The organism is Microvirga sp. GN3, assembly GCF_055792825.1.
In genome coordinates this window covers 1-54058 of sequence record NZ_JBVVAK010000035.1, presented here as the reverse complement: position 1 = coordinate 54058, position 54058 = coordinate 1, and the positions used below count along the sequence as shown (strand labels likewise).

General features: G+C 59.1%; 62 protein-coding genes and 1 pseudogene. 28 read left to right on the top strand and 35 right to left on the bottom strand.

Annotated elements, in window-relative coordinates:
• Positions 1-38: 38 nt before the first annotated feature.
• The 3 genes from ACS5Q1_RS18240 to ACS5Q1_RS18230 all read right to left on the bottom strand — a co-directional run bounded on the left by ACS5Q1_RS18240 (position 39) and on the right by ACS5Q1_RS18230 (position 5812).
• The gene (locus tag ACS5Q1_RS18240) at positions 39-3731 is read right to left on the bottom strand and encodes a vitamin B12-dependent ribonucleotide reductase (protein ID WP_473099520.1); all 3693 of its coding nucleotides are present in this window, start codon (positions 3729-3731) and stop codon (positions 39-41) included.
• Between the two features lie 246 nt (positions 3732-3977).
• Positions 3978-4190 (bottom strand): hypothetical protein, encoded by a 213-nt coding sequence (locus ACS5Q1_RS18235; protein ID WP_473099519.1) that lies wholly within the window; start codon positions 4188-4190, stop codon positions 3978-3980.
• A gap of 116 nt (positions 4191-4306) precedes the next feature.
• Positions 4307-5812 carry a hypothetical protein gene (locus ACS5Q1_RS18230; RefSeq protein ID WP_473099518.1) on the bottom strand — a complete coding sequence of 502 codons (1506 nt, stop codon included), beginning with the start codon at positions 5810-5812 and terminating at the stop codon, positions 4307-4309.
• Between the two features lie 249 nt (positions 5813-6061).
• Between ACS5Q1_RS18230 and ACS5Q1_RS18225 the strand changes: the two genes are divergently transcribed.
• Positions 6062-6298 carry a hypothetical protein gene (locus ACS5Q1_RS18225; protein ID WP_473099517.1) on the top strand — a complete coding sequence of 79 codons (237 nt, stop codon included), beginning with the start codon at positions 6062-6064 and terminating at the stop codon, positions 6296-6298.
• A 194-nt stretch (positions 6299-6492) separates the two neighbouring features.
• Here the strand turns inward: ACS5Q1_RS18225 and ACS5Q1_RS18220 are convergent, their stop codons facing one another.
• The 4 genes from ACS5Q1_RS18220 to ACS5Q1_RS18205 all read right to left on the bottom strand — a co-directional run bounded on the left by ACS5Q1_RS18220 (position 6493) and on the right by ACS5Q1_RS18205 (position 10722).
• The gene (locus ACS5Q1_RS18220) at positions 6493-7398 is read right to left on the bottom strand and encodes a hypothetical protein (protein WP_473099516.1); all 906 of its coding nucleotides are present in this window, start codon (positions 7396-7398) and stop codon (positions 6493-6495) included.
• 53 nt (positions 7399-7451) lie between these two features.
• Positions 7452-7847: a hypothetical protein gene (locus ACS5Q1_RS18215; protein WP_473099515.1), complete on the bottom strand. Its 396-nt coding sequence runs from the start codon at positions 7845-7847 to the stop codon at positions 7452-7454.
• Between the two features lie 47 nt (positions 7848-7894).
• Positions 7895-8287, bottom strand: a complete 393-nt coding sequence (locus ACS5Q1_RS18210) for a hypothetical protein (RefSeq protein ID WP_473099514.1) — start codon at positions 8285-8287, stop codon at positions 7895-7897.
• A 125-nt stretch (positions 8288-8412) separates the two neighbouring features.
• A complete protein-coding gene (locus ACS5Q1_RS18205; protein WP_473099513.1) occupies positions 8413-10722 on the bottom strand; it encodes an AAA domain-containing protein in 2310 nt (769 codons plus the stop codon).
• Positions 10723-11035: 313 nt separating this feature from the next.
• Here ACS5Q1_RS18205 and ACS5Q1_RS18200 point away from each other — a divergent pair, with 313 nt between their 5' ends.
• Complete coding sequence (locus tag ACS5Q1_RS18200) at positions 11036-12109, top strand: Y-family DNA polymerase (RefSeq protein WP_473099512.1); 1074 nt, start codon at positions 11036-11038, stop codon at positions 12107-12109.
• 52 nt (positions 12110-12161) lie between these two features.
• The gene (locus ACS5Q1_RS18195) at positions 12162-13415 is read left to right on the top strand and encodes a phospholipase D family protein (protein WP_473099511.1); all 1254 of its coding nucleotides are present in this window, start codon (positions 12162-12164) and stop codon (positions 13413-13415) included.
• A gap of 414 nt (positions 13416-13829) precedes the next feature.
• Here ACS5Q1_RS18195 and ACS5Q1_RS18190 read toward each other — a convergent pair whose 3' ends face one another.
• The 3 genes from ACS5Q1_RS18190 to ACS5Q1_RS18180 form a co-directional block, all read right to left on the bottom strand.
• Positions 13830-14375 carry a CarD family transcriptional regulator gene (locus ACS5Q1_RS18190; RefSeq protein WP_473099510.1) on the bottom strand — a complete coding sequence of 182 codons (546 nt, stop codon included), beginning with the start codon at positions 14373-14375 and terminating at the stop codon, positions 13830-13832.
• Between the two features lie 622 nt (positions 14376-14997).
• Complete coding sequence (locus ACS5Q1_RS18185; RefSeq protein ID WP_473099509.1) at positions 14998-16032, bottom strand: deazapurine DNA modification protein DpdA family protein; 1035 nt, start codon at positions 16030-16032, stop codon at positions 14998-15000.
• A 568-nt stretch (positions 16033-16600) separates the two neighbouring features.
• The gene (locus ACS5Q1_RS18180; RefSeq protein ID WP_473099508.1) at positions 16601-16816 is read right to left on the bottom strand and encodes a hypothetical protein; all 216 of its coding nucleotides are present in this window, start codon (positions 16814-16816) and stop codon (positions 16601-16603) included.
• Positions 16817-17646: 830 nt separating this feature from the next.
• On the opposite strand from ACS5Q1_RS18180, the gene ACS5Q1_RS18175 reads away from it, so the two are divergent.
• Positions 17647-18312, top strand: coding sequence for an AAA family ATPase (locus ACS5Q1_RS18175; protein WP_473099507.1), 666 nt, complete (start codon positions 17647-17649; stop codon positions 18310-18312).
• Positions 18313-18414: 102 nt separating this feature from the next.
• Here the strand turns inward: ACS5Q1_RS18175 and ACS5Q1_RS18170 are convergent, their stop codons facing one another.
• The 5 genes and pseudogenes from ACS5Q1_RS18170 to ACS5Q1_RS18150 form a co-directional block, all read right to left on the bottom strand.
• Complete coding sequence (locus tag ACS5Q1_RS18170) at positions 18415-19098, bottom strand: hypothetical protein (protein WP_473099506.1); 684 nt, start codon at positions 19096-19098, stop codon at positions 18415-18417.
• Positions 19099-19107: 9 nt separating this feature from the next.
• A complete protein-coding gene (locus ACS5Q1_RS18165; RefSeq protein WP_473099505.1) occupies positions 19108-19830 on the bottom strand; it encodes a DUF6602 domain-containing protein in 723 nt (240 codons plus the stop codon).
• A complete protein-coding gene (locus ACS5Q1_RS18160) occupies positions 19827-20288 on the bottom strand; it encodes a hypothetical protein (RefSeq protein WP_473099504.1) in 462 nt (153 codons plus the stop codon). The genes ACS5Q1_RS18165 and ACS5Q1_RS18160 overlap by 4 nt, the downstream gene beginning before the upstream one ends.
• Positions 20289-20375: 87 nt before the next feature.
• Positions 20376-20453, bottom strand: a pseudogene (locus ACS5Q1_RS18155) (nucleotidyltransferase domain-containing protein); the annotation flags it as partial.
• 5 nt (positions 20454-20458) lie between these two features.
• Complete coding sequence (locus ACS5Q1_RS18150) at positions 20459-20743, bottom strand: LexA family protein (RefSeq protein ID WP_473099503.1); 285 nt, start codon at positions 20741-20743, stop codon at positions 20459-20461.
• A 47-nt stretch (positions 20744-20790) separates the two neighbouring features.
• Between ACS5Q1_RS18150 and ACS5Q1_RS18145 the strand changes: the two genes are divergently transcribed.
• On the top strand, positions 20791-21975 hold the full coding sequence (locus ACS5Q1_RS18145) for an IS630 family transposase (protein WP_473099502.1): 1185 nt from the start codon (positions 20791-20793) through the stop codon (positions 21973-21975).
• A gap of 229 nt (positions 21976-22204) precedes the next feature.
• On the opposite strand, the gene ACS5Q1_RS18140 is transcribed toward ACS5Q1_RS18145, so the two are convergent.
• The 5 genes from ACS5Q1_RS18140 to ACS5Q1_RS18120 form a co-directional block, all read right to left on the bottom strand.
• A complete protein-coding gene (locus ACS5Q1_RS18140; protein ID WP_473099501.1) occupies positions 22205-22459 on the bottom strand; it encodes a WGR domain-containing protein in 255 nt (84 codons plus the stop codon).
• A gap of 14 nt (positions 22460-22473) precedes the next feature.
• Positions 22474-23163: a hypothetical protein gene (locus ACS5Q1_RS18135; RefSeq protein ID WP_473099500.1), complete on the bottom strand. Its 690-nt coding sequence runs from the start codon at positions 23161-23163 to the stop codon at positions 22474-22476.
• A gap of 94 nt (positions 23164-23257) precedes the next feature.
• Complete coding sequence (locus ACS5Q1_RS18130) at positions 23258-23668, bottom strand: hypothetical protein (RefSeq protein ID WP_473099499.1); 411 nt, start codon at positions 23666-23668, stop codon at positions 23258-23260.
• Positions 23656-24465 carry a hypothetical protein gene (locus ACS5Q1_RS18125; protein WP_473099498.1) on the bottom strand — a complete coding sequence of 270 codons (810 nt, stop codon included), beginning with the start codon at positions 24463-24465 and terminating at the stop codon, positions 23656-23658. The genes ACS5Q1_RS18130 and ACS5Q1_RS18125 overlap by 13 nt, the downstream gene beginning before the upstream one ends.
• Positions 24466-24533: 68 nt before the next feature.
• The gene (locus ACS5Q1_RS18120) at positions 24534-24905 is read right to left on the bottom strand and encodes a hypothetical protein (protein WP_473099497.1); all 372 of its coding nucleotides are present in this window, start codon (positions 24903-24905) and stop codon (positions 24534-24536) included.
• A 334-nt stretch (positions 24906-25239) separates the two neighbouring features.
• Here ACS5Q1_RS18120 and ACS5Q1_RS18115 point away from each other — a divergent pair, with 334 nt between their 5' ends.
• Positions 25240-25659 carry a hypothetical protein gene (locus tag ACS5Q1_RS18115; protein WP_473099496.1) on the top strand — a complete coding sequence of 140 codons (420 nt, stop codon included), beginning with the start codon at positions 25240-25242 and terminating at the stop codon, positions 25657-25659.
• A 51-nt stretch (positions 25660-25710) separates the two neighbouring features.
• Here the strand turns inward: ACS5Q1_RS18115 and ACS5Q1_RS18110 are convergent, their stop codons facing one another.
• The 9 genes from ACS5Q1_RS18110 to ACS5Q1_RS18070 all read right to left on the bottom strand — a co-directional run bounded on the left by ACS5Q1_RS18110 (position 25711) and on the right by ACS5Q1_RS18070 (position 31549).
• Positions 25711-27603 carry a hypothetical protein gene (locus tag ACS5Q1_RS18110; RefSeq protein WP_473099495.1) on the bottom strand — a complete coding sequence of 631 codons (1893 nt, stop codon included), beginning with the start codon at positions 27601-27603 and terminating at the stop codon, positions 25711-25713.
• A 29-nt stretch (positions 27604-27632) separates the two neighbouring features.
• Complete coding sequence (locus tag ACS5Q1_RS18105; RefSeq protein ID WP_473099494.1) at positions 27633-28352, bottom strand: hypothetical protein; 720 nt, start codon at positions 28350-28352, stop codon at positions 27633-27635.
• A gap of 193 nt (positions 28353-28545) precedes the next feature.
• Positions 28546-28911, bottom strand: a complete 366-nt coding sequence (locus ACS5Q1_RS18100) for a nuclear transport factor 2 family protein (RefSeq protein WP_473099493.1) — start codon at positions 28909-28911, stop codon at positions 28546-28548.
• 91 nt (positions 28912-29002) lie between these two features.
• Complete coding sequence (locus tag ACS5Q1_RS18095) at positions 29003-29212, bottom strand: hypothetical protein (RefSeq protein ID WP_473099492.1); 210 nt, start codon at positions 29210-29212, stop codon at positions 29003-29005.
• A 544-nt stretch (positions 29213-29756) separates the two neighbouring features.
• Positions 29757-29948: a hypothetical protein gene (locus tag ACS5Q1_RS18090; protein ID WP_473099491.1), complete on the bottom strand. Its 192-nt coding sequence runs from the start codon at positions 29946-29948 to the stop codon at positions 29757-29759.
• Positions 29949-30099: 151 nt separating this feature from the next.
• Entirely contained in the window at positions 30100-30405 is a 306-nt protein-coding gene (locus ACS5Q1_RS18085) for a hypothetical protein (protein WP_473099490.1), read from the bottom strand.
• Positions 30406-30418: 13 nt separating this feature from the next.
• A complete protein-coding gene (locus ACS5Q1_RS18080; protein WP_473099489.1) occupies positions 30419-30793 on the bottom strand; it encodes a hypothetical protein in 375 nt (124 codons plus the stop codon).
• A 52-nt stretch (positions 30794-30845) separates the two neighbouring features.
• Positions 30846-31217, bottom strand: a complete 372-nt coding sequence (locus ACS5Q1_RS18075; protein ID WP_473099488.1) for a hypothetical protein — start codon at positions 31215-31217, stop codon at positions 30846-30848.
• Positions 31214-31549 (bottom strand): hypothetical protein, encoded by a 336-nt coding sequence (locus tag ACS5Q1_RS18070; protein WP_473099487.1) that lies wholly within the window; start codon positions 31547-31549, stop codon positions 31214-31216. Before ACS5Q1_RS18070 ends, ACS5Q1_RS18075 begins: the two co-directional genes overlap by 4 nt.
• Positions 31550-31796: 247 nt before the next feature.
• Between ACS5Q1_RS18070 and ACS5Q1_RS18065 the strand changes: the two genes are divergently transcribed.
• Entirely contained in the window at positions 31797-33488 is a 1692-nt protein-coding gene (locus tag ACS5Q1_RS18065) for a methyl-accepting chemotaxis protein (protein WP_473099486.1), read from the top strand.
• A 137-nt stretch (positions 33489-33625) separates the two neighbouring features.
• On the opposite strand, the gene ACS5Q1_RS18060 is transcribed toward ACS5Q1_RS18065, so the two are convergent.
• Both ACS5Q1_RS18060 and ACS5Q1_RS18055 read right to left on the bottom strand, forming a co-directional pair.
• Entirely contained in the window at positions 33626-34027 is a 402-nt protein-coding gene (locus ACS5Q1_RS18060; RefSeq protein ID WP_473099485.1) for a hypothetical protein, read from the bottom strand.
• A 23-nt stretch (positions 34028-34050) separates the two neighbouring features.
• Complete coding sequence (locus tag ACS5Q1_RS18055) at positions 34051-34926, bottom strand: hypothetical protein (protein ID WP_473099484.1); 876 nt, start codon at positions 34924-34926, stop codon at positions 34051-34053.
• Positions 34927-35047: 121 nt separating this feature from the next.
• Here ACS5Q1_RS18055 and ACS5Q1_RS18050 point away from each other — a divergent pair, with 121 nt between their 5' ends.
• From ACS5Q1_RS18050 to ACS5Q1_RS18025, 6 genes are all read left to right on the top strand, one after another.
• Positions 35048-36034 carry an IS481 family transposase gene (locus tag ACS5Q1_RS18050; protein ID WP_473099483.1) on the top strand — a complete coding sequence of 329 codons (987 nt, stop codon included), beginning with the start codon at positions 35048-35050 and terminating at the stop codon, positions 36032-36034.
• Positions 36035-36092: 58 nt separating this feature from the next.
• Positions 36093-36680, top strand: coding sequence for a DUF1643 domain-containing protein (locus ACS5Q1_RS18045; protein ID WP_473099482.1), 588 nt, complete (start codon positions 36093-36095; stop codon positions 36678-36680).
• A 45-nt stretch (positions 36681-36725) separates the two neighbouring features.
• Positions 36726-37226 carry a hypothetical protein gene (locus tag ACS5Q1_RS18040; RefSeq protein ID WP_473099481.1) on the top strand — a complete coding sequence of 167 codons (501 nt, stop codon included), beginning with the start codon at positions 36726-36728 and terminating at the stop codon, positions 37224-37226.
• An 8-nt stretch (positions 37227-37234) separates the two neighbouring features.
• On the top strand, positions 37235-37645 hold the full coding sequence (locus tag ACS5Q1_RS18035; RefSeq protein ID WP_473099480.1) for a response regulator: 411 nt from the start codon (positions 37235-37237) through the stop codon (positions 37643-37645).
• A gap of 91 nt (positions 37646-37736) precedes the next feature.
• Positions 37737-38891, top strand: coding sequence for a hypothetical protein (locus ACS5Q1_RS18030; protein ID WP_473099479.1), 1155 nt, complete (start codon positions 37737-37739; stop codon positions 38889-38891).
• 356 nt (positions 38892-39247) lie between these two features.
• Positions 39248-39916 (top strand): response regulator transcription factor, encoded by a 669-nt coding sequence (locus ACS5Q1_RS18025; RefSeq protein ID WP_473099478.1) that lies wholly within the window; start codon positions 39248-39250, stop codon positions 39914-39916.
• A gap of 94 nt (positions 39917-40010) precedes the next feature.
• Here the strand turns inward: ACS5Q1_RS18025 and ACS5Q1_RS18020 are convergent, their stop codons facing one another.
• Positions 40011-41516, bottom strand: coding sequence for an argininosuccinate lyase (locus ACS5Q1_RS18020; RefSeq protein ID WP_473099477.1), 1506 nt, complete (start codon positions 41514-41516; stop codon positions 40011-40013).
• A 263-nt stretch (positions 41517-41779) separates the two neighbouring features.
• Here ACS5Q1_RS18020 and ACS5Q1_RS18015 point away from each other — a divergent pair, with 263 nt between their 5' ends.
• From ACS5Q1_RS18015 to ACS5Q1_RS17970, 10 genes are all read left to right on the top strand, one after another.
• On the top strand, positions 41780-42097 hold the full coding sequence (locus tag ACS5Q1_RS18015; RefSeq protein WP_473099476.1) for a hypothetical protein: 318 nt from the start codon (positions 41780-41782) through the stop codon (positions 42095-42097).
• A 15-nt stretch (positions 42098-42112) separates the two neighbouring features.
• Positions 42113-42382 carry a hypothetical protein gene (locus ACS5Q1_RS18010; protein WP_473099475.1) on the top strand — a complete coding sequence of 90 codons (270 nt, stop codon included), beginning with the start codon at positions 42113-42115 and terminating at the stop codon, positions 42380-42382.
• Positions 42383-42394: 12 nt separating this feature from the next.
• On the top strand, positions 42395-43093 hold the full coding sequence (locus ACS5Q1_RS18005) for a hypothetical protein (protein WP_473099474.1): 699 nt from the start codon (positions 42395-42397) through the stop codon (positions 43091-43093).
• A gap of 92 nt (positions 43094-43185) precedes the next feature.
• Positions 43186-44040, top strand: coding sequence for a class I SAM-dependent methyltransferase (locus ACS5Q1_RS18000; protein WP_473099473.1), 855 nt, complete (start codon positions 43186-43188; stop codon positions 44038-44040).
• 7 nt (positions 44041-44047) lie between these two features.
• On the top strand, positions 44048-44518 hold the full coding sequence (locus ACS5Q1_RS17995; protein WP_473099472.1) for a hypothetical protein: 471 nt from the start codon (positions 44048-44050) through the stop codon (positions 44516-44518).
• Entirely contained in the window at positions 44515-45264 is a 750-nt protein-coding gene (locus ACS5Q1_RS17990) for a DNA N-6-adenine-methyltransferase (protein ID WP_473099471.1), read from the top strand. The genes ACS5Q1_RS17995 and ACS5Q1_RS17990 overlap by 4 nt, the downstream gene beginning before the upstream one ends.
• 22 nt (positions 45265-45286) lie before the next feature.
• Positions 45287-45526 (top strand): hypothetical protein, encoded by a 240-nt coding sequence (locus ACS5Q1_RS17985; protein ID WP_473099470.1) that lies wholly within the window; start codon positions 45287-45289, stop codon positions 45524-45526.
• 23 nt (positions 45527-45549) lie between these two features.
• Positions 45550-46308, top strand: coding sequence for a hypothetical protein (locus ACS5Q1_RS17980; RefSeq protein ID WP_473099469.1), 759 nt, complete (start codon positions 45550-45552; stop codon positions 46306-46308).
• Positions 46309-46317: 9 nt separating this feature from the next.
• Positions 46318-47118 carry a hypothetical protein gene (locus ACS5Q1_RS17975; protein WP_473099468.1) on the top strand — a complete coding sequence of 267 codons (801 nt, stop codon included), beginning with the start codon at positions 46318-46320 and terminating at the stop codon, positions 47116-47118.
• A 117-nt stretch (positions 47119-47235) separates the two neighbouring features.
• Positions 47236-47625, top strand: a complete 390-nt coding sequence (locus ACS5Q1_RS17970) for a hypothetical protein (RefSeq protein WP_473099467.1) — start codon at positions 47236-47238, stop codon at positions 47623-47625.
• Positions 47626-47683: 58 nt separating this feature from the next.
• Here the strand turns inward: ACS5Q1_RS17970 and ACS5Q1_RS17965 are convergent, their stop codons facing one another.
• Positions 47684-48208 carry a hypothetical protein gene (locus ACS5Q1_RS17965; RefSeq protein WP_473099466.1) on the bottom strand — a complete coding sequence of 175 codons (525 nt, stop codon included), beginning with the start codon at positions 48206-48208 and terminating at the stop codon, positions 47684-47686.
• 168 nt (positions 48209-48376) lie between these two features.
• Here ACS5Q1_RS17965 and ACS5Q1_RS17960 point away from each other — a divergent pair, with 168 nt between their 5' ends.
• From ACS5Q1_RS17960 to ACS5Q1_RS17950, 3 genes are read left to right on the top strand one after another with little or no spacing between them, the layout of a single operon-like run.
• Positions 48377-49783, top strand: a complete 1407-nt coding sequence (locus ACS5Q1_RS17960) for an Eco57I restriction-modification methylase domain-containing protein (RefSeq protein ID WP_473099465.1) — start codon at positions 48377-48379, stop codon at positions 49781-49783.
• Between the two features lie 37 nt (positions 49784-49820).
• The gene (locus ACS5Q1_RS17955) at positions 49821-50171 is read left to right on the top strand and encodes a hypothetical protein (RefSeq protein ID WP_473099464.1); all 351 of its coding nucleotides are present in this window, start codon (positions 49821-49823) and stop codon (positions 50169-50171) included.
• Positions 50172-50197: 26 nt separating this feature from the next.
• Entirely contained in the window at positions 50198-50770 is a 573-nt protein-coding gene (locus tag ACS5Q1_RS17950) for a hypothetical protein (RefSeq protein WP_473099463.1), read from the top strand.
• A gap of 24 nt (positions 50771-50794) precedes the next feature.
• Here the strand turns inward: ACS5Q1_RS17950 and ACS5Q1_RS17945 are convergent.
• Positions 50795-51564, bottom strand: a protein-coding gene (locus ACS5Q1_RS17945) for an IS5 family transposase (protein WP_473099462.1) whose coding sequence is annotated in 2 segments (ribosomal slippage) — positions 50795-51243 and positions 51243-51564 — 771 coding nt in all. Because the reading frame shifts where the segments join, the coding sequence is not laid out codon by codon here.
• Positions 51565-51965: 401 nt separating this feature from the next.
• Here ACS5Q1_RS17945 and ACS5Q1_RS17940 point away from each other — a divergent pair.
• Entirely contained in the window at positions 51966-52685 is a 720-nt protein-coding gene (locus ACS5Q1_RS17940) for a phosphoadenosine phosphosulfate reductase domain-containing protein (RefSeq protein ID WP_473099461.1), read from the top strand.
• Entirely contained in the window at positions 52667-53317 is a 651-nt protein-coding gene (locus tag ACS5Q1_RS17935) for a hypothetical protein (RefSeq protein ID WP_473099460.1), read from the top strand. The genes ACS5Q1_RS17940 and ACS5Q1_RS17935 overlap by 19 nt, the downstream gene beginning before the upstream one ends.
• Here the strand turns inward: ACS5Q1_RS17935 and ACS5Q1_RS17930 are convergent.
• The coding region (locus tag ACS5Q1_RS17930; protein ID WP_473099459.1) for a DDE-type integrase/transposase/recombinase at positions 53292-54058 on the bottom strand (767 nt) is incomplete at its 5' end. The genes ACS5Q1_RS17935 and ACS5Q1_RS17930 overlap by 26 nt on opposite strands.

Genomic DNA, 54058 nt, shown 5'->3' with positions numbered 1-54058 from the left:
GGCGGCCTTCACTCGTTCCATTTCTTGCGAACTTCTCCCTAGCCGCAGCCGCCGCTTGAGTTGCATTCTAGGCACGTTGTGCATTTGCCTGTCCGAATTACTCTCAAGCTCCCGCAAGAGCCGCATGCCTCGCCGATGAAGCCTTGGTTTTTGGCGACGCTGAGTTTCGTAGCCATATCGTCCTCGGCCCGTGCAAGGGCGGGAGGTTGAAACGGAAGACTCTCGACTGGATGCATTGCCAAAGCGGCATTCCCGTCAACCTGAGGGATCACAGCTGCCGAAGAGATGGCGACGGTCTGAGCAACTGTCTGGACATCTGAACGGACAAATCCGCGGGAGATCGGCAGAACAACACCCGAAGGATCAGATGACGTGCCATCATTCTTGCCGAGGCCGACAGTCGTCGGTGCGTTCTCGGGCTCAACATGGGCGAGGTCGTTGCGGCCGAGATAGGACACGGCGAGCTCGCGGAACACGTAGTCAAGGATCGAGGTCGCGGACTTGATTCGATCGTTGTTCTGGACGAAGCCGGCCGGCTCGAAGCGCGTGAAGGTGAAGGCCTCCACGTATTCCTCCAGCGGCACGCCATATTGCAGGCCGAGCGAGATCGCGATGGCGAAGTTGTTCATCATCGCACGGAAGGCGGCGCCTTCCTTGTGCATGTCGATGAAGATCTCGCCGAGGCGGCCGTCGTTGTACTCGCCAGTCCGGAGGTAGACGCGATGCCCGCCCACGGTTGCCTTCTGGGTGTAGCCCTTGCGGCGGTCGGGCATGCGTTCGCGGTCTCTGACCTTGATGATGCGCTCGACAACCTTCTCGACCATCCTCTCGGAAATCTGAGCAACTTTCGCGGCGGCGGGGAGGGCGGTCACGGCCTCGACAGCATCGTCCGCATCCTCGTCCTCATCGGCGATGAGAGCGGAGTTGAGCGGCTGCGAGAGCTTGGAGCCGTCGCGGTAGAGGGCGTTCGCCTTCAGGCCCAGCTTCCAGGACAGCATGTAGGCGTTCTTGCAATCCTCGACGGAGGCGTCGTTGGGCATGTTGATGGTCTTGGAGATCGCGCCCGAGATGAAGGGCTGCGAGGCCGCCATCATGCGGATGTGGCTCTCGACCGAGAGATAGCGCTTGCCGATCTTGCCGCAGGGATTGGCGCAATCGAACACCGCGTAATGCTCGGTTTTGAGATGGGGCGCGCCCTCAAGCGTCATCGCTCCGCAGATGTGGATGTTGGCGGCCTCGATGTCGGCCTTCGAGAAGCCCAGGAAGGACAACAGGTCGAAGGACGGATCGTTCAGCTTCTCCGCCGGGACTTTGAGCGTGCCGGTGAGGAAGTCCTCGCCGAGCGTCCAGCGGTTGAAGACGAACTTGATGTCGAAGGCCGATTTCAGGCCCTTCTCCACCGCGTCGATCTTGTCGTCCGTAAAGCCCTTGGAGCGCAGCGAGCCGGGGTTGACGGCGGGGGCCTGCTTCATGGAGCCGTGGCCGACCGCATAGGCCTCGATCTCGGCGATCTCGGATTCGCGATACCCCAAGGCCCTCAAGGCGTCGGGCACTGCCCGATTGATGATCTTAAAGTAGCCGCCGCCGGCGAGCTTCTTGAACTTCACCAGGGCGAAGTCGGGCTCGATGCCGGTGGTGTCGCAATCCATCACGAGGCCGATCGTGCCGGTGGGCGCGATGACGGTGGCCTGCGCGTTGCGGTAGCCGTGCTTGGTTCCGAGTTCCAGCGCTTCATCCCAGGATTGTTTTGCCTCGGCGGCGAGATGCTTACCGAGAGAGTTCCAAGCCTCGTTCAGGGCTCCTGGCCGGGTAAGAGTGTCCACGTCAAGAGGGACGAGGCTGGTGGAGAGCCCGTCGTACCCGTCAAGGGCGCCGATGGCAGCACGGCGGTGATTATACATCACTCGCAGCATGTGCTTGGCATTCTTCTTGTACTGCGGGAACGGCCCAAGCTCACGTGCCATTTCGGCCGAGGTGGCATAGGACACGCCGGTCATGATCGCGGTGATCGCGCCCGTGATGGCTCGGCCCTCATCGGAGTCATAAGGAAGGCCCATGGTCATGAGCAGGCCGCCGATGTTGGCGAAGCCGAGACCCAGGGTGCGGTACTCGTACGAGAGCTGTGCGATTTCCTTGGACGGGAACTGCGCCATGGTCACGGAGATCTCGAGCACCACGGTCCACAGGCGGCAGGCGTGCTTGAAATCTGCGATGCTGAAAGTGTTCCCCTTGCGGTTGAGGAACTGCAGCAGGTTGGCGGAGGCCAGATTGCAGGCCGTGTCGTCCAGGAACATGTATTCCGAGCACGGGTTCGAGGCCCGGATGCGGCCACCTTCTGGGCTGGTGTGCCAGTCGTTCATGGTGGTGTTGAAGTGCAGGCCGGGATCGGCGGACGCCCAGGCAGCATAGCCGATCTGCTCCCACAGGTCGCGCGCCTTCAGGGTCTTCATTACGTGGCCACCGCGACGGGCGGTGAGGTGCCAATCCGCGTCGTTCTCGACGGCACGGAGGAATTCCTCAGTCACAGAAACAGAGTTGTTGGAGTTCTGGCCCGAGACCGTGAGATAAGCCTCCGAATCCCAGTCGGTGTCATAGATCGGGAAGTCGATGTCGGTGTAGCCCTGCTTGGCGAACTGGATGACGCGCTTGATGTAGTTATCCGGGATCTGGACGCGACGGGCCAGCTTGATCTCCTGCTTCAGAGCCGGATTCTTCTCCGGATCGAAGCAGGCGTCGCCCTCGGCCTCGCAGTTCACGCAGGCCTTGAGAATGGCTTTTAGGTGTTTGGAAGCAAGCTTGGAGCCGGTCACGAGGGCGGCGACCTTCTGCTCCTCCTTCACCTTCCAGTCGATGTAGGCCTCGATGTCCGGGTGATCGACGTCGATCACCACCATTTTGGCCGCGCGGCGGGTGGTGCCGCCGGACTTGATGGCGCCGGCGGCGCGGTCGCCGATCTTGAGGAATGACATGAGACCCGACGAGCGGCCGCCGCCGGAAAGTTTTTCACCATCACCTCTAAGGTACGAGAAGTTGGATCCGGTGCCGGAGCCGTACTTGAACAGGCGCGCCTCGCGGACCCACAGGTCCATGATGCCGCCCTCGTTCACCAGGTCGTCTTGGACACTCTGAATGAAGCAAGCATGCGGCTGCGGGTGCTCGTAGGACGACTTCGACTTCGTCAGCTTGCCGGTCTTATGGTCCACATAGAAGTGGCCCTGGCTCGGCCCGTCGATGCCGTAGGCCCAGTGCAGGCCGGTGTTGAACCATTGCGGGGAATTCGGTGCTACCATCTGGTTGGCGAGCATGAAGCGCAGCTCGTCATGGAAGGTGTGGGCGTCCTCCTCGGACGAGAAATAGCCGCCCTTCCAGCCCCAGTAGGTCCAGCAGCCGGCGAGGCGGTCGAAGACCTGCTTGGAGGAGATCTCGGAGCCGAGGCGCTGGTCCTCAGGCAGGGAGGCGAGGGCGGCCTCGTCGGGCACGGAGCGCCACAGCCAGGAGGGAATGTCGTTCTCCTCGACCTTCTTCAGCCGGGCCGGTACGCCAGCCTTGCGGAAGTATTTCTGGGCAAGGACATCAGCAGCGACCTGGCTCCAAGACTCAGGAACCTCGATGCTCTCGAGCTTGAAGACAACAGAACCATCCGGATTGCGGATCTCGCTTGTGGCGAGCCGGAAGGCGAGGGCAGCGTAGGGCGACTGCCCTGCTGCGGTGAAACGGCGCTCGAAATGCATCGTGGGCTAATCCTTACTTCGGAGATCTCAATCTCCGGGCCGCGGGAGCGGCTCATTGATGAGTAGTCTCAGGGTCTTTCGCTTCCCCTTGGAGGGCATACCCGAAGCGACCCAGAGAGCGCTCTGGAACACCGCAAGTATGATTTGCGAAATAAATTGTACTTTAAATGCGCGATAATTCCAAAGACGTTCAAGCACTGGCGAGGAGCAGAGCGAAAATGTCCTTAATTTTCGGAACCTTGGATATCAGGTGAGAAGCCGGCGGCGCTCGATGTGCCTGCACCGGATGGCGAATTTAATCGCCTTCGAGGCGCCGCCGACGTGGCATATCGCTTCGGCAGCGGCAAGGAAGTCGTCCCTGTAAGTCCGGCGCGTATAGATGGCTGAGTGCGCCTCTGACTGGCTAAATCCAGCGAGGCTCATGGCCTGCTGCAGGCGCGGAAGTGGACGACTGATCATGGGAGGTCTCCGGATCCAGATTTTGGGGATTGGTTCTGGTCAATGGATCTCGAGATCACCTGATCTAAGTAGGTCTTGGTCTAGCCTTTGTGGGGTGGGACGAGGGATGCCTTCGTTTATGAAAGCACCGCTGCATCGATTTGGGCCTGAGCGTAGGAGCGATAGGCCTCTTCGGTCGGCCCCTTGAGGGTCCTGCGAGCGGTCTCAATTTCGTTTCGAACCTGCCTCAGGCTGGCGAGGCTGCTTCGCAGTTGGCCCTCAAGACGGCGCTTCTCGTCTAGGATTTCGCGATCTACCCGGGCCACGTCAGCGGGATCGATAGGCAGGGTAGGGACGTAGATGAAATCGCGTTCAATGGACGTCCGCCAGGAGAGTAAGCTTTCGAGCAGGCGGCTGCTGAGGTCCGGAACGGCGTTGAAACGCTTGATGTCGATATCGGCAGCGGTTTCGATTCCATACGAGGCGAGGAATGCCTGCCGTTCGCTGGTGAGAGCTTCTATCCTGGCCTCAGAGATCCGGTACCCATCGAGGTAGCGATTCCTCTGTAGCGCCCAATGGCTTTCTTTGAGCTCCGCGTGGCGGCGGTCCCGGAGGGCCGGCAGTTGGTCCCAGGCGTCGCGAAGCTCTTGAAGCAGTGTCTTTTGACGAGAAAATTCCTCTGAACTCGCCCTAAGTGCCCACTCGGCTTCGGCAGCTTCCCATTTGAGCCTTGCGCGCTCCAGGCGCCGCTTGATGGCAGCTTCGTCGTCCTCGGTATCGAACAAGCTGTGAGTCACAAAGAATGCGAGGATTCCGGCACCGATAAACCACATCGGGTGGATCGCCTCGATCTTGGTGAAGATCCCTAAAGTGATCAGGCTCAAGCCCATGACCGCAGCGGCAACATGGGCAAGGTTCCCTTTACGGCGGACCGCTAGAGCCGCTTCCGAAGGGGTTGAATCGAGGTCAAGGACGTTGGGCGCCTCGCCTGGTGGGTCAAGGGTTTCGGCTTCCCGCCAGAGGCTTTCGAAGTCTGTACGCTCCCCAGAGTGGACTTGCTCGGCCGAGAAAACCGGCCCCGTCGCTTTGTCGGAAGAAAGCCGGCACCATGGACAGGAGGTTCCTGCGTGATGCCAATGCGCAGTATTGGCGTGGCAAGGCTTGAGATTTTGCTCAAGCCGTCCGAGGGCAGCCATCCATTCGCGGGCTGACGGGCGTCCGCCTTTGACTGCGGGTTTTCCGAACGCCCGGTCGAACAAGGCGGCAAGCTCCGGGCCCACAATTGAGAGGGAAGGGGTCTTCGGCGGTTGCTCCATCATGTGGATGCTACGACTGGAGCCATATGGAAAGCGGAACTCGGCGATTGCTCTCGAGATCGGCATGTCACCACCGCCCAAGTATCGTCCTGCGAAGGGATGCCGGCCGGCAAAGAGCAACTGGAAGATTAGAACAGCCAAAGCGAAATTGTCATGGTTAACGCTGCGAATGAGCCCGCCGAATGGTTTGTCTTGGAGCTCGGGGGCAAGTAGCGTCACCTGCGCGGCTTCTCCGATCACAGAGTCGATCATGTCGATCTGGAAGGTGTCGCAACTTGTGAGGACGACCGACGCGTCCTGCCCGACCAGAATGTTGGCAGGATTCACATTCCCAACGATGCATCCGGCTTTGATCACAGTATTGAATGCCCGAGCGAGGTTGATCGAAACCCGGACGAGGAACCTCCAATCAGCATTGGGGAACCGTGCGAGCTGACCCTTGGGGCTGGAGAGCGTCGAGACAGGAAACCGCCCTCGAACCAACGGCATAAGGAAACCGATCGGTTCGTCACTACCCCTTGGATAGAGGAGGCTTGTTGGCCAAGCCGTGACCTTCCTTAGCTCGCTGTTGTTAAGATGGAGCATCGCTCTAAGTCGAGCGGTGATGTGTGGACTGGGGCCGCCTCGGAGCACTTTGGCGGCAAGCTGTCCGTCGGCCGGGACACGATAGATGGCCCCATCGCCGGTATCGGCGAGCACTTCTCCAAGCGGGAATGGAACTCCAGCCTCGTCGGTGACCTGGGGTGCATTGAGGTTAATAGCGATGCCTTCGCCCAGAGGGGGCCGCCGGTCCAACTGAAGGGCAGGGCTTAGATGCATCGCGCAAGATCCTCGTATGACGCGGCCGAATGGCGCTCCGATGAACGCAAAAGGCACGATAGAGGATCAACATCTTAATTGGAATTTACGATTTAAAACAGCGTAAACGCCTGTTCATTGACGCTTGAGCAGCGGCCAATTTCGAGGTCCGAATTTATCGGGCGAGGCTGGGCTGGATAGCCCGGCCGTTATGTGAGGAGAGCCACTTCGGAGCGTGCCTTCTGGTACCGATCGAATTCCAGGTTCAGGATATCGGCCCCACGGGAGCGGATTTTCTGGATCCGCTCAAGCGTTTTTTCTAGGTCCGCGATCCCAAGCCTGAGCTGGAGTTCAAGATCTCTTGCTTGGGCCGCAATCTCTGCTTTGACGCCATCGACCTGCGCTGGAAGGAGGGGCTCGGTAGGATCGAATTCGAACCCGCTCTGCAGCGTTCTGCGCCAATCAACCAAGGATTTGCCGATTGTGGGGCCGATCCCCTGGATGCGCGACAGATTTTCGACGGTTGTTACGTCGGCTGCAGTCTTGATATTCGCATCGCGGAGGGCCTTCAGACGCCCGTCACCCACAGCAAAGATGTCGGCCTCGTGGATCGGGAATCCGGATAGAAACTGCTGACGCTGGGCGTCCCATTGGAGGTCTTTGAGGGCCTCCATCTTCTCTGCCTCCAGATCGGGAAGACTGTTCCATTCATTCAGGAGGTCCAGCAGCTGGAGCTTTTCCGTGTCGAAGGAGCGGGGCCCAGCGCACTGCTCCCATTCGGCCTCGACGCTCTTCCATTCGGCCTCTGCGGAGTGAAGCCGCTTCTGGTAGACGCTTGTATCGGTCGGGATTGTCAGGACGCAACAGAGGCAGAGGAGGCCGACCGCTCCAACAGCCCAGAGAGAGACGGGATCCCCTCCGGCGAGACTAAGGATCGGCAGGAGGATGAAAGCCGTCCATGTGAGGGCCAACGTGATCTGGCGAGTATCGAGAAGGCGCCGATAAAAGCGGGCTTGGTCAGACGGAAGCACCGAGGAGGACTGCGGCTTGGGCGCTAGCCCGGGGTGGGGGATTGCCTCGACCCGTTGCCAGAGAAGTTCGAATTCGGCTGTCATAGTTTCTCGGAGATGTGGCTGGCGTGGCGATCCGGACGGTCCTCAGTGCTGCTCTAATGAAGGAATGCCTGTAGCGGGGCTGCCCCCTGAACTTCGGCCGCTCCTGCAATCAGCATCACTTCTGCTGAAACGAGAGTGCGGAAGCTGACGAGGTCCTCGTAGAGGGCTCCCGCTTGAAGGAATGCCCGCTCCCAGGCTACATCGTTGTTTCCCGCATTTCTGAGACGAGAGAACGTGAAACTGATCTCGTCACGCAGTTCTTCAGCCTTAGTTTCTAAGAAGTGGGTCTCAGCACCCATATCTTCAGCAGCCTCGATCTGATCGTCGATTTCGTCGAGGATTGCGATTTGAAGGCCCCAGAGCTGCTCGATCTCACTCGTTAAGACCTCTGAAGCTTGTGGAGCCGAATTGAGTAGGACAATCGGCTTGTCTTCCGAAGGGGCATTCATTGTTCTATCCAGTCTCGAAATCAGAGAGTATTGAGGCTGCAGGATGTTCAGGCGATCGCTTTGCGGGCTACTGATGCAAAGAGACGCCGCATGTCATTTATCGGCTTCAGCGCACTCTTTATCATCTTGGTCGGATACTCTCGAACATCGGCTTCGAGAGCGTCCATCAACTGGGTGTATAACTGGTTGATCGCACTAGCCGTATCCCTGGCTGCACCGATGTCCGGCTTGGGATTATCCGAAGCGAGCGCGTCTTGCTGCAGCAGCAGAAACTCTCGGTGGAGCCGCGTGAGCTTCGATTTTCTGAAAGGACGTTTGATCTTCAACTCCTTCAAAAAATCGAAAACGTCTTCAGCCAAATCGAGCATTTCCGAAACGGTGACTTTGAGGCGCTCAACTTTCTTCCGGGTGGGAGCGCGAGTTTTAGGGGAGGGATTCAAAGCTAGTCTCCTGGCAGGATCGCGCAACGTTATAATTTCGCATAAGATAGGTTATGGAACCTGGGGCTGAATCGTGCAGCTGTTTCCACCTTGCATTGCACATCGTGGACGGCATCTTCTGCTCCCTATAGATCGATCTTGACCAATGAGGCTTTGGACATGACGCGGTAGACGCCGTCAGACATCTTCTCGGGATCGGCTCGCCATTCGTCGATCGGAATACGACAGAGTTGCCAGCCGGCGTTCTTGATGCGGGCGATGTCCGAAGCCTCTTGCAGAGGCGAATAGAGTCCCGTGATGTAGAAGCTTATGACGTATCTCTGCGGGTCGTCTTTCTCAAAACCGGCCAAAAAGCGCGGGAATTTGTGAACGAAGTACCGTTCAAACTTGAGCCGCCTCTGCATCAGACGGAAGGCTAACTCGAGATCATCAGCCGGGCCAGATTCGTCCAGTGGGACGAGGCTTGGCCTGACCTCAGAACAGTTCTGAAATTCCCTCCAATACTTCCTGAACGCCTCTGCGCCATCACTGCTGGCGCCAGCAAGCATCTCCATTTCGAAGGAATGGTAAACGAGTGTCTTCCATTTCGACCGGGTCGCAAGCACATTGACTCGATTCGCGGCTCCAGGCTGTGAAAGAACACCAAGATTCGCGATAAAACGCTGCTTGCTGTCTCGGCCATAAGTTGTCGAAACAAGGATAATATCGCGCTCATCGCCTTGGACATTCTCAAGAGCTTTAACGAAGTGTCTCTCGTGCCCGTTTGTTCCGGCAAGGTCGAGATCGGATAGCCCTTGTCGTTCCAGCGCTTCGGGAAGCAGGGTAAGGATTAGATCGCGCTGATTTTCATTTAGCGTAATGATGCCTACAGAGCGGGGCGTACCTCCCAAGGGATTTTTCCTCCGGGAGTTGTTCTCTTTCGCGATCTGCAATGCATCCGAGATCAGGGCACCAGCTTCAACGATGTTATCCCCCGCTCCGCCTCGATCGTAGACTGCATCGGGAACGAACTTGAAGACTGTTCCGAGAGATCCGTTGCGCAGCGGGGACGGAATGATGTCGAGCTGGCCGCCATAGTAATTCTTGTTCGAAAAGAGGATGAGGCTTTCATGCTTGGAGCGGTAATGTTGCTTGAGAAGCCTTGAGTGCAGGTTTGATGCGACGGCGTGATCTAGGAGACTGCGGATCATCGTCGGCGAAACCTGGGACTGCCCGACGCGTGCGAATAGGTTACTAGGCGCCATTTGCTGCGAGTCACCAATCACGATGACCTGGTCTGCTAATGCAGCAACGACAGCGGAATGGGCTAGCCTCATCTGGGATGCCTCGTCGACGATAAGGGTGTCGAATGAGACTCCCGGAGGGATTTTGATGGCTGCTACTGCCGGGGTTGCTACAGCGAACCGGGCCTCCGGCCCCAATGAGGCTCCTCCCTCAGTTAGAAGGACTGGTCCCGGAATGCTGTGAGTCGTTTTTGGCCAGCGATCGGCAATCACTTCGAGTGCGGCGGTCTTCTCGGCTGAGACCAGGACACGCTTCCCGTCATTGAGGAGATTGGCAACAACGTTGACGATGGTCTGCGATTTACCCGTTCCAGGAGGCCCTTGTAGAACAAAAGACTCCCCTGCCCTGGCGGCAGTGATTGCCTCGTCTTGGCTGAGGTCTGCATCGACGAGATGGAGGTTTGGAGTTTCAGGATGGACTGCCGGAGCCGGCGAACCCAGTCCTGCGAGGATTCGAAGGGCACCAACTCCTGATAGATGCGGCCGAGCGGAGATATCCACCGAACGGTGCATGGCAGCACTTTTACCCGCATACAGGTTGAGATTGACTCGAGCCCTATAGCCGAGGATCGCGATGCCACCGGCTTTCAGTGGTTCAACTGCATGGGCCTTCACTGCCAGTGCGCGAGAGGGCGGTTTCGTCGGATCAATTCCGACGGTGCAGCCAAACGAAGCTGCGAAGAGCGGAAATGTCTCGTTCGGCTCCAATGCTCCGGCCTGAGCAATCGTGAGATCCCTTGAGACCGTCACCGGCATGGTAAACAGAGGAGCCATTCGGATCTCACCGTCGGCATCCTTCCATTCGATTGCGCCTACAGCGAGCCGACGGGTCTCGATGCCCTGTTCGCTGGCGACAATCTCCGCGTCAGCGATCAATGATATGATCGAGCGGCGGAGGTCCGCTGCCGAGCGCTGGGACTCTCGCGCCAGCGGCAGAAGATCAGATCCGATCTGCCAGCCAGCCTCTTGCTGTGCGAAGAGTGCAACCAAAGTGTCAGGATCGACGGCGAGGTCGATTGAGCGCCCACGGGAGCTTGCTGCCGGGAGCGATATCATCTTGTTCCGCAGCCCCAGATCGGTCAGGGCCCGGTATGCATCGGTGATGAACGTCACCACCGGATCCGGGGAAGAGACGATTTCTGCCTGCTGCATCAACGGGGAGTGTCCTGGCATTTTGTTTCTGAAATCAGAATTGATTTGCGTAATTTCCACCTTTTATAGCAGACCCTCGGGCGGTTGGCACCGGCCCATTCTTATTTGGTGACCGCTGAGTTGAGGCGTGAAGAAATCGTGGATGATCCCGATTTGTTCACGCTATTCACAGGGGCCAGTGCCTGCTCTAAGGGATCCTATTCCTCGCTGCCAACGTTCGCCTTATGTTCCGCGAAGCTGGAGTGAATCGGCCGCTTGGTGCCGATCCTCCTGTCGGGATTGCTTTGTCTGAAGGTTGGCGCAGGGGGGTTGAATGAGGCGGATGGTGTCCGTGTATCTACCGACCTGGTCAACGGATCGGGTCCGGCGGCATGGCGGCCCTCCCCCTGATGAACCTCTGGTCACCGCTGTGTCCATCGGATCGGCCCGAAGGATCGGGTGCGCCTGTTCCAAGGCATTGGAGCTGGGTCTTGGTCCGGGGCTGCCAATCGCACAAGCACAAGCCCGTGTGCCGAACCTCCACGTCGTTGAGGCGAAACCGGATGAAGATCGGGCGGCTTTGGAGCGATTGGCGCGGTGGGCCATCGCCTACTCGCCCGTTGTCGCTCTCGATCCGCCGGACGGAATTTGGATCGACATTGCGGGAGTGGCGCATCTCTTCGGCAGCGAGGAGAATCTGCTTGAGCACCTGTTAGGGCGGCTTTCCAGCCAAGGGATCAATGCGAAGGCTGCGATTGCCGATGCTCCGGGTACCGCATGGGCGATCGCTCGCTTCCGTGGAGGGGGCATCATCCCAGTCGGCCGGAGCGTCGAGGCAGTGGCAACCCTTCCGGTCGCTGCTCTTAGAATCCCATCCCAGACATTAGCGACGATGCAGAAGCTTGGTGTCGAGCGTGTCGGGCAGCTTGCGGCCATGCCTCGGGCGCCGATGGTCCGGCGCTTTGGGAAAGATGTGGCGCTTAGGCTCGACCAGGCGCTGGGCCATGCCTTTGAGCCAATCAATCCGTTGATCCCGGAGGAGACGGCTTTGGCGAGCCGTGCGTTTGCCGAGCCCATTGGCCGGCTGGAGCATCTTCAGCAGGTGGTCAGGCATTTGGCTGAGGACTTGTGCGGCCAGCTTGTCAAACGTGGTCAGGGTGTACGCCGACTGGATCTAATCCTGCGTCGCGTGGACCAAAAGGGCGCTTCCCTGAGGGTCGGCACTGCCAAAGCGACCCAGGATTCGCCTGCGGCCGAGAGCGGGCCGCGAGAGACAAGGTCTCTTTGGAACCGGCGGGCTTACCTGAGGCCCTTAAGGGGTCGAAGGCCCCTTCGGCACGGTCGCTCGGGCCGTGGCGGAGAGGTCATCACCGTTGTTTTGGGGTTTGGTCCATCTTTGGACCGATAGACAATCCCAGCTCAGGGGGTAGCCTATCTGCATCAAATTTTGGGGGTGCAGAATGCCGAAATTTCTAAAGGACGGAGAAATCCTGAAGGCCGTTAAGGGGATTATTGACGGCGGTAATAACTGTCGGCTTGCGGTTGCCTATTGGGGTTGGGGTGCAGCGGAGAAAATCGGAATCGGTAAAGCAAAAAGCCCGAGGGTCGATATCATCTGCGATCCATGGAGTGGAGCCTGCAACAAGGAACAGCTTCTAGCCCTGGCCAGGAATCCTAAGGTGAGATTGCGGCATCTGCGGGATCTCCACGCAAAGGTCTATTTGACCTCCAAAGGGGCTGTGATTGGCTCCGCAAACGCATCGACGAAAGGTCTTGGCAAATCCGATGGGCAAATCATCAATCATGAGGCGGCGATCAAATTCGGAGCCAATGAAGACCGAAAGGATCAAAATGACTGGTTTGAGAGCAAGTGGAAGCTGGCCCGACGCCTCACCGAGAAGCAAATTGTAAAACTCCCCGTCCTTCCAAAGCCACCTGTGGCAAGCATCAATCAACCGCAGCGGACGGTTATGGAAGTAATGGGAACGGATCGGGGTTGGTTTCGTCAAAACCGCGTTCGGCTAATGGCGTACGATCCAGATGGAGCCAGTGATGCAGCAGTAGCCCTATACAAGAAGACCGCGGATGAAGTTTATGACCCAGCCACACGAAAGGAATACGAAGATAACTACTACTATCCAATTTTCGAAGCCGTACCGGGCTGGAAGATCGATCCTTCTGATATTGTGATTTGTTTCGCGTGCGATGGAAAAACTAAGAAAGTTGAGTTCGACGGAATCTGGACTCTGAAGGACGAAGATCCGCGTGTAGAGGGAACGACAAAGATCTTGTTCTTGGATGGTCACACAACTGTGGAGGATCTAAAGTTTCCAGGATCGGAGATCGCCGCGCTAAGAGCAAAGGTGAAACGCTACCTGAAAGCAAATAACTACCAAGAGGATCGCTATGGCGACCTCATTGACATGAACCTAGCAGATTTTTGGGAAATTCCGCTCCTCGATGATCCCTGGCTCAGGAAGCTGGATCCAATGGCGAAGAAGAGGATCCTTAAGTTCGCAGCCAGGCAAACGCCGAAGGTCGAGAGCATCTTCGTAGGCAAGATCGGGGAAGGTCAGCAGCCAAACTTCCGGCTTCACTTCAAATCTGAAGCGCCAAAGGATTACAACGGCAAAACTTTCAAATCGGGGAAGTTTGACGAGCTAAAGGGTGGGATTAAGAACCCCAAGAATCTCGTTGAACTCCGACTGTCTTGAATGGGAGAGACGCTTGAGCCGTATCCTAACTTTGGCGGCGTTAACCTTAGTCGCCGTGGTGCCAGAAGCTTTCGCCGAAACGTCCTGGCAGCGAGATACCCGACGATTATGTACTTCGACACAGCAACAGGCCTGCTGGATCAAGGCGGGTGCGGCGCTTTGCGATAAGGATCAGATGCGTTGCGACAAACTACCGGATCATGCCCCGGCTCGTATCGTCGGCCATAGCGGTGCGCGCTGGAATGTCCAGACAGCCTATGGAAATGGTTGGGTGTCAGAACGTATGATCATGATGGACTGCCGCTTCATGTCGCCGCCGCATCGGTGCGCAGGAGGCGTCCAGTAGCAGGCAACGATTGGCGGCGCGACCACCCTCCTCTGTGCGCCGCCAATCGAAACAGTTCGCTTTTGCGACTATGCGGCTGCGTCGCCCTCTGCCGATTTGCCGGGCCGAGGAGCGCTGGCCAAGCTCTGCTCAATGAGCTTGCGGGCTTCAGTCTCCGTGATTTGGTTTACTGCTGCGACTTCCTTCACCATAAGGTCGAGAGCACCTTCGAAGATCTGCCGCTCGCTATAGGAGGCTTCCTCCTGCTGCGGCCCACGGTTCAGATCTCGCAGAACCTCGGCAACAGCAATCAGCTGGCCGGTTCCGATTCGCTCCTGAAAATCAGCCGCACGGCGGTTCCACATGCCGCGCTTGGCGCGGGCCTTTCCACTCAGGATCTCGAGGGCCTGTTCGACGACGGCCGGTTCGGACAGCTTTCTCAATCCACTGCTCTTCGCCTTTGCGAGAGGAATACGAACCGTGACTTTTCCGGAGTCCAGTGAAAGCACGAGGAGTTCAAGTTTGAATCCGGCAACCTCTTGCTCTTCGAGCCCTGTGACCAGACCGAGACCATGGCCAGGATATACGACCGATTCACCAGTCCTGAAGGTCAGAGCGTTATTCTTCGTCGTCATTTAGAAAGCATCTCCTTGAGCCACAGACCGTGTTCGGCTGAACTGATCTGTGTCGCAGACGTCGAATTCACTACGCTCATGTGGCAAGCGTAGATGGTTTGAACTCAATATCTTTTGTGCGGTTCCCGCATATCGGATTCCCAGCGCGGCTGTGCAAGTGGGATGTTCAACGATGGTTTACGCTAGCTACGCTGCGTCGGCTGTGGCGTAGGCTCATCTCTAAATGCCGCTGCATAAAGCAGTTCGAGAACGATAACTCAGTTTGGTAAACGAGCTGTTTACGAAAGCGGCAATGGCTTCAAGCCAGAATCGGGTGGCTTGAGTCCTGCCCGCTGGCGAGCTCGCCGGCGGAGTTCCTGACAGCCTGCATCGAGACTGGCTCCTGGCGGTTTGATATGTTTGTAGTCGTCCCAGAAGGCCTTTCTGCCCTTGGGAGATCGATCAATCCCTGCCAGGATCTCAAGCTGACCGATGGAACTCACTGCTCTTAAAACTGACTCGATGGGATGCTCAGGGGAGCGAGCTTTCTTGCGTGCGCGCGGCATGGATTGTCCTATTCGGAAGTGATCTTTAGGCGATTGGCGGCGCAACCCTTCCCTCCTGGCGCCGCCAATCGAAGCTGTCAGGCAGCCAAAGCCATGTTTGGGTGGGAAGCCGCTTCGCCGTCTTCACCGTCAAAGGCGAAGGCGAGCACGCTTTCATCATGAAGCTGCTGCCAGTCGATCTCGCCTGTTTCGAGGAGCTCCCGCATCTGCTCACGGGCACGATGAAGTCTTGCCTCGAAGGGGCTTAGGGGGGCAGGCATTCTCAGATCGAGGAGCGCTGGGGGATGGCGGTTCTCGCCGGCCGGAGCCTGAAGGGCCTCGACCTGCTTCAGATACCAATCGCTCATGATCTGGGCGAGGAAGCGGTTGGTCTTGCTGATCCCGGCTTCCCGGGCCTCAACCCGGGCCTTGGTACCGTAGGCTTGGGAGTCGACAGTCGCCACGCGGGGATGCTGACGCAGTTCGGCCGCCCCTACCCCCTTGAGGCCGAACAGGTGGAGCCGGATGGGAGTCCCGCGCAATTCGCGATCCAGAGTCTCAATGACCTGCAGGATGCCTTGGGGGCCGTGGAGGTGCCGCCGGCACATGGATCCGACCCCGACGATCGGAAATCCGGACAGGTCCGGCATGCGCTCCAGGCAGCGGACATAGTCTTCCGGCATCCAGCCCTGCAGGACGGGCATCAGGCGGTCAAGGGCTCCTCGCTCTCTGGCGCCGCGGATACAGGCCCGGTTGAGATCGACGGTACCGGAAATCCGGTCCAGGACCAGGTCACGGTTTCGAGCGATCTCCGGCTCAACGCAGAGGTCCATCGAGGCAAACCAGCGCCAGGGGTAGGCTGCGCCGAGGTCGAGGTATTGATCCACGGTCCAGGCGAAACCCCGGTACCGGCTGGCAGCGACGAATCCGGCGCTATCCAGATAGGCCTCTAGGCCGTCGAGGTGATGAAGATTGCGGGTGTTGAAGCCGTGCCAGACAGGAATATCGCTGGCGTCCTTCTTCCAAGTGGACAAGGCATTGGCACTGATCAGGACCGGGGCATTCAAAGCCCGGGCAGCATCGATCAGCGGCCCTCTCATGACATGAGGGAGCCCGAGGAGAAACTTGAGCATGGGTTCTTTGTCCGGAATGGCGGGATTGTCGGCCTGCGACGGGCAAAGAAAAAGGGACCGGCGAAGCTCACCGATCCCTTTGAAATATCAAAAACTTAGAGAAACAGCTTAAGCTACCATCTCAATGGTGCTCATGTCGCTGTTTCCGGTAGTGCCGATGGTTGAGCCATGCGGCACCCCATGCCATTCCCAGAACGAGAGCTGGGGTGATGACGAAGGCCAGTAACGCAGTTCCATTCATGGCTCTAAATCCCTAAGGACACTTCTCGCTGCAAAATGTATCCCGGCTGACGTACCAAGGAAACCCAGAACGGCCAGGCCAAGTTGCCATGCTGCTATATTTTGCCCAAATCCATTGATCTGGAATATGATGCCGACGATTGGGGATGCAACCCCTAGCGTTAGAACTGCCGACGACGCTCGGTCGATGTTGTTGGCGAGAAGTTTGATCCGCTCGTTTCGGATGTGCTTCATCTCAAGCCGCCTCCCTCCTGGATCTGAATCCGAACCTGATTGAACTTTCTGGGGTTTGTCGTCCCTTTCGCTCATCGGGAGGGCTCTCGAATCCTTAGGCGACTTTGGTGTCACTGCGGGCAGAGATGGCTTCCAAGGCAGTCTCGGCTCCTTGCTGCAGGCGGAACTCGGTCAGTTGCTGGCGAAGGCTCAGGTACAGGGGCCGGAAGGCAGGGCCCTTCTCTTCGACAAGGTCGGCCAGGATATTCACGGCCTTGAGGAGTTTCTCCTCGGTGATCGGTCCCCGGTCGTGATTCAGCCAAGCCGTCATGGTGCGTACTCCTTACAAACGAGGAGGCACACTGCCGCGATCATCTTGATACAAGGTTAAGCTTGCCCGAAGCTTGCAGGAATGAGCTTCCGTTATCGTCCGCGGATGCTGGCGCAATTGCCCCCACACCCTCGCGCAATTCTGGCTTGGTACTCATGGGGCAGGAAAAGGGGGCTTTCCATGTGTCAGCGACAGATCGACCGGCGATCAACACCGCCGAAGCCATGCAACGACAACCAACCGCGGACCATCACTCGCTTGATGCCAAGGCGGCCGATTGCCTACCGGACTGGCATTATGGCGGCGGTGTTTGAACGGACCGAGCGTGTCAGGCTGGATGTTCTTGCGGTTGGGGTGGTGACGATCCAAGGCCAGCGCTCAAGGGCGTAAAAAAGAAAGCACCCGTCTCAGCGGATGCTCCAAAGGTCCGGCCGTAGGGGCAACTAGACCGGTTAGGATCTTATAATCAGGTCCGCTGAGCGCCGTCTGTCGGAAAAACGACAATTCTCAGAAAAACTTATGCGGAGAAGCTGAACCTGGCCATAAAGTACTCAGGTGGAGAGATTTACATCCGGCAAGGTTCACATCGGCGGCTCATAAAAATGCCACGGTTGAACGGCCAAGTTCGCTTGTGTGGTTCCAGCCTCCTTGAGCCGCATAGACCCTGGCGGGGGTCAACCGATTTCCTCGGCCGGGGCTCCAACCGCCCTCAGCCGGAGGTCTGTCACGACCCCTCGGTGAGGGCGTTTTGCTGTCTGCCCAGCGATAAGGCTTCGTTAACCATACTCGCGCGACGATGCATTGCCTGATCGATACTTGGGGGAACTGGCATGAATGTCGTGGTTTTTGCTTCCCGCAAGGGAGGTTCCGGAAAGAGCACCCTTGCCGCGCATCTGGGGAGCTATATGGCCGAGAATGCTCGGCCGACGCTCCTGATTGACGCCGACCCTCAGGGGTCTCTGGCCCTTTGGCACCGGGTCCGGGGCGCGCGGGATCTTCCGCTCCACATTGGCACCAAGCACCTCGCGGCCACCCTGGCGAAGGCGCGGCGAGCTGGGGCTGAATGGGTCTTGATCGACACGCCACCCAATGCCGAAGCTACCGTGGCCGAGGCGATCTGGCACGCCGATCTTGTCGTGATCCCAATGCGTCCGGGGTTGTTCGATGTCGACGCCGTTCAGGCCACGATCAAAACGTGCCGTGACCTCAAGAAGCCTTATGCAGTAGTGATCAACGCCGCCCCGGCCAAGAATGGCTCGGAGGACCCGATTGTTGCGGACGCCCGAGGGGCGATGCAGGCGCTCGACGTTCCGACATGGGGTGGTCAGATTACCCATCGACCGGAACTGTCGCTCTCCCTGGCCCACGGGGCTGGTGTGAACGAGTCCCACTCCGGATCGGCAGGATCGGAGGAGATCGGCAGCCTCTGGCGAGCGCTCACAAGGAGCTTTGACGCGATGAAGGCGATGTCGGGCATCCAGGCTCAATCTGCTTAGCGGGCTGATAGGATCTGCCGAAACGCCCAGTTACAGGGTCTCTTTGTAAGGGAAGTTTTCGGACGCACCGATGAGTTTTTACTAGGTGCGTCCATCCAAAACCTAACCGAAGACCTCGTGGTAGGTGATCGCCGCGAAGATAAGCGGGACGATGACCGCGAAGATCCATAGCGCCAGCGACACGATGATCGTCACCACGACATCGAACACGGCATAGCCGTAGCCGCGGAAGGTGCCGGCCGCCCGTTGCGCCTTGAACTCCTGGATCCGACCGATCGGCGCGAGGACTGGGCTGACGGCGACATAGCTCCACCGCTGGAAAAGGGTCTTGAGGCCTGCGGCGACCGCGCTTGGTATGGCGCGGTAATGCTTCCGTAGTCCGCTCCAGGCGTAGAGGACCAGGAAGGTTGGCATGAGGACGTACCAGATCTGGCCAGCCACTTCGGTGTATTCGCGGATATCCGCCCAACCCCATTTGTGGAGCATCATGCCGAGGACCCATGCCATGCCGAACGGCAGGCCGACGCCAAGGATCGCGCCGGCGAGCCATGGTCCGCCCTGGGCCTTCTCCTTCCGAATATCAGAGATGTATTCCGCCGGGACGTCGTAGAAGAAGGCCTTTCCGAACACCCAGGCGAGCCACCCCACCACGAGCAAGGCTCCGATTGCGAGCACGGCCCAGAACCCGCCTTGGAGCGAACTGACGACGGCATCGCGACCGAACAGGAGGACGAGGAAGATGGCGCCGAGGAGAATCTTGATGATGTTGGCGTCTCTGGATGACATCTCGGCCTCTCAGTCCGCCAGCCACTTGGCGTAGGCGCGCATGTCGATCATCGGCACGGTCGCACTCGCCTGGAGCTGGGCGATCAGCTCGAACAGGAACGCCGTCGCCGGCTTGCCTTCGGGGGTGAAGGCGTAGGTCTCATCCTCGCAGCGGCTGAAGTGGCCGTGCGCTGCTACGCATCCGAGATCCAGGCTGCCGTCCGGGTCGCCGGAGGCGAGCGCCTGCTGCAGCGGCTGTCCGAAAGGCGTCTTCCAGGAGCTCTCGAAAGTCAGCAGCCCACCGAGGATGCGGTGGAGCGGCTTTGGTTTCGCGATGCCGCTTACGTTAGGGACAGGGAGGCTAGTCCGGTACAGACGGCGGACGCTAGCGATCTTGTCCTGGGCGTAGCGAACGTTTTCCACGTCGATCGCCTGCTTGGCCTCGAACACGGCGTAGACGCTCTCGGCAGGAATGATCTTCTGGCCTTCGATCGTGAAGATGAAGGGACTGTACTGTCGGTCAAACACGACGACGTCGATCTGCTGGCTGAACTTGCCGTTGCTGTCGACGACGGTCGCCCGGGCGACGCTGTAACGCTTGGGCAGGTAGTTGCCCAGAAGTTGGAGCCAGACGTTCTCCGTTGCATCTCCCTTTAGGACGGGGTGTCCGAGGAGCGCCCGTGAGTGTTCGAGCTTCTGGTGAATCTCGGTGTGGAGACCGGCGAGGAGGTTGGCGAGGTTCCACTCGGTCATTTCACTACCCGATCCCAAGATGCGGCTGACAGGGCGTTCTTGGCGGCGCTGGCGATCATGGCCTTCTGCATCGCGGTCAACTCGTCGGAAAGGATGTTGTTGGTGTTGGCAGGATCGACGACCCGGGCGAGTGGGAAACGGTCACGCAAGTACGTCAGGCAGGTCACGACATTGCCGCTAAGGCCGATGCTGTAGGTGTTCCTGAGGGCCTCAATGACGCTGAGCTCGAGGTAGAAGGACGGGAAATCCAACCCCTTCTGGTTTCGCCAGAGCTTGAGGATCCGGATCTCGTCCCGTCGGCCGCAGTTGGCCACGATGTCAATGTGGCGGGCCACGTTTGTCTTCGTCCAGGTGTCGGCCTTGCTCCGGTAGAGGCTATGGTCCTGGCTGTAGCCGTCCTGACGCTTTGCCGGGACAACGTCGACGTCGAACCCATTGACCTTGATGCCAAGCGACACATTCTGGCGGCGGGGCGTGAAGCCATTGCCCTTCAGATGGTCGTGGAGCTTGTCATAGACCTCTTTAAGGGTTTCCCGGGTCTCGGACCGCAGAGAGACGAATATGTCGATGTCGGTCCCGCTACGGTTAGCCGTCCCCTTGGCGAACGACCCACTCGGCGTGATCGCCGCTAGTTCCTCTGCACAGAGGATTTGACAGACTGGGGTGGGCGTAGGATGGGCAAGCGTTCGGGGCTCACCAGCACTTCGATAGTGCGGGCGAGGCCCGGCTGTCGCCGGATCAATCCGGCGCGCTCCAGCGTGAGCACCATCTGGTGAACAGAGGGTGAGCTCACCTGGAAGTGGCGTTGCATGTCGACCTCGGCGGGCGGCCGACCATGAACCCGCATGTAGGCATCGATGAAGGCCAGGTACTGACCTTGCGTGTCAGTGAAGCTGGGTTGCGCAGACGACATCCGTAGACCTTCGATTCATCTGAGCCTCTTTCGAGGAAGAGGCACCGATGACCATACGCTACCGGGTTGATCTGAGCGAGACCGAGCGCTGTGAGCTCGAGGCGATGCTCAGGGGCGGCACGCACGCGGCACGCACGCTCAAGCGAGCTCAGATCCTCTTGGCCGCTGATGCCGGGGTTGGTGACGAGATGATCGCCACCACTGTCGCGGTCGGCGCCTCCACGGTGTACCGGACCAAGCGCCGCTTTGTAGAAGGCAACCTGGAACGGGCCCTGAGGGAGGAGCCGCGTCCCGGCGCCGCCCGCAAGCTCTCGGGCAAGGACGAAGCCCTTCTGGTGGCAACGGCCTGCTCAAGCCCACCGGAGGGCCGCGCCCGCTGGACCTTGGAGCTATTGAGCGACACGCTGGTTCAGCTGACCACGCACGACAGCCTCTCGCGTGAGACGGTGCGTCGCCGCCTGGCCGAGAACGCGCTCAAGCCCTGGCGGCAGAAGATGTGGTGTGTCCCAAAGGTCAATGGCGAGTACGTCGCGCGCATGGAAGACGTTCTTGATCTCTATGCTGAAACTCCTGATTCGAACCGTCCGGTGGTGTGCTTCGATGAAAGCCCAACCCAGCTCATTGGCGAGGTGCGCCAGCCCATCGCGGCTGAGCCCGGGCAGGTGAAGCGCTACGACTATGAGTACCGCCGCCACGGAACCGTGAACCTGTTCGTTCTTCTCGACGCACATCGGCCCTGGCGGAAGGTCACGGTGAGCGAACGGCGCACGGCGGTCGACTTTGCCGCCTGCATGCGCGACTTGGTGGATGTGGATTTCCCGCAGGCCGAGCGAATCCGGGTGGTGATGGATAATCTGTCGACCCACACGCCCGGGTCGCTCTACGAGGCCTTTCCGGCTCCGGAAGCGCATCGCATCCTGCGCCGTCTGGAGTTCCACTTTACCCCCAAGCATGCCAGCTGGTTGAACATGGCCGAGATCGAGATCGGAGTGCTGCGCCGCCAATGCCTGGACCGGCGGATCGACAACCGCAGGCGACTTGAGCGCGAGATTGCCGCCTGGGAGCGCCAGCGCAATGCCGCCGGTGCCGAGATCAAGTGGATGTTCACCACCGACACCGCCCGCACCAAAATGAGCCGCGCCTATCCCAATCCAGCCGCTTCCGAGCCGCCCGCCAGGCAATTCTGCAAGATAGGCACGAGTGTTGTTTTGCAGACGTTGAGAGGGGTGTAGAGGCCGACCGGGATCGTCTCGCGGATAAGGATGTTACGGAGATACTGATCTGGGGAAATCATTAGGGACTATGGCGGGAATGAGGCATCTCATGCTACCTGAGGCTGGGGCGCACGCAAGAGCGACATGTTGATTGTCCCCGCCAGACAAAGAAGAGGCCGCTTGCGGCGGCCTTCCAGTCCCGATCTCGTCGCCTCTCCTGGCACTGAAGTGCGATCCATCAGTCAGGTCATAGCTCGGTGTAGCCCTTCTGCCGCTGGGTTTCAGCCCAGCCTTCAAGCGCCCGAGCAGCTGCGGCCTCATCCGGATAAATATCGACCTTCTCCTGGCCCTTGGAGCCGACTGCTCCCCAGTTCCGCACCAGTCGGATCGTCCCGAGCAGGTCGCGTTCGATCATCAGGCTGAAGAAGCGTGCCCTGCCCTGCTCGGGGTCACGCCGATAGAGCACCAGGTGGCGCCGTACGGGCGAACGGGCGTCGGGCATCGGCTGGCAGCCCCTTACTTAGGGTTGCCCTTCTGGAGCGTCTTCTCCATCTCGCGCATCATTGCCTTCTCGATCTCGTCGAGATCGACCTTGATGGCCTGATCGCCGGTCTGTGCCTTGGCCTTGGTTACCGGGACTTGCCTGGCTTTTGGGCGGTTGGAGGCCATCCGGGTCTGGGCGGGGAAGCGGCCCTCCATGGTATCGATCAGGCTATTGAGCGCCGCATCGGACAAGGTGATCTCCGGAACCTCATCGAGCCCTTTCAGGGCGATGGAGTGATTGGTGTAGCGAGGATCTCCAGTCACCTCGGGACCAAACCATTCCAGAGGCTGGAAGGCCTGCGCCTCGGCCTCATTGTCAAATTCCACCGTGACGAGATGCAGGGCACGGGGACGGACAATTTGGTCGATCAGGGCGTGGCGTCCGCTGATCGGCAGGGCCGTTCGCGAATAGTCGACCTCACCGGCGCAGACATCGAGCAGCGCGTGGGCATGGCCCACCGGAACCTCGGTCCCCTCCTCGACATCGCCATCGGGTCCTGCGGACCTGAGGATGAGGAGCCCTCGGCTTTCCTCAAGGCGGACCCAGGAGGTTCGGTCCCGCTGCTCCGGGAAGAAGCCTTCAACCTGGCGCAAGCCACCCCTCTCCCGCTGGATGAGACGGGCGAAGGAGGGGGTGAGGAGAAAGCGGCGACGAATGGTCATGTAATCCAAGGAATGAAAGGAATTGAGGAGGGGTTCTTAGGTATACGGCGCAGGAGAGGCAGGGCAACCCAGAACCCGGCAATATGGTTTCTGCTCAGCCGCTGGCCTGGGACTTCTCCTTGTCCTGGATCTGGCGCTGGGTCAGATATTGCCGATTGTAGAGATACAACTCATCCGAGTCCTCGCCTCGCATGTCGGACCAGGCGCTGATGCTGGTGAGGGGAACGGTGTGATAATGGGATGACGCTCGGGAGCGAGGCTCGAACAGGACGATCTGGTTATCTGGGCTCTCCGCAAGGGCACCCGTGAGGGATTGGCCGGAGGTCAGATAGACGGTCACGACCCGGTCGAGCGGCAGCTCCATGAGGCCGGCGAGAGGATCCGCATCCTCGGCTACTACGATGGGAGTTGGGGCCGGGTTCTCGGCCTTTAGCTTGTCCTGAAGCTTCTCAACGAGATCCAGGCCCGTGCTGCCAATGTGGTTCACATCCTTCAGGCAAAGCACGTCCGAGTCTTCGGTGTCGGCGAGTGAGAGCTGCACGCAGTTCGCGAAAATGGCGAAGTAGGCATGGATCGCGTTGAGGAGGGTCTCAACCGTCTCAGGTTGATCTCCAGGCTTTTGGTCGGCTGTGTCCACGAGGCGAATTCCTTGATTGGGTATGGAAAGGTCAGGCCGCAATCTGCAGGCCTATCAATCTGCAGGCCTATCTTGTCGATCAGGTCGTTGGCCCGGGCGATGATCCGGGTCCGGATCTCCCGCTCCGCCTCGGCGTACTGGTCCGGGTGGTAGATCAGGGTCACAGCGCGACGCAGCTTCGTGAGTTGGTCCTTGGCTTTGATCGGCTGGGCCCGGATGAACGTCTCCGTCACCGACCAGAGCCGGTCTTCGTGAAGATCAACCGGTTTTGGTGCGGGCTCGGGTGCCACGGGGCGGGCCGTCTGCTCGGATGCCGGAATGGTGCAGGAGAGGTCCAGCGAGGACACATTGCCGACGGCGATGTCTTCCACCGGCACAGGGACGGTGAGCTTCTCCGATCCATAGTAGACGATCAGGGTCATCGACTTGGCGAAGTTGCGCTCTTTTCCGGCGAAGGCGCTGCCGTAGTAGAATTCCCCGTTCTGCCCTTTTGCCCGCAGCTTTCGGTAGATGCCGCCGTTGCTTGCCTGAAAGACGGCGTCGGTCAGCAGGATGTCGAGCCGGTCAAACCGGACCTCGGCGCCTGAATGAGGGTCCTCCCGATTGACGGTCAGAAAACCGAGATGGAAACGGCTGTTGTCGTTCTGGGCACGGCGCATTGTCATGGCGGGTCCACCATTCATCGGGAAGACTGGAAAGGAAGGAGGTCGGCTAGGGCGCGGGTGCCTGGGCGTCAGGCGAAGAGGACGTGGGCGTGCCCGTCCTCAATGGCCTCCAGCGCAAGATCGCGATCGTCCTCGACGAGGTCTGCGGCAACCGAGGGCTTCTCGAGGGTTTGCCATTGCGGTCCTTCCGCTTGGGCCTCGTACTGGTCGTGCCACCGCTCAACGGCAACCGGGATGGCGGGAACCTCGGAGACCCGATTGTCCCATCGGCCACCGTCACAGTCGATGCCGCCATACACGATGGCAACTTTGCCGCTTTCCTGCAGCTGCCCGATCCTCGTTTTGAGATCGGCCCGTCGGGCGAGGAAATCCACCTTGTTGCGGTTCAACTCGCGGCACAGACGGCGGATGAGGCTGCGGTTCTTGCGCGTGAGCTGCATCGGGATCTCCCTTCACCCTTTCGGGGATTTAACCAACTGTCGGGTTCACCCAATGCTCGACTTGAAACGTCGCAATGCGAATTCTTGTGCACGGTGGGGCACCAAAATAGCGAGATCTTTGCAAGGCGCAGCGCCTACCCCTTCCCTCCTTGGCGCTGCGCCTTTGGGACAGCAGGCAAGACCAAGAGCACCCAAGTTGAACTTGGGGCAGGATAAGAATCTTGGGCAATATAATTTATGAAGTGGTTCAGGCTGTATTCAGGCGTGCTGTGATGAACTGAACTCACATTGGGGTTCTACGTTAATTCCCCCATAACTGTTCTGGAGACATCACATGCGTAAGATCGCTACTCTTGCCGCAGTGGGCGTCCTGGCTCTTGGCGCTCTGTCCACCTCGGACGCTGAGGCCCGCTCGGGCCGCCGCGGTGCTGCCATCGCCGCCGGCGCGGTCGGCCTTGCTGCCGGCGCCATCATCGCTGGAGCGGCATCTCAGGCTTATGCGGCTCCTGCTTATGGTTATGGCGCGCCAGCCTATGGCTATGCCGCTCCGGTGAGCTCGTACCGCTATGATGACGGCTATTACGCCCAACCGGTTTATCGGGAACGGCGTGTGGTCCGCTACTATGAGGAGCCACGCCCGGTGTACCGTACCCGTCGCGTGGTCCGGTCCTATGACTATGGCTATGCCCCTCGTACGGTGACCTACAGCTACGGCTCGCCGTATTACGGCTCCGGCTATTACGGCGGCTGGTAATCTGAATCGGGCAATAAAAAAGGGCGGTCGCCCTGACCGCCCTTTTCAATTCTAGGCTGCTTCTGCCTGGAGCTGCGTATCACGCTCAACGGTCACGACCGGTGAGCCGCCCTTCTTGAGGTTCACGACGACCTTCATGACGATGGTTTCCTCGTCCCCCTCGACGTCGTTCATGAGCGAATACGCCTTGTCGAGGACAGCGGATTGCACCTCCCTTTGGAAGTGGGAACGGGACGCGCCCGTGATCCTCGCAATCAGCGTGGCGAATGATGCACTGTGGTTCTCCTCCTGGAGGGAGTAATCGCCGCCCTCGTCATTGTACCAGGGCACTCCGCGGATCATGCGGCTATGCACCTCGTCTTCACGATTCTTCGCGATGATCACGTAGGGATCGTAGGTGTCCCAGTCGGGATTGAAATAAATCGCCGCGATGGGAGCCGACAGGGTCCGATCATCTCCGTGGGGGTCTTCAATTGTAAAGGTCAGCGCGAGATCGTCCACGACGGTGTTGTAAAGGTCGCTGATATCGGCCTTGGCATCTCGGATCGCGCCTCCCACCTCGGTATATTCGAGGGCATAGCCGGATTCCCCGTCGTCGAGGGGCACCAGGATTTCGTCTCCCTCGGCTTTGATCACGAGTGTGTTTCCGATCACATGGGGAACAACACCTTTCCCAAGCGCCTGGTCGATTTCACGGTCCTCGAACATGACCCGCGTCACTGCCGGGCAGCCGTCGTTTCCGACGATGTTCTCCAGCATGGATTGGAGGTAACCGCTCTCCTGGATGGAATAGGAATCGAGCGCCACGCTCACGATCTCATGTCGCTCCAATCGGTCACCATCGGCGCTGATCAGGCCGCCGTCGACAGGCATCCAGCGGGTGCCGGCGAGGTTGGAGACAACGCAGGAGGGGCGAGGGATCGGATAAGGGGACGCTCCCCGCAAGGGGTGATCGGCCGGGAGACCATTGACGATGCCCGGGTTGGAAATCATCCGGCAGTAGAGTTGTTCGACGGTTCTCCAGATCAGGTTCAAACCCTCGTCCTGGATCAGCACATCGCGCTCCGGCAGTTTGAGCTTCAGATGGCTCGTGTCGTGCACATCGATCAGCACGATGGTGCAGAAGCTGGTCTCGACGAACGCCTTTTTCTCGATGTTCAGTTCGACCGTCTTCTCCGCGGCCGGGATCTGATGCCGAGCCTGGGTGTCGCTCAGGCTGATGACTTTGCCAAAGAAATTGATCTTGGTCTTGTCCATCCGCCAGAACTCGCCTCGCACGCGAGCAAGCTTGATGGTCACGCCATGGATCGTCTCCGACATTATGGCGGTGATCTGACCTTTGTGTTCCTCTAGAGCGTGATCAAGGAAGATCCTCGGCAGCACCACCGTCGGTACATCCTGAGGGAAACCTCGGAGGGTGGCGGTCAGTCCGGAATAGCGCATGCAGCGCTCGATGATTTCGCCGAGGCGTTTGCCTTCGTGTTCCGCCAGGGCCTTAAGGGGGATGAAACCTCGGATCCGAATGGAGAGCCCGTCTTCGTGGGGAAAACCACGGGTCAGGGCGGCGGTTGTGCCGCCCGTGAAGGCCTCCTTCGGGACCTGCATCTCCCAGTCATGGGAGCGTACGACGACGTTGTATTTAGCGACGGCGAAGAAGCCCAATCCTGCCGCATTTTCAGAGACTTCGGTCGCTTCGTCGTTGTTGCTGCCGCCTGCCATCAGAAGGATGTGAGCGTTGTCCGCAGTCAGCCCATGACCGTCATCAGCAATGATGAGGTCGCCGTCTTCAAGGATGAACCTGACATTTTTGGCCTTGGCGCGGCGGGAGTTCTGGATCATCTCATCGATGATGCAGTCCTGGGAGTGGCTGAAGAACTGATCCGCCCGGGTGATGAGCTTGCGGCCGAGGGTGGCTTCAACGGAAGTGGTGGTAAACGTGTTCATTGCAAATGCCTTGGAATAGCGAGGGAGCGTTAGCCGGCGAGGTTGAGGAGAGCGGAGACCGCGTTGTCGTTGCGCTGCTCGTCGTCGGCTTTGAGGATCCTGGCGACTGCCGGGAAGATCTTCACGATGTCCTGGTAGGTGACGCAGTCGTTGAAGGCTCGGACGAAGGCCGGGACCTGCGCGAACTCAGCCATCACCGCCGGGCAGATCTCCTCTTCGAGAATCCGCACGTGTTCCTTGAGGCTGGACTGGTATGCTTCGACTCCGGGAGCTTCGGTCGACAGCGCCCAAGAGAGCGTCGCGACCGGAAGGAAAGAGGCTGATCCCCCCTGCCCTCCTTCGCTGAGGCGCTTGAAGCTGAGGATCTGGCCGGCCATCGGCTGACGGTTCTTGGCTCCCTCCGGCACCTGAAAGGTCAGGAACCCCGGTCGTGAGCAGTGGTCGAGCCAGACACCCCAAACGCTGCGGTAGGTCTGGGCGATCTCCACATAGCCGAGCAGGTGGCTTGCCAGCGCTCCGATCTCAAGTTCGGAGGTTGGCTCGGTCAGACCGGCCGCGCTGAACTCCGCGAAGGTCTTGTAACGCTCGGAGGCAATGGCTCCGATCTGGTAGGCGCAATGAACAATGTCGCTTAGAAGTCGAGAGCGACGCTCGTACAGGGGTTTGCAGGCTTGGGCATTGATCAGTGAAACCGCGTGCAAAAGCGCGCGGGTCCGATGCCCGTTCCTGAGCTTGAAATCAGTTGTCATGGGATCCTCCGGTCAACTTTGTGCCGGTAAGGGTGGGTTGCGGTTCGATCGACCATGCGTCGAGCCCGCGCCGTCGAGATTCTTCTTTTGGGGATTGAGGAATGCCGACTGGCAAATGATCAGAACTGAAAAAGAAAAAGGCTGGCCTGAATTCAATCAGGGCCAGCCTCTGGATGGTTAACGGTAATGTGGGTTAGGCGCGGGCAGGAACCTGGTCGAGGAAGCCCGTGACCTGCTTCAGACGTCCGTTGTCCAACGTGGCGAAGTCGGTTCCTTTGATCGGGCCGTCCGCGCCTTCGGGCCCGAGTTGCCAGGAAAAGCGGACCTGATTGCCGTAGCCATCAGGCTGGCCGACCAGGGAGAAGCGGAAGTCGGGGAACCGCTGATGCACCGCGCTGATGAGCGCATCGATCTGGCTGTGGCCGCTGCCCTGCATGAGCGGGTCGATGTAAGTCCCGTCCTCGGTCCAGAGATCGGCCAACAGAGCCTGCCGGCGGTCGGCATTCGTCTCATTCCAGAGAGCGATGTATCGGTTAGCGATCGAGGTGGCATCGGTCATGAGGTGTCTCCTGATGGTGGGCTGGGGCAATCCCGGCATGAGGACCATGGAGGAGACGCAGCATCGGGTCGATTACGCCCGAGGTAATGCTTTACGCAGTGGTAGCGACGATATCGTCGGCAGCTGTCTCAGGTGAATGGCCGGTCTCGTAGTAATCGCGAGCATCGCCGTAGCGGGCCTCAGGCAAGTTGCGCTTGGTCAACTCCCCGTTCAAGGCCAGCCACCAGGGCGAGAATTCAGTGTTAGCCTTTGTGGATGCAGTCTCCAGAAGACGGAGACTGGTGTTGGTGTAGTACGTCATGGACGGCCCTCCTTTAGGGATCGCATATGCAAGCGGGAACCTCGCCAGAGACCAAGATGTCTGGAGCGAGCGATTGTTCGAAAACCGGGAGAATTGCCGTGGCACCGCTGATCCAAGCAGCGGATACGAAAACGCCTTGGCGGAGGTGCTGTCTTTTACCCTCAACCAAGGCGTCCGCGGTCAATTAGGGAGAGACCACGACTGAGTAGATAGGATGCCTGGATAACGCTTCAATGCATCTTCAAATGAAAACGCCCTGACAGAGTTAGCCGTGCGGAGCTCACTGTCAGGGCGAATTGTTGTGGCACCGGTTGCAATACCACGCCGAGATAATACGCCAAGTGCCTCGTCGGTTCAACATCAGGCTGTGCATAAGCAGAATTGCCCCGGCAGGAGGCTGAGCACCAGACCTCCCACCAGGGCGCTTGCGATGTGTTCCGGCATCGCAAGATCTATGTAGACACGGCAGTTCCGTGCCGATGTGTGGCGACGCACACGATCAGTCGCGAGCGCGATCATTGGAGAAGACAATTCTGCCGCACCGCTAATCGGTCCGGCTCCTGTCGACGCCTATGTCTCGCAGAATGTGAGGGCTCACTTCCCGCTTCAGCGCCTCGACAAACTCGAAGGTCAGTACGGGCTGCTTGTGATCGTTCGCGGGCTTGCGCGGAACGCGAATGAACTCAAAGCGGAATGCTAACCCTACCAAGGGCAGAGGGAATACGGTCGGTTTCATTGGAGCCCCCAGCAGCAAAAGGTGTGACGAGGAGAGCGGCGCGTTGGTACGTGCAAAGTCGCATAAACATGTAACGCCTCCTCTGGCTGTGGCTGTGAACCGTGCGGAATATCCGCGGGGCAGCTTCAATACCAGAATTCTGGGTCGGATACTACCCCTGAGTTCCGCATTTATTGATGTCATCCGCCTGACTACTACAGGACGATGAATTCCAGCGGTAATAGGTGGATACCGACGTGCTGTTCACCGGGACGATCAGTCCGTGCCCCTTCAGTTCGTACATCGTGCTGACGCCGATGCCACGAACTGTTCGACCGGAGGCGGTCTTCCGACGTGCCTTGAACTGCTCCCGTCTGGTGTAGGCGCTCATTTCGAGCGCATAGCGGAACTCCCCGCCCTCTTTGAGTACCTTGAGGGCTTTTCTGGCCATCGTTGAAAGGGCGGGAAGGTCGCTCATATCTACCTCTGTTTTATGGAGCTACTGCGAGAGCCGCGCAGCGAATGCGCCAAAGCTCGGTCGCCTGACAGGCATGGCCCGCCTGTCCGAACAGGTCCTGCAGGCCGCTCGCTGCCGTCAATAACGACAGCAGATGCGGGTTCTCGGCGATGTACTCGTCCCAGAGAGCCGAGTACAGTGCTCTCACCTCATCGGCGTTTACCGCCCGCTTGCCCTTGGCCTCGCGCCACGTCAGGCCTGTTGAGCCGTCGGCAAAGACCTTTGCGGCCTGATAGATCTCCTCAATGGACCTGTTCTCACGGCTCTTGATCCGCGCCGCGAAGGCACTGAAGCGGCGATCTCCCCGACTGGAGCATTCGAGGAACGGAGCCGTGCCATGCTGAATCATTTTTGGGGATCCTTAACTGATTTCACCAGTCGAGGAATTCAGATCTCATCCCTTACAGGATATCGGCAGAATCAGGTTGAGGTAGCGGCGGATCATTGTGCCGGTTTGCCCATGCCAATTTGACGGGATCGCGCCATCCGAGTTTCGCATCCGGACGTTCTGTGCGGTGGCAGACCACAGCGACACCCTCAAGGATAGCGGTCGCGATATACATCCCAGGAGGAGCGGCACGGATAATGACTTCGCGGTCGCGCATGCCAGGACTTCCTAATTCGTCCTCGTGCACCCAGACCTCCTTGCCGATCCAGTCTTCGGGAGCCTTCCACCACCCGCGCTGGAAAAGGATGGTGCCATCGCCCCGCACACGTCGCAGGCCGCCGAGAAGGTAGCCGTCTGGCGCCTTGATGTCGTTGGCGCGGGTCATGCCTGGATCGTCACGGCCCCAGGATTCGCAGGGTATTCGTCGCGATCATCAGCCGGGAATTCGAACTGCGAGAGCCTGTTGTGGTTCGTCTTCAGCATCTCGTCGGTGACCTGAAAGTTCAGAACCTTCTCAAAATCGCTGCGGTTCTTATGAAGACCAGCGACCTTCATCACGCAGTCCGGGATCTCGGAATAATAAGATTCCGCGGACCTGAACCAGCTCGGAGTCTCCTGGCCGGCGGCCTCTCGAATGGCGCTGTCGGCGATCATGAAGCTGCGAAGACGCTGAACGGCGAGGATGATATTCAGCGTGTCGTAGTTGAGCCTGCGCATGATCGCTCCTTTTGGGGAATATAGTTCGAATAGTTCATGTATAAACAACAACCGCGTATTCAGAATTTCTGACCCGAAACGGCGCAGCCCAAGATAAGGGAAAATACGTAGAGAAACTATTCAGCTAAGAATTGCTCTAAGTTTTAAACTCTTCTTCACCTCTATGACGAATTTTCGCCGGACCCGATTTATGCGCGTCAGGGGGCGTGCGCTTCCCGCGGTGATGCGGGCGGGTCATCGTAGGGCTATGCGTGCGCTTAATAATCTGAAGCTTCTCACGAAGCTTGCTATTCCCGTCACTATCTTTGTTGCAGTGACAGTTGGATTGATCGTTCTTGCAATGTCGGGCCTGAACAACATGGCCCAAGACACTCAGGAACTGGTTGAGCAGGAGGTTGCACGTCAGGTGCTCACTCTGCAGATCAATGCGGAGGTCAATGAGGCATCCATTCAAGAGAAAAACATCATCCTGTATGAGCCCGGCGACCTGATGAACTCGGCTGCAAAGCAGTTCGACAAGTACAAGGACGCAGCGATCCAGCATGCCAATGAGCTCCTGGCTCTTGCCGATACCACTGAGCGGAAAGCCAGCTATACCGAGGTGAAGGCACAGGTTGCCAATTACTTCGCCCTCATGGAAAAGAGCATTGAGCGGGCTCGTGTGAACGATGACGCAGGCTCTCTCAAGATCTCTAACGGCGAGGGTCGGGATGCTCGCATCAAGATCCGCGGGCTTCTTGCCGAGCGTATCGAAGGAGCCAAGAAGTCCCTTGAGCAGGCGGCCAATGATGCCGATCAGCTGGCCTCCGATACCTCCTGGACCCTGATTGGGTCTGCTACCTTTGGTATTGTCGCGGCTCTGGGCTTGATCGGAATAATCGTGATCGCCGGCATTACTCGCCCGCTTGGCGGAATGACCACCGCTATGGGGCAGCTTGCTAACGGCGACCTTACCGTCAATGTGACCGGTACCGAGCGCAAGGATGAGGTCGGCACACTGGCCCGGGCTCTCCAGGTGTTCAAGGACAACGCCGTCGAAGCCCGCCGCCTGGCCGCTAAGCAAGCAGCCGAGGACGAGGCCAAGATGCGTCGCGCTCAGGTTCTCGATCAGTTGACGAAGGACTTCGAGCGCAACGTCTCGGCCATGACCCAGGGACTGGCGTCGGCAGCAACGGAAATGGAAGCCACTGCCCAGACGATGACGTCCATTGCTGACCAGACCAACGACCAGACGGTCAGCGCCGCCTCGGCAGCCGAGCAGACCTCGGCCAATGTCCAGACGGTCGCCGCCGCGACTGAAGAGCTGTCGATCTCCATCCGCGAGATCTCCACTCAGGTCAGCCAGTCGTCGCGGATTGCCGAGCGTGCCGTGCAGGATGCCCAGCGCACCGACGCTATCGTGCAGCAGCTCGCTGCTACGGCCGAGAAGATCGGGAACGTCATCGCCCTGATCAACTCGGTGGCTGGCCAGACGAACCTGCTTGCCCTGAACGCGACCATTGAGGCGGCTCGTGCGGGCGAGGCCGGCAAGGGCTTTGCGGTCGTCGCCTCCGAGGTGAAGGAGCTTGCCAATCAGACGGCAAAGGCCACGGACGAGATCTCGCAGCAGATTGCCTCGGTACAGCAGGCTACCCGCGAGGCCGTCGGCGCGATTGAGACAATCACGAAGACCATCGGCGAAATGTCGCAGATCTCGGTGTCGATCGCGGCGGCGATGGAGGAGCAGGGCGCGGCAACAGGCGAGATTGCCCGCAGCGTCCAAGAAGCCGCCCGTGGCACCGAGCATGTTACCGGCAATATCGGTGACGTGCGGCGGGGTGCCGGCGAGACGGGGGCCGCTGCGTCCCAGGTGTTGAGCGCGGCCCAGGAGCTGGCTCGTCACTCCAACAGCCTTGGGGACGAGGTCGGCCACTTCCTCCGGGGCGTAAAGGCAGCTTAAGGCAAGCTTGCTTAGGTACATAAGCGAAATCGGCGGATTAAGGTTCGCCGGGACGGCTCAACCCCGCGGTGAGCCGAAAACGGAAGGCGCCCCTACTGGGAGGGGCGCTTTTCTTTTTTGGAGGTTGGCGGTCCCGGTCAGGGCGGATTGATGGCGACCACCCCGAACGTGACCCCGCCAAGGGACCTCGGGGTGCCATTCAGCGGCGGATAGACCAGGTGACCGGTCCCGTAGCACACATCAGAGGTGTCGACGCCTTCGGCGCCATAGGACTCGCGGTTGATCTGGATCGTGTACCGGGGGCAGCCTTCGTGTACGATCTCACCGATGGCGACCACTTTGCCCTCGATGAAGTCCACCCTGTTAGAGGCGGTGATCCGGGTATCCATCCCGTAGATGCGGCCATCGTTGAGGAGCGTTGCCAGATTGAAGGAGCGGACGGTGGCCCCCACCCGGATCGGGTTTCCGAAAATATCCTGATCCGGCTTGGCATACTCCGCGATGAGTTCCGGCGTCGAGAAGAGAGAAACTGCGCTCATGATTGACCCTCAGGGATTTGGTTTCAGCCAATGGCCCTGTCGAGCGCGTTTCTCAAGGCCAGGTACTCGGGAGGATCTGAATCTGCGATGCCCGTGCCCTCAATCCAAGGAAGGGCCCGTCGGATCGCGTGGACCATCCGGGGAGCGGCCGTCAGCACCTGAGCGTAGGCCGCGCTATCATCTGTCGGAGCCTCGCCCTCCCCTGCCCGGTTGGTGACACTCGCCAGCCCGCTGGATGGCTCAAGGACGAGGCGGAAATCGATCGCCCGGATTGGGGTCTCAGTAATCCTTTGATACGCCGCTTCCCCATATCTTGGCGCCACACCTCGTAAGGGTGCGGAAGCACCCGCTTTCCAGATGTTGTGACCACAGGTTTCCGCGATGTGGGTCAGGGAGACGATGTGGGTAGCGACGTTCTCGCCGGCATTGTAGGCCGACAGGAAGTTGGCGAGAGCAGCCGTAACGTCGTCCTTGGAATACGGCTCTTGCTCGAGGTGGATGACCGGGATCAGGATCATCGACTTGCGGAGATCGACCAAGTTCCTGAACGAACAACCTTCATTGATGGCGACTGCACATTTGCACTGAAATTCGGCGCACTCATCGTCCACCGCGTAGACAGCGTCGGTCCAGGTCGGAGGTGTCCCGCCGTTCGTGTATTCCCCTTCGACCTTGTAGCGGATGGGCTCCCCAGCCTTGCGGAAGCCCGTAATGCGGCGAGTTTCAGCCTCGGCATCAAAAGCGGAGTTCAACTCGCGGGCCTTGGCAACCGCCTGGAGGAAGTTATCGATCATCGGCCGCCGGGCCGGAACGTCCAATTTGACGTGGACGGGGACATCCTGGCCTTCGAAGAAGACGATGTATTCGCGGACGGCAGTATCTTGAGGTGCAGCAGTCATGGTGAGCCTCTAGCTGTCTGGTAGCGGAACGTTGTTGGGATCAGGTGCGTTGCGCGATTGAGGAGTATACTTGGCGCTTTGACGGCCAGCGACGCCGAGCTCCTCACCGCAGGAGGACGTGATGCACTCCATTCATCCGCAAGCCCGCACCACCCCGGCTGTCCGCCAGGAGATCGCCCGCTCGTCTGAGCCGACCGGCGTGCTGGCCCAGCGCTTCAGCGTGAGCACCGAGACCATCCGCAAATGGCGCAAGCGCGGGACCAAGGACTGCCAGGACCACTCCAGCCGGCCGCACAAGCTGCCCTGGAGGGCCACCGAGGAAGAGCGGGCAATCGTCTGCGCCCTGCGCCAGGCCACCGGCTTTCCGCTCGATGATCTCACCTTCGTGGTCAGCCACTTCCTGCCGCATCTCCACCGGGATGCGGTCTACCGCATCCTCAAGGCTGAAGGGCTGGGGCGGCTGCCGCCGGCTCACCAGCGCAAACGGGAGAGCGGCACGTTCAAGGAGTATGACCTCGGCTTCGTCCATATCGACATCAAGCACCTGCCCAAGCTGAGAACCGCCAATGGGGAGAGCCGCAAGCGCTATCTGTATGTGGCCATCGACCGCTGCTCCCGCTGGGTGCACCTGGCGGTCAAGGACGACGAGCTGACCACAAGTGCGGTCGCCTTCCTGAAAGAGGCGGTTCGCGCGTTCCCCTTCAAGGTCACGCACGTGCTGACGGACAGAGGATCCTGCTTCACGGCTGATGGCTTTGAAGACGCCTGCCGCAAGCTGAAGGTGCAGCATCGAAAGACCAAGCCCTATACGCCGCAGACGAATGGCCTCGTGGAGCGCTTCAATGGCCGGGTGCAGCGCGAGGTGCTGGGGATCACGATCTACAGCCATCGGGATCTGGAGAAATTGCTCAAGGGCTTCAACCAGGCCTACAACCGGAGACGCCAGCGCGTGTTGAAGGGGCGATCACCAGACGAGGTTGTGCGGAGCCGCTTGGCCGCCGAGCCGAAGCTGGCCAACCGGCGCTTCAAGCCGCCCGATTCACACGCTTTGCCGCAAGCCCTCCGGGTCGTTGCTCATGCCAAGGAGGTCTCGCATCCAGACAGGTAGTCAGCACTGACCGATGGGTGGTATAAGACCGCAGTTCAATTCTCAAATCAGAATTAAAATGCCGGTTGCCCAGTCTGTCTCCCCTGATGAACTCCACGACGCCGGAGGCAAAAGCCGCCTCAGGCTGAAAGAGGGCGTCATTGCCGATGCCGTCTTTTACGACAACCGTCGTTACCGACCCATCCTGACCCGCCGCTGGACCGCGGATCCGAACGCTCCGTTCGTTCTTTGGGTGGGCATGAACCCTTCGGTCGCTAGCTATGAGGTCGACGACCCCACCGTGGCGCGGGAGCAGGACTTCACCCGACGCTGGGGCTATAGCTCGTACGTCAAGTGCAACGTCATGGACTATTGCGTTACCGAGCAGAAACGCCTGCGCGACCCCGGCGTCATTCCATGCAGTCAGCATAACCTTCCCGCCATCCGGGATCAGGCAAGCCGCGCCTCAATGATCGTCATGGGGTTCGGCGCCGTCCATCCCTCCCTGCAGCATCACGCTGATGCCGTATGCCAGGCTCTCATTGAAGACGGCCATCGTCTCTGGTGCCTGGCTCTGACGAAAAACGGCAATGCCGGCCATCCCCTCTACATCGCGGCCGATACCAAGCCGTTCCACTACATCCCGAAGCTGAAGGGCAAGGCCTAAAGGCAAGCCCCACAGCTTGCCCTTTCTGTGACGAGGACAACTCCCATGGCAACGCACTTTTGGACGCTCCTGACAGGGGTCGATACCGTCCGGCCGTTCTTCGACAAGGCAGAGGCCGAGAGGGCTGCTGCCGCCTTTGTCCAATCCTGTGACGACGGCCGAACCGTCACGGTCGAGAACTGGCGTGAAGAGCTCACAGACTTGAACAGGGAAATGGATGATGCAGGTGAAGCCACCTATCTCTGCTCTCTGACCGAACACCTCTTGCCGGAACTCAATGCCCTCGCTGTGCTGGAGGAGGGCGAAGTGCGCCGCATTGAGACCCAATCGCCTCTGCTTCAGGATCTGAAGGTGGCAGTCGTCGAGACCAAGTTCCGGCATATCGATTACCATCCGGACGATGTTCTCTGGATTGGGACACCCCTTGGCCCGATTGGCGTCGTTGGGCATATCCAAAGTGTCGCAAAGCCGCAGTGGCCGATTGCAACTGTTTTTGAACAGATCATCCGTACAGACCCCATGGGCGAAACGCCCCGCGTCGGCTGAGAATTACCATGGCCCTGGATACGTCCATTCCCGTCCTCATCATCGATGATTATCAAACGATGCTCAGAATCGTCCGCAACCTGCTCAGGCGGATTGGGTTCACGGATGTCGACGAGGCCAGGGATGGGCGGGAGGCGTTGGAGAAGCTCAATGAGCGGCCCTACGGGCTGGTGATCTCCGATTGGAACATGGCTCCGATGACAGGATATGAGCTTGTCCAGCAGGTCCGGGCGCACCCTATGCTCCAGAAGCTACCCTTCATCATGGTCACCGCCGAGGCGAGACCCGAAAATGTCATCGCGGCTAAACAGGCCGGCGTTGACAATTACATTGTGAAGCCATTCAGCGCCGAAACCCTGCGGGCGAAGGTCAGCACAGTGCTTGGGCTCTCCGCCAAGAGCGAAACACACTCAACCTGACCGGTTCCCTTGCCTCCATCCATCAACGCCACAGCGGTCCGAGACAGCCAACTGTGGATCTTGACTAACTAACATCCGCACGAGGACTAACATGCACTTCCCGAACTCCCGCCTGCTGGCGCTCGGCTTTGCCGCGGCGGCAAGCCTGAGCCTCGCTGGCTGCTTTGAGTCGAAAACGAAAGTTATTGAAGTCGGCGATGATGTGGGCCTTCCGAGCAAGGCATTCTGCACCACGATGGGGAAGAAGGAGCTGACGCAGCTCCCAGTACCCGAAAAGGCTTCCAATGGCGGGACGATTTATCGTGACCCGCAGAATTCAGGTCAGTATGCCTTTAAGAAGATCAATAAGAATCTCTACCTCGCGCAGGCTGAAGCCCCAGGCAAGTTCAGGTTTGGCTACGTTTGGCGTGATGACAAAAAGCTTCGGATTCTCACCTTCCCACTCCAGATGACCGAAGGGACTAGGCAGTCCGCGGAAGATGCTGGCCTCACGCTCACCCCATCACCTGACGGCTTCCAGGATCTGACCGGGAAGAAGGCAGATCTCGAAAGCTTTCTCCTCTCGCCGAAGATTGACAGTCTGACCGCTGTCTCCGAATGCATCTTCGAGAAACCCGCAGACTGGGACCCCCCGCTCATCGGGCAGGTTCGGAAGAACATGAGCCGTGAGGAGGTTATGGCGATGCCGGGGGCAACGGAGTGCGGCGACAATGTATGCTTCAATGATCTCGGCTTGGCGCGCATCAACCCTCGATCTCAACGGCAAGGCTCCGGAGAGATCCGCGTCAAATTCAACGAACAAGGAGTGAACCGGATCTCCGTACGCGCTAAGGGGCTCGACCTCGGATGGCAGGAGGGCCTCCTCAACAAAACGGTCCAGTCGCTCCTCCTGGTTCCTTATACTGGCGAAGAAGGCAAATTTGTTTTCCTCCAGGTTAACGGCGACCAGGTGCTGTACTCCGGCCCGGACGCAAACAAGCTCGCCGACGACGCGGCAAAGCGGTTGGGTATCTTCCACCAGGAGATCCAGCGCCGGAGCCATGTCGCTAACGTCTTCAGCAATCAGAGCATTCGGTTTCTCCGGATTGTCCTGACGGACAGCAAGGGCATCGAAGCGATCAAGGGCATTGCAGACTTGAACGCCGCGATCCACGAACTGGGGTTCCAGAACCGGCCTTACATCGATTTCACTCTCGAAAGAGAGAAGGGTTTAGGGCAACGCCTATCCATCGATAGCCAACATTGAGTGGACGAGATTTGAAGGCTCTGACGCAATCTTACGTGCGTCAGTCAGCCTCCCCGGATGAGCGTAACCGTTAAGTAGTTGTTAACGTTGTGGCCAGAATCCCTGCATACTGTTATCTGGATGCAACACTTCGGAGCAGTCATGAACTAAAGGACGGTTCATGATTGACCCTCGCCCGTCCTAGCGACATCTTCACACAAGGTTCAGGCGATTCGTCGGATCGCCGATACTGACGAACAAGTACCGTCTATTCTAAAAGAAACATGAACGGACCCAAAGCTGAGTAAGTGGCTTTTGGGAGCCGAGGATAGATGAACAAGCGTTCGAAGTAGTTTCTGGGTTGGGGCATTACTAAGATGTTTATCGTCGTTGCTTCGCAGCAATCGGCTGCGGCTGCCTATGTATCTGAGTTCCAGCATGAGGGAATTCCCTCAATCGGCCTGTTCTCCGATAAGCTTCAAACATGGCTCGACGCCTCATCCACGGCCGAAATCCAGGATGCTCGCGGCTTCCTGATTGATGAAGGCGAAGTGCCGGTCACCTTCGCAAAGACAATTCGCGAGCGCACACCGGCCCCCATCATCGCCTTCAGCGAAACCCGCTCTCTGGAGAAAACGCTCGAGTTGCTAACGGCCGGTATTGACGATGTGGTCCGTAGGCCAATCCACGTCAAAGAGATTCTCGCGCGTTCCGAGGCGATCTGGCGACGCCACCGCGAAAGCCAGCCGGTTCAGTCTACCGACCGGGTTAAGGTTTTCTTCGACGGTCAGGATGCAGAGGTCGATGGGATGCCGATGACGCTCCCGCGCCGTGAACTCAACATCCTGGAGTACTTCGTCCGCAATCGCGGGCGCTCCGTGAGCAAAGCTCAGGTCTTCCATGCGGTCTACAGTGACTGCCAGTCTGATGTCTCTGAAACGGTGGTCGAAGGACACATCAGCAAGCTCCGGAAAAAACTGCGGATGCGCCTTGGCTATGATCCAGTCGTGTCCAAACGGTTTGAGGGATACACCTATCTGGGTTAAGCCCCATGAGGTGAGCCGCATACAAAGCCACGGCGCCACCCAAGTTTGCAGAGGCTATGAGGGCATTATCAGCTCTCATAGCCAAGGGACCACCTTAGTTTCCGGTCTTCGCAACCTTGTCGAAATCCTCATTCAGCTTGGCGAGCGAGTTATCGATCCGCGAACGCTTCTCACGGATCCATGCCTCCTGCTGCGCCAGTTCCTGCTTGGCCGCGTCCAGCATCTTGGCCATCTCCGCAGGCTGAGGGCCACCAGCGGTTGCTCGGTTCTTGACGACCGCAACAGGGTCGAGTGTCGACCGGAACTCCTCTTCGCTCATCGGCAGATCGCCCGCCAAGTTCACATCCTTGACGGACTCACGATAAATCCGCTGGGCTTCAGCATAGGGGAAGTCCGTTGGCTTGATGTTGTTCGCCTTGGCGAAGTCCACGACCTCGGAGGCGAAGTGATGACCGGCGCGGAAGGGGAGCTTGTATTTCCGCATCAGGACGTCCGCCAGCTCCTGTGATGCCGTCCAGTCGCTGTTCAACTCCTCCAAGGCCCGTTGCGGACTGATGACCAGCGAGTTCAAAATCTTATCCCAGCCCTGAAGCGTCTTGATCGCGCTGCTGATCATAGCGGTGTTGGCTTTGACGTCTTTCGGGTCCGACATGCCAGGGGTGATGTTGTGAGCCTGGATGACCGGACCCATTGCCAGGGTCACAGTTGTCGAGGCGTCCTCTCGGGTGCTGTTCAGCAACCCGGGGTTCTTCTTCTGGGGCATGGCACTGGAAACGTACGTGTTGCCCCCGCCTTCCTGGAGCAGGATCCAGGGACGGGATTGAGCATATTGGGTCATTACGTCTTCAACGAAGTTCCCGGTGTGAAGCGAGATGCTGGTCACGATGCCCGCCGCCTCGACCGGAAGGTCCATCGATGAAATCTGCGACGCATCATAGGCATTCTCAACGATGCCTGAAAAACCAAGGTACTCTGCCATCCGGGTTCGGTTGAGCGGCCAGCTCGTACCATTCAGAACTGTGGTCCCCATCGGCGACCGGTCGACCCGGGCATAGGCTTCGCGGATACGCTGAGCATCACGGTCAAGCCCGGCCAGATGCCCAAGCAGATAATGCCCATAACTGTTCGGCTGAGCGGCCACTCCATTGGTGTAGTTAGGCACGATAGTATTTACGTTCGCGTCGGCCAGGCTGAGCAGTGACCCAGAGGTCTTGTTGAGTTGCTCAGCGAGCTTCAGCAGATTCTCACGCAGGATAGCGGCCCGGTAGGTCGCATGCATATCCTGGCTCGAGCGGCCCGCGTGCAACAAGGTCACTTCGACCCCAGCTGCATCGATCAGAAGGGGCTCGAAGGTGATCACGCTCGAGGGCCTCTTCGCGCCCGCTTGGTTACCCGCTGCAAGAACTTTGGAGATCCCGGCCGCTAGCCGCGGCGCCAGAGCCTTATCGAAAAGCCCCTCCTCAGTGTTGATCACCGCTGTGGCCTTGTTGATCTCGCCGAGCCAAAAGAACTCGTCACGGTTGGCTGCCTGCTGTGCGATCGCCGGAACTGAAACAGCACAGGTCAAAAGTGCCAGCATCGCCTGTTTGAGTTGAGCCATTCGTTTCCTCCTTATAGTCCTGTTTTTGCATGGCACGCGGAACGGACGCATATGCCCGTCCCATAACTGTAACGTTGTGCCCGAAGGGCAAGTGGCTGGGGTACAGCCGCAATCCGGCCGGAGGAGGGGAACTCAAGGTCCCTCGCTGGATAGAAGCCTGACTGAATAGGTCCTTACCGGAACAACTGAATCAAAAACCCCAAAGGAAAGCCAGATATCCGCCGATCACTTACGGCGGCGCTAGTGCTTGTCATGAGGTCACAATGACAGACGTAAACATCCGCAGCTTGGCTGACTTCAAACGTTTCCTCGCCCGCCCCGGCGCCACCATCGAGACGCTTCGGAACGATATCATGACGAGGAACGGGCAGACGCCCGCAACCCGGCCCCAGGCCTATGGCACCCGTCAGGTCAAGAAGCTCCAGACAAACGCGGTGCAGTTCACGGGCGACAACTGGCTCTGGTTCGACAAAGCCGCCAAGTACCGGTTCGCCGGCGATGTTGTGACCATCGACGTCAGCAAGGGTGAGCCCTTCGCAGAAGTCATTGAATACAAGCTCTCCATTCAAACTGCAGCTTAGAACAGCGAGGCATCCATGGGATTGATCTGGATCCGCAAGGACGACGTTCGGAAGGGTCTGCTCGATACGAGCAACCAGCACATTTACGCCACCTACCGTGAGGTGAAGAAGCGCAACGGAAAACCTAACACCTACAGGGTCGAGGGTTACGCCCAGCGCGCGAGAAGACATCCGGCGGAGGAGATCGAATGGCCGGACGTCGAGGCCGCCGAGCAGGCCTGCCAGCGCATCGCCGCCTGCTACACCCAGGCCACCGTTTCCGCGGGGCAGGCCTCCGCCACGTAAGGATCACCGCCGATGACCTCCGAAGCCCACGTTCGCGACCAGAAGCTAAAGCAATTCGTCGAAGAAGCTCTTGATGCCGGCGTGTTCTATGAGCGGGACATGAAGGAACGCATCCTGCCCCAGATCCTGCCCTTCGACGAAGCAGTCGAGAATCTGATCGGCACCTTCACCAACCCTTCGTTTCAGGAACTCCAGGATCTCGAAAAGCAGGTCAGTGCCCTGCCTCGTGGATCCTGGGCAGTCATCCGCAAGGAATGGGATGGCGGTGGATGCTACTCGCTAATGTTCAGCGACGGGACCGGAGGCCGCGCCCCAGGTGTTTCGTATGACACCTATGATCGAGTCCTGTCCTATGACGAGGCTCTGGAGAGTGTTGTCGGCTTCGAAATCTACAAGATGCGTCAGGCGGTAGAGCTCGAACGTGAGATCGCCGCGGATCTCAAAGCCATCGCGGACAACGGGTTCGAAGTCTATCAGAAGTTCGAAGGCCTCAAGGTTGAGGCTCGCATCTTCACGACGGCGCAGATTTCCGAGATCCGCCCCAATGGCCATATCGTGCTGCGCCTCACCCTCCGGGGTAGCCGTAAGACATATGAGACGACCATCGGCGGACGGGATCTGGCGCGCCGCATCCGCGAAGCAGAGGAAAGGGCAGCGCCCAAGCCAGCCACGGCCGAGCCCATCGGGCAGACGGCGCTGTTCCTCGCCTAGATCAAGTCCCCCGTCGCCTGCAGAGCCAGCCGCGCTGCCACAAGCTGCGCGCCGTTTCCGCTCGCCCAGATTCTTAATCGGAGCGTCCGCCGATGCCCAAGATTTCCAAAGAAGAAGCCGCCCGCCACCAGGAGGCGGAAAAGCTCCTCGAAAAGGATGTTCTCACTGTCACCGAGCGCGAGTTCGTTCTGGAACACTGGCATGAGGGAGCCCGACACCTCAACTCGGTCGCCGGTGCGTTTTTCACGCCCCTGGAACTGGCCCGCGACTTTGCTGTCGAGGTCACCGGACGCAGGATCATCGACCTGTGCGCCGGCATTGGGCGGCTGTCCTACCTGATCAAGGCCGCAGCTGAGTTCTCCCGCCAGCCGCTGGAACTCACCTGTGTCGAGATCAATAAGGATTACGTCGAGGTCGGCCGCAAGATTCTCCCCGAGGCCCGCTGGATTCACGCCGACATTCTCGATCTTCCGAAGCTTGGACTGAGCTCCTTCGATTGCGCGATCGGGAATCCGCCGTTCGGCGCCATTCGGTCAGATGGCAAAGCGCCCCGCTATAAGGGTGCGAACTTTGAATACACGGTGATCGATCTGGCGTCCGACGTTGCCGATTATGGGGTCTTCATCATCCCGCAAGGATCGGCACCGTTCCAGCTCAGTGGAACCCAAACCTTCCGGCATGCAACCTCGCAGAAATACGAGGCGTTCGTAAAATCGACCGGAATCTCACTACAGCCGAACTGCGGCCTGGACACCTCTGGTTATGACCACCTTTGGCGCGGAACCTCACCCCGCACCGAAATCGTCTGCGCCGATTTCAAGGAAATCAGAGCCGAACGCCAGGCCAACGCCGATTCTCAAGAATCTCACATCGCAGCCCTCAGGGCCGGCTCTCTGACACAACCCTCGATCTCGGTTCGGCTCCAGCAGGCCGATCTCTTTGCCTGAGGACTCCATGACTGAGACGATCCATTCTCCCACCTGCCGCTCCATCACCTTCGATGATCCGCCAGAATTCGAAGCAAAAGGTCGGAACGGCTTCATCAAGACGACCGGCGTCACCCTGATGAAAATGACCAACGGCGAGATTCATCTCGGCTGCATCACCTCGAAGGGCGTGGCATCCGACGCTAGTCGACTGCCTGTTCCGAAAAGCGCCGTCATCCCGCTGGCCCACGCTCTGCTCGCCATGGTTCAAGCAGAGCATGTGACACCACGCGAGGTCATCATCACCCCGGATCAGGCCGATGCCGCGAAAACACTCATCAGCATCGCCGTCAACGCCAGTGGTGAACACAGGGGCCTCGAACAAATCCTGCTCGAGGCCTTGGACGCCGACCGTATCGTCTCGCGCCGCAATCGACCGAGTCTCCCGCTCATTCCTTTCGCTCCTGACCACCCCTTCATCAGAAAACGATTCACATGACGCAACACAAGGGAATGGGCGGCCACCATTCAAGTCTCGCGCTGACGGACACGTGGCTCACCCCGCCCAGCATTATCCAGGCGCTCGGCTCATCGGGTTCCTTCGATCTCGATCCCTGCGCCGCTCCATCCCCGCGTCCTTGGGACACTGCCCGTAAGCATTACACCTGGCCGGATCAGGATGGATTGAAGCTTCCGTGGGAGGGCAGGGTGTGGCTCAACCCGCCCTATGGTCGCGCGATGACCGATTGGCTCAAGAAAATGAGCCGTCACAACAAGGGCACAGCCCTGATCTTTGCTCGCACGGAAACCGAGGCTTATCACGAATTCGTCTGGCCTTATGCCTCTGGCATCCTCTTCCTCCGCGGACGCCTGCACTTTCACTCTCCCGACGGCCGGAGGGCCGATGCCAACTCCGGTGCTCCCAGTGTTCTGGTCGCCTACGGCGAGGAGGATGTGGAGCGACTGATCCAGAGCGGTCTCGACGGAGCCTTCGTCGGTCTTACCCGCCCGGTGCTGCTGCATATGGTGCTCAATTTCGAGCAGCCGATGCCTCATTGGCGCGATGTGGTCTGCGACGCGATCAAGAATCTTGGCGGCATGGCGAAGCTGAAGGATATCTACGCAGCGCTTGAGGATCATCCGAAAACCAAGGGAAATCCTCACTTCCGCGAAAAAATTCGCCAGACCATCGGCAGGCTCGGCCTGAAACGGATCGACAACGGCCAATACGCCCTCTTCGCCTGAACTCACACAAAGGCTTCTCCCCATGATCCACGTCCTCGTGGCGGTTACCCAGCAGGTAACCGATCAGGAACTCGATGCCGACGACAGCCCGGAGATCGCCGGCAGCTATGTCGTCCAGGTTAAGGCTGGATCCACCGATCCAACGGAAGATGCCCTGGACGCCTTCCATGACACCATCGGCATCGCCTGCCTCGACGATTTTTCCATCTCGGCCTGCATCGTCGACCCCGCCACCATTCCGGCTGCTGCCAGCTGGATCTGATCATTGCCAGAAAGAGAATTCCCATGACCGATCAGGATCCCATTCTCTGCCAGACCCAGGTCCGGGACTGGCGCATTGCCGAAGACAGCACCGAAGAACTGGTTGGCCGCCAGACGGAAGACTGGGGTGTTGAGATTTCCCCATCGCAGTACCACGGCCTCTCGCTCACCTTCAAAGCTCCTGATGGCTCCGACCGTTTAGTCGAGATCGAAGTTGATCAGGGCAATCTTGTTGTTCGATCATACCGGGGCGACGAGCCGGACGCCAAAATGATCGTTGCGTCCGACGCCACCTATGTCACCTCCTGTTCCGAGATCGGGCTACTCGGCCGCAAGGTAATCCGGTATGAGCCTGAGGATGCTGACTTTCATGGCGGTGAAGTCCCGAGCAACATGGCCACCTTCGCGACCGAGGTCGTCGCTACCGGCGATAAGTTTCAGGCCAGCCTGGAATGGATCGGCGAAGGGGAGGATGGGGACTATCGTCCGCAAGACCCCAATGACCGTCCGATCCTTCGCTTCGATGTTTCACAGAAGGGCGAGAACGGGGAATGGGAGGACGTTCCCGACAGTAGTTACTGCATGCAGCTTGATGCCCGGCTTCCCCGCGCAACGCGCGAACTCGCAGCCAACCTGATCCTTAGAACAGTCGAGGAGGCTCATGCGGCGGGCCTGTCGCTCAAACGCGTCTGCGAGCGCTTGTCCTGGATGGATGAGGCTGCCGCCAAAACGGGCGCCACCACACCCTTCCTCAAAACCGAACTCGTTGCCGCCGCGGAGTAACTCAGTCCAATGACCAAGAAATCCAAAACCGCCGAAGCTCGCTATACCGTCATCCTCGACAATTGCGGCAATCCTGATCGTGGCCAAGATCCCTCGCGCCGGCTGCCCGGTACCGTTCGGAAAGTCGTTCCCGTTGACGATTTCGCATCGGCCTCCAAGGCCTGCCGCGATTACATCGAAGAAAATGACCTCGGCGGCGGCAATTGGACGGGCGGTGAAATCCGGGAGAACGGTAAGGTTGTCGGCAAAGTCGGCTACAATGGGACTGTCTGGCCGGCCGGTGGATTTGCCGTCGGCATGAAACCGCTCTGGCCAGAGCCGAAAGAGGAAGAGCCTAAGCCGAAGGATCCCCTCGAATGGGAGACGGCCCAGATCGACACGCCGTTCGGACCCATTCTGGTCGGAGGCTGCTTCCGGATCGGCAACGTGAAAAGCGCCGAGGGCAAGTTTGCCGTTGATGGTCAGCACTACGAGTTCATGACCTACGCGACATTTGACGAGGCTGGGCTCAAGGAGATCCAGCCCCACCACCTCCTCAAAAATGGCGTCTTTTCAGATTCTGTAGCCACGCCGAAGAAGGTCAAAGATGCCATTCAGGCAGCGGTCGCCGCTTGGGCTGCGATTCCGGCCAATATGGCGCTGATCGTCCGGAACGAAATCAAAGATCAGAAGAAATCGATCCAACACGTCGAGCGGCAAATTGCCAGCTATGAGCAGCAACTCGCCAAAGCTCGAGATGAGCTGGCAGGCCATCAAGCCCAGATTGTGGAGCTTGAGGAGAAAGCCTCTCAACTCGGGTCCAACTCCTAGAGTTGGCGGGCTCAAGAGAATTCAGGTTAACCGAATTCGGATTTTCCGGCCGCGAACTGTGACAAACGCGATTTAAAACCATAAAATCTGAATATTCAAATCGTTCGAGTGCAATCTATGCTCCACGCCGTCGCGTTCTTCTGTCCCCCGCTTGCCTTGGTTCTTGCCCGAAAATGGGGGCCAGCACTCGGCAACAGCCTCCTTTACGGCGCTTCATGGCTCCTCGTTCTTCCGATCATCGGCATGTTCTCCGGCCTTGTGGATTCCTTGGCCGGGCTGCTGTTCGCATCAATCGCACTTATTCTGTTCCTCCCGTTCGTTCTGTTGCTCGGCTTACTCTTTTTCGGAGGGTTCCTCGCAACAGTCGGCTTGGTGGGGCTGATAGCCTTCGTCTGCTGGTTGGCATCCATTCTACATGCCTGGAAGGTTCTGTCCGGCATTAGCCGCGAGCGCCATGAACGCGAATTGATCGAAACGATCAATTCCCTAAAGGCGGGCAATACATAGTCGCTGGAGACGTAACTAAGATACGAGAGGGGCCCGCTAAGGGCCCCTCATTCGTTATTCACCAAGCTGCCCGAGGTATCCGTCGCTTCCAACGCTCTCCACGGGGCAAATCTTCGGCCGAGGCCACCGCCTTCCGCTTTGCCTTGAATATCGGGAGCGGGACGACAACTGCCGATGCCACTGGTACCCGTATTTCCTGGGCCGGTAGGGTTTCTTGGGTTTCCACGTGTTCGACAGGATGAACCACCGGCGCGGCCTCAGCCTTGCGTCTGCGTTTGATCACTGATGGTGCAGCCTCCTCGTAGGCAGGTACTGCGACCTGCGGCTCCATCGGCACCTCAAGAGCTGGCACCGTCGGAGCGATCGGAAGGCTCTCTAGAATCCGGCGCTCAACCGCCGGAGTTTCGGCTTTGCTCGCATCAGAAAACCCCTGATCCGCAGTATGTCGACTTGGAACAGAGATCTTTTGTTTCGGCTCCAGCACAAACCGTTGGAACTTCGAAGGTTGTTGAGACGAAAGCTTGGAGCGTTTTACTTCGAACGTAAAAGATGGGGATGTTTTCTTCATCTGAAAACCAACCATGTCCCATGTATCGGCCTGAACCGTAGAGGGGAATGGATAAGAGATTCTTTCTAAATCAGATCGGGATTCGACCTGACATCTTGAACACAGGTCTTGGGTAAACCCCAAAACTGCATCGGCCAGGCCTGCAGCCTCATAGCACGGCCCGAAGACGAGGCAAAATCCACAATGCTCGATCTCTTTGACGCGGCTGGCGACCTCTCCGCCGCCATTGAAGCTCTCCACGCCGCCACAGCCCTTTATACGGCAGAACCTGTGGTCGACGTTCTCCTTGACCGAATCGGCTGGCCCGATGCCCAAGGCAGGCTCGTCGATCCCAGCGCCGGCGATGGCATGTTCATGGTCCGCGCACTCAGCCGTCTCGACCTCCCGCCCGACGCCTTCAGCGAGGTCTCCCGTGTTCAAGGCTGGGAGCTTCATCCCGGAGCCATGCGATCCGCCCGGGAACGGGTGCAATCGCACCTGATCAGCAACGGCTGGTCGATTGTTTCTGCTCACAAAGCCGCCCAGACCGTCGTTCACCACGGGGACTTCCTAACCGGCGGCCCCGCGCCTGGCACGTTCCGCTTCTGCGCAGGAAATCCCCCTTACCTGCGCTACGGCCATCTGCCTGAGGTGCTGAAGGATCTGTATCGGCCGATTCTGCCCGACTTCGCCCGTGGCGACCTCCTCCATGCCTTCCTTGACCGGTGCGTCTACAACATGCCGCCAGACGGCATCATCGGCTTCGTCACCAGTGACAGGATTTGGGTAAACGACACAGCCGCCAATCTCCGCAAACAGCTCGGACACAAAGTCGGCATCAACCACATCTCCAGGCTCGATGCGAGCTCCAGCTTCTACATGCCCAAGACACGTCGGAAAGGAACGCCTCCGCGTATCCATCCGGTGGAAGTTGTGCTCACGCCCTCGGCGCAGGCAAAGATCCCTCTCGGCAAGCTGCCGGTTTCGCCCGACGACGCCCTGGATCAGCATGATGGGCCGACCCTGGCCGATATCGCCACCGTGCGCCTCGCCCCATGGCTCGGGCCGCATGGAATTTTCACCATCGACGCCCACCAGGTCGGACGTTTCCCCGATGCCGATCTTCTGCCGGCGGTCGATAGCGATGACATCGATCCGGCCACCGATACATTACGGCCGGCGACCCGCTATGCCTTTCGCACCCTTAAGGACAGGGAGCCGACAGGTGCCGTGAAGGATCACCTGCAGGCAACACTCGCCCGCATGCCGAAGCGGGGGCAGAAGGGTCGCTGGTGGATGCCCCCAGAGGCCATCACCCTGCCACTCGATAGGCCTGCGCTTCTGATCCCGCGCATTGGCCGTAAGATCCGGACCATCCGGCTGGAGCCGGGCATCCTCCCGATCAATCACAACCTCTATGTGGTTTCCGCCGGTCCGGACCACTCGCTCGAATCCATTCAGGAGGTCCTGCAAAGCAACGAGACCCAAGACTGGGTCGTGAGGAACGCTCCGCCGCTGGAAAACGGATACCTCGACATCAGGGCAGGGCTGCTACGCCGAATCCCCATTCCCGGATCTTTCAGCCCGAAGACGCCAAACGTCCAAGGCTAAACCCCAGAAATTTGATCCAAGGAAAAGGCACGCGGCCATGATCTCTTGCATCTTCACCGACAACCTCAACTGCCGCGGCCAGTTCCGCCGGCTGCGTTCTGTCCGCGATGCTCTCGACCAGATCCACGCGTCGTTCGGTACGGTTAAAGAACTCATCGTTCTGGATAGCAGCGACAGAATCCTCGCTTTCATCCCAGCCCGCACGACCAGCGGCGAACTGAAAGTCTGGGACTACCGCACCAGCAAGTTCGCCGACCCCCCGGTTCTTTTGCGGTCAGGCGCGAACTTCGCCTCCTCGGTCGCCAGCGACGAAATGCAGGAAGCCTTCCAGCGCGAGATTCTCGACCGCGCTACCTGCAGCGCTGCGCCGTTGCCGCTGGCTGCCTGATCTTCCCTCCATACCAGGACAACCCCATGAGCGCTCTCGATGAGAAGCGTCGGTTTGCCGCCGATGCGGAATGCAGCACGTTTGATTTCGGCTACGAGTTCAAGGATGCCTCAGGCTGGGAATGGACGACCCCAGGCAATCACTGGGAAAAGCCGATCTTCCTCTTCGCCGATGATCGAGATGCACCCTCGATTCCCGGCACCCTTCACATCACTTTTGTTGACGGCACGGACGAGATTGAAGAATCTCACGCCAACATCCTCGGCCAGGTGATCCAGGGCCGCTCATCCTCTCAACAGTCCACCTTAGCGGGCACGCCCGCGAGTCCTGACACGAAGATCGTGAAGATCGTCTATCAGGTTGTCGCCTTGATGCCCGCTGCCGACGCTCATTGGGCGCAGCACTCGAAGGCAGAAAAGGCCCTCAGCGAGATCAATGAGGGCGACTGGATTGGCTGCGAAATCGTCGGGTCGATCCAGAATATTCCCGACGATCAGGTGCGCGACGAGCTTCTCGCGATCGGCAACGACGGCACCTTCTTCGATGACGTCCTCAACGATGGCGACAAGAACGACGCCTCCGCTTTAGACCAGGAGTAGACCTCGTGGAACAGCTAGGGCCTGTTAGGGCTTGATCCAGTCGAGGGCAGCGGCAAGACAGAGAATGCCCATGAAGGATGATGCGGTCTTCTCGTAGCGAGTTGCAATAGCCCGCCATTCTTTGAGCCTGGCCCACAGACGCTCGACGACATTGCGGTTGTTGTAGATCCAGTCAGGGCAGGCGACTGGTGCCTCGTGGCGCTGCGGCGGGATCGCCGGTCGGGCTCCCATGCTCCAGACATGCTCGCGAAAGGCATGGCTGGTGTAGCCGCGATCCGCCACAACCCAGGTCGGCACACCTGGTAACTGCTCCAGCAGCGGAAGGGCGTGCGGCAGCTCGTGCGCTTGGCCAGGCGCGATCCGAAAGGCGACGGCGCGTCCAAGACCGTCCGCGATCACGCAAGCCTTGGTGCCATAGCCGCCACGAGAGCGGCCAAGTGCTTCACGATCGTCTCGCTCAGCTTGAGAGCCCCTTTTCGCGCAGCTCCTGCGGCCTTCTGGTGAGCCCGCACGTTCGTCCCGTCCAGGAACGTCATTCCCAGATGCACGCCACGCTCCTGCACGAGGCTCAGCAGACGCTCCCAAACACCCAGACGGGCCCAGCGGATGAAGGTTTGAGCGGCCCGCCACCAGGGCCCCAATTCAGTGGGCACAGAGCGCCACTTGGCTCCGTTTTGATGGCGCCAGAGGATCGCCTCGAGCGTCCGTCGCAAATCCTGCGGCTTGGTTTTACCCTTCGGACGACATTGCTCCACCAAGGGCTCCAGCATCGTCCATTGCATATCCGTCAGCATCGCTCTTCCCTCGTCAGGAAGAGCAAAACGCCTCTACACTCAATGGGTTCAAGCCCTAACAGGCCCTAGCTCTGTTTTCGTTTCCGGAGCCTCCGCCGCCCGTTGAGATTCTTGAGAAAACCACAGCTCTCGCTCGACCTGACTTCGCCGCCTACGATTACATCATCGTGGCGTTCAGCGGCGGCAAGGACAGCCTCGCGTGTCTCCTCGTCATTATCCAAGAGCTCGTCGAAGCTGGTATTCCGCTCGACATCATAGAATTGTGGCATCACGACGTTGACGGGAGGGAAGGATCGTCCCTGATGGACTGGCCTGTCACTCGCGCTTACTGCGAGGCCGTAGCAAAGGCCTTTGGACTCAAACTCTACTTTTCCTGGCGCGAGGGCGGTTTCGAGCGCGAAATGCTTCGCGAGAACAGCCGTACTGCGCCCACTCACTTTGAAACGCCTGAGGGCGTGAAAAGCGGCGGGGGACAAGGCGGTAAATTCGGCACGCGGCGGAAGTTCCCGCAGGTTAGCGCGGACCTTTCCGTAAGGTGGTGTTCGTCCAGTTTGAAGGTGGATATATCTTCGATGGCGATCACCAATCAGGACCGATTTCTTGAGAAACGGACGCTGTTCGTCACCGGCGAACGGGCCCAAGAATCTGCGGCGCGATCAAAATACCTGACCTTCGAACCGCACAGAACTGATCGCCGGAACGGCACTCGCCGCATGCGTCATGTCGATCACTGGCGGCCGATACACGGTTGGAAGGAAGAAAAGGTTTGGGCCATCATCGAGAAGTTCGGTGTTGCAGCTCATCCGGCTTACGATGCCGGCTTCGGTCGGGTATCCTGCATGAACTGCATATTCATGTCGCCCAATCAGGCCGCAACGATCCAGACATTCGCCCCAGGTAAGCTCGCGCCAATCGCGGCCTATGAGAAGGAGTTCGGCTGCACAATCCACCGGACGCTGGACGTCGTGGCACGTGCGGCGAAAGGCACTCCGTACGAAGCCGCGACCCGGGACTCCATGGCGCGGTGTCTTTCGGAAGCCTTTGACGAGCAAGTCCTCCTGCCGGCAGGACGGTGGAAGCTGCCCGCAGGCGCCTACGGCGAATGTTCGGGGCCCACGTGAGATTCTTTATGGCACACATTCTCAAATCATACGTGGCCGTTATGAGCGGCCCGGACGGGAGTGAGCAGACGGTAACCGTGGAGGTGGAAAGCCTCCCCGGTTACACAATGCTCGATGATCTGGATGAGATTCTTCGATCGGCTCAGAAGAGATGCGCCGCTAAGACCCTCGTCCATGAGGACTACACATCGGACAGTGACTATTTGAATGATCTCGATGCCCGGGCCGAGGGATATCATCTGCTGTCCGTCCATAAGCCCGGAGTGCTCAAGCGGTTCTCCTATGAGGGCTTCGTCGGGGAAAACGACGAGAAACTCTACACTGGCCCGGTCCAAGCCGTCGACGACGACGAGGCCGACTTCGCTGCCCGATGGGGTATCGCCCTTCAGGCTGGCAGCCTCGCTGGACATACGCTGATCAACGACATTGATGCATTCTCGGAAGCACTGGATCACGTCACGGTTGTCCAATGTGTTGAGAACCCTGTGAGCCTCAATGAGCTTGCCGAGGCGGTTCGGTCCCTCGTAGCCGCTGACACGCTCGGTGCGCCAGTTTCCGACCTGATCGACGACCTGGCAGCCTTAACCGCGTTTATCCCAACCGACACTATGGCACCTGTGGTCTCCGCCTGACTGCTTCCAGCCTCAATCCTGAATTCATAACGCCTAAGCTGTCTGGATGCGAGACCTCCTTGGCATGAGCAACGACCCGGAGGGCTTGCGGCAAAGCGTCTGAATCGGGCGGCTTGAAGCGCCGGTTGGCCAGCTTCGGCTCGGCGGCCAAGCGGCTCCGCACAACCTCGTCTGGTGATCGCCCCTTCAACACGCGCTGGCGTCTCCGGTTGTAGGCCTGGTTGAAGCCCTTGAGCAATTTCTCCAGATCCCGATGGCTGTAGATCGTGATCCCCAGCACCTCACGCTGCACCCGGCCATTGAAGCGCTCCACGAGACCGTTCGTCTGCGGCGTATAGGGCTTGGTCTTTCGATGCTGCACCTTCAGCCTGCGGCAGGCCTCCTCGAAGCCATCAGCCGTGAAGCAGGATCCTCTGTCCGTCAGCACGTGCGTGACCTTGAAGGGGAACGCGCGAACCGCCTCTTTCAGGAAGGCGACCGCACTTGTGGTCAGCTCGTCGTCCTTGACCGCCAGGTGCACCCAGCGGGAGCAGCGGTCGATGGCCACATACAGATAGCGCTTGCGGCTCTCCCCATTGGCGGTTCTCAGCTTGGGCAGGTGCTTGATGTCCATGTGCACGAAGCCGAGGTCATACTCCTTGAACGTGCCGCTCTCCCGTTTGCGCTGGTGAGCCGGCGGCAGCCGCCCCAGCCCTTCAGCCTTGAGGATGCGGTAGACCGCATCCCGGTGGAGATGCGGCA

What these genes read in the sequence shown, in the direction of transcription:
- ACS5Q1_RS18240 (WP_473099520.1), bottom strand. Translation starts at nt 3,731, where the DNA reads ATGCATTTCGAGCGCCGTTTCACCGCAGCAGGGCAGTCGCCCTACGCT.
- ACS5Q1_RS18235 (WP_473099519.1), bottom strand. Translation starts at nt 4,190, where the DNA reads ATGATCAGTCGTCCACTTCCGCGCCTGCAGCAGGCCATGAGCCTCGCT.
- ACS5Q1_RS18225 (WP_473099517.1), top strand. Translation starts at nt 6,062, where the DNA reads ATGGAGCATCGCTCTAAGTCGAGCGGTGATGTGTGGACTGGGGCCGCC.
- ACS5Q1_RS18220 (WP_473099516.1), bottom strand. Translation starts at nt 7,398, where the DNA reads ATGACAGCCGAATTCGAACTTCTCTGGCAACGGGTCGAGGCAATCCCC.
- ACS5Q1_RS18215 (WP_473099515.1), bottom strand. Translation starts at nt 7,847, where the DNA reads ATGAATGCCCCTTCGGAAGACAAGCCGATTGTCCTACTCAATTCGGCT.
- ACS5Q1_RS18205 (WP_473099513.1), bottom strand. Translation starts at nt 10,722, where the DNA reads ATGCAGCAGGCAGAAATCGTCTCTTCCCCGGATCCGGTGGTGACGTTC.
- ACS5Q1_RS18200 (WP_473099512.1), top strand. Translation starts at nt 11,036, where the DNA reads ATGAGGCGGATGGTGTCCGTGTATCTACCGACCTGGTCAACGGATCGG.
- ACS5Q1_RS18195 (WP_473099511.1), top strand. Translation starts at nt 12,162, where the DNA reads ATGCCGAAATTTCTAAAGGACGGAGAAATCCTGAAGGCCGTTAAGGGG.
- ACS5Q1_RS18190 (WP_473099510.1), bottom strand. Translation starts at nt 14,375, where the DNA reads ATGACGACGAAGAATAACGCTCTGACCTTCAGGACTGGTGAATCGGTC.
- ACS5Q1_RS18185 (WP_473099509.1), bottom strand. Translation starts at nt 16,032, where the DNA reads ATGCTCAAGTTTCTCCTCGGGCTCCCTCATGTCATGAGAGGGCCGCTG.
- ACS5Q1_RS18180 (WP_473099508.1), bottom strand. Translation starts at nt 16,816, where the DNA reads ATGACGGCTTGGCTGAATCACGACCGGGGACCGATCACCGAGGAGAAA.
- ACS5Q1_RS18175 (WP_473099507.1), top strand. Translation starts at nt 17,647, where the DNA reads ATGAATGTCGTGGTTTTTGCTTCCCGCAAGGGAGGTTCCGGAAAGAGC.
- ACS5Q1_RS18170 (WP_473099506.1), bottom strand. Translation starts at nt 19,098, where the DNA reads ATGTCATCCAGAGACGCCAACATCATCAAGATTCTCCTCGGCGCCATC.
- ACS5Q1_RS18165 (WP_473099505.1), bottom strand. Translation starts at nt 19,830, where the DNA reads ATGACCGAGTGGAACCTCGCCAACCTCCTCGCCGGTCTCCACACCGAG.
- ACS5Q1_RS18150 (WP_473099503.1), bottom strand. Translation starts at nt 20,743, where the DNA reads ATGTCGTCTGCGCAACCCAGCTTCACTGACACGCAAGGTCAGTACCTG.
- ACS5Q1_RS18145 (WP_473099502.1), top strand. Translation starts at nt 20,791, where the DNA reads ATGACCATACGCTACCGGGTTGATCTGAGCGAGACCGAGCGCTGTGAG.
- ACS5Q1_RS18140 (WP_473099501.1), bottom strand. Translation starts at nt 22,459, where the DNA reads ATGCCCGACGCCCGTTCGCCCGTACGGCGCCACCTGGTGCTCTATCGG.
- ACS5Q1_RS18135 (WP_473099500.1), bottom strand. Translation starts at nt 23,163, where the DNA reads ATGACCATTCGTCGCCGCTTTCTCCTCACCCCCTCCTTCGCCCGTCTC.
- ACS5Q1_RS18125 (WP_473099498.1), bottom strand. Translation starts at nt 24,465, where the DNA reads ATGACAATGCGCCGTGCCCAGAACGACAACAGCCGTTTCCATCTCGGT.
- ACS5Q1_RS18120 (WP_473099497.1), bottom strand. Translation starts at nt 24,905, where the DNA reads ATGCAGCTCACGCGCAAGAACCGCAGCCTCATCCGCCGTCTGTGCCGC.
- ACS5Q1_RS18115 (WP_473099496.1), top strand. Translation starts at nt 25,240, where the DNA reads ATGCGTAAGATCGCTACTCTTGCCGCAGTGGGCGTCCTGGCTCTTGGC.
- ACS5Q1_RS18110 (WP_473099495.1), bottom strand. Translation starts at nt 27,603, where the DNA reads ATGAACACGTTTACCACCACTTCCGTTGAAGCCACCCTCGGCCGCAAG.
- ACS5Q1_RS18105 (WP_473099494.1), bottom strand. Translation starts at nt 28,352, where the DNA reads ATGACAACTGATTTCAAGCTCAGGAACGGGCATCGGACCCGCGCGCTT.
- ACS5Q1_RS18100 (WP_473099493.1), bottom strand. Translation starts at nt 28,911, where the DNA reads ATGACCGATGCCACCTCGATCGCTAACCGATACATCGCTCTCTGGAAT.
- ACS5Q1_RS18095 (WP_473099492.1), bottom strand. Translation starts at nt 29,212, where the DNA reads ATGACGTACTACACCAACACCAGTCTCCGTCTTCTGGAGACTGCATCC.
- ACS5Q1_RS18090 (WP_473099491.1), bottom strand. Translation starts at nt 29,948, where the DNA reads ATGAAACCGACCGTATTCCCTCTGCCCTTGGTAGGGTTAGCATTCCGC.
- ACS5Q1_RS18085 (WP_473099490.1), bottom strand. Translation starts at nt 30,405, where the DNA reads ATGAGCGACCTTCCCGCCCTTTCAACGATGGCCAGAAAAGCCCTCAAG.
- ACS5Q1_RS18080 (WP_473099489.1), bottom strand. Translation starts at nt 30,793, where the DNA reads ATGATTCAGCATGGCACGGCTCCGTTCCTCGAATGCTCCAGTCGGGGA.
- ACS5Q1_RS18075 (WP_473099488.1), bottom strand. Translation starts at nt 31,217, where the DNA reads ATGACCCGCGCCAACGACATCAAGGCGCCAGACGGCTACCTTCTCGGC.
- ACS5Q1_RS18070 (WP_473099487.1), bottom strand. Translation starts at nt 31,549, where the DNA reads ATGCGCAGGCTCAACTACGACACGCTGAATATCATCCTCGCCGTTCAG.
- ACS5Q1_RS18065 (WP_473099486.1), top strand. Translation starts at nt 31,797, where the DNA reads ATGCGTGCGCTTAATAATCTGAAGCTTCTCACGAAGCTTGCTATTCCC.
- ACS5Q1_RS18060 (WP_473099485.1), bottom strand. Translation starts at nt 34,027, where the DNA reads ATGAGCGCAGTTTCTCTCTTCTCGACGCCGGAACTCATCGCGGAGTAT.
- ACS5Q1_RS18055 (WP_473099484.1), bottom strand. Translation starts at nt 34,926, where the DNA reads ATGACTGCTGCACCTCAAGATACTGCCGTCCGCGAATACATCGTCTTC.
- ACS5Q1_RS18050 (WP_473099483.1), top strand. Translation starts at nt 35,048, where the DNA reads ATGCACTCCATTCATCCGCAAGCCCGCACCACCCCGGCTGTCCGCCAG.
- ACS5Q1_RS18045 (WP_473099482.1), top strand. Translation starts at nt 36,093, where the DNA reads ATGCCGGTTGCCCAGTCTGTCTCCCCTGATGAACTCCACGACGCCGGA.
- ACS5Q1_RS18040 (WP_473099481.1), top strand. Translation starts at nt 36,726, where the DNA reads ATGGCAACGCACTTTTGGACGCTCCTGACAGGGGTCGATACCGTCCGG.
- ACS5Q1_RS18035 (WP_473099480.1), top strand. Translation starts at nt 37,235, where the DNA reads ATGGCCCTGGATACGTCCATTCCCGTCCTCATCATCGATGATTATCAA.
- ACS5Q1_RS18030 (WP_473099479.1), top strand. Translation starts at nt 37,737, where the DNA reads ATGCACTTCCCGAACTCCCGCCTGCTGGCGCTCGGCTTTGCCGCGGCG.
- ACS5Q1_RS18025 (WP_473099478.1), top strand. Translation starts at nt 39,248, where the DNA reads ATGTTTATCGTCGTTGCTTCGCAGCAATCGGCTGCGGCTGCCTATGTA.
- ACS5Q1_RS18020 (WP_473099477.1), bottom strand. Translation starts at nt 41,516, where the DNA reads ATGGCTCAACTCAAACAGGCGATGCTGGCACTTTTGACCTGTGCTGTT.
- ACS5Q1_RS18015 (WP_473099476.1), top strand. Translation starts at nt 41,780, where the DNA reads ATGACAGACGTAAACATCCGCAGCTTGGCTGACTTCAAACGTTTCCTC.
- ACS5Q1_RS18010 (WP_473099475.1), top strand. Translation starts at nt 42,113, where the DNA reads ATGGGATTGATCTGGATCCGCAAGGACGACGTTCGGAAGGGTCTGCTC.
- ACS5Q1_RS18005 (WP_473099474.1), top strand. Translation starts at nt 42,395, where the DNA reads ATGACCTCCGAAGCCCACGTTCGCGACCAGAAGCTAAAGCAATTCGTC.
- ACS5Q1_RS18000 (WP_473099473.1), top strand. Translation starts at nt 43,186, where the DNA reads ATGCCCAAGATTTCCAAAGAAGAAGCCGCCCGCCACCAGGAGGCGGAA.
- ACS5Q1_RS17995 (WP_473099472.1), top strand. Translation starts at nt 44,048, where the DNA reads ATGACTGAGACGATCCATTCTCCCACCTGCCGCTCCATCACCTTCGAT.
- ACS5Q1_RS17990 (WP_473099471.1), top strand. Translation starts at nt 44,515, where the DNA reads ATGACGCAACACAAGGGAATGGGCGGCCACCATTCAAGTCTCGCGCTG.
- ACS5Q1_RS17985 (WP_473099470.1), top strand. Translation starts at nt 45,287, where the DNA reads ATGATCCACGTCCTCGTGGCGGTTACCCAGCAGGTAACCGATCAGGAA.
- ACS5Q1_RS17980 (WP_473099469.1), top strand. Translation starts at nt 45,550, where the DNA reads ATGACCGATCAGGATCCCATTCTCTGCCAGACCCAGGTCCGGGACTGG.
- ACS5Q1_RS17975 (WP_473099468.1), top strand. Translation starts at nt 46,318, where the DNA reads ATGACCAAGAAATCCAAAACCGCCGAAGCTCGCTATACCGTCATCCTC.
- ACS5Q1_RS17970 (WP_473099467.1), top strand. Translation starts at nt 47,236, where the DNA reads ATGCTCCACGCCGTCGCGTTCTTCTGTCCCCCGCTTGCCTTGGTTCTT.
- ACS5Q1_RS17965 (WP_473099466.1), bottom strand. Translation starts at nt 48,208, where the DNA reads ATGGTTGGTTTTCAGATGAAGAAAACATCCCCATCTTTTACGTTCGAA.
- ACS5Q1_RS17960 (WP_473099465.1), top strand. Translation starts at nt 48,377, where the DNA reads ATGCTCGATCTCTTTGACGCGGCTGGCGACCTCTCCGCCGCCATTGAA.
- ACS5Q1_RS17955 (WP_473099464.1), top strand. Translation starts at nt 49,821, where the DNA reads ATGATCTCTTGCATCTTCACCGACAACCTCAACTGCCGCGGCCAGTTC.
- ACS5Q1_RS17950 (WP_473099463.1), top strand. Translation starts at nt 50,198, where the DNA reads ATGAGCGCTCTCGATGAGAAGCGTCGGTTTGCCGCCGATGCGGAATGC.
- ACS5Q1_RS17940 (WP_473099461.1), top strand. Translation starts at nt 51,966, where the DNA reads ATGCTTCGCGAGAACAGCCGTACTGCGCCCACTCACTTTGAAACGCCT.
- ACS5Q1_RS17935 (WP_473099460.1), top strand. Translation starts at nt 52,667, where the DNA reads ATGTTCGGGGCCCACGTGAGATTCTTTATGGCACACATTCTCAAATCA.